The 56,020-nt window shown below is 71.9% G+C and carries 54 protein-coding genes (2 of these 54 only partly in view); 38 read left to right on the top strand and 16 right to left on the bottom strand.

Going from position 1 to position 56,020, the window contains the following annotated elements; translation table 11 throughout:
- Together ACWCSU_RS11465 and ACWCSU_RS11460 are read right to left on the bottom strand one after the other, a co-directional pair.
- Window positions 1–1,003: the 5' portion of an SGNH/GDSL hydrolase family protein gene (locus tag ACWCSU_RS11465; protein WP_449934920.1), read on the bottom strand. Its footprint begins 80 nt before the window's first position; 1,003 of the gene's 1,083 nt are visible here — the first part of the coding sequence; the start codon lies at window positions 1,001–1,003; its stop codon lies beyond the left edge, outside the window.
- Window positions 1,004–1,171: 168 nt separating this feature from the next.
- Entirely contained in the window at window positions 1,172–2,536 is a 1,365-nt protein-coding gene (locus tag ACWCSU_RS11460; RefSeq protein WP_357705406.1) for an amino acid permease, read from the bottom strand.
- A 169-nt stretch (window positions 2,537–2,705) separates the two neighbouring features.
- Here ACWCSU_RS11460 and dnaE point away from each other — a divergent pair, with 169 nt between their 5' ends.
- The gene (dnaE, locus tag ACWCSU_RS11455; RefSeq protein ID WP_357705407.1) at window positions 2,706–6,233 is read left to right on the top strand and encodes a DNA polymerase III subunit alpha; all 3,528 of its coding nucleotides are present in this window, start codon (window positions 2,706–2,708) and stop codon (window positions 6,231–6,233) included.
- Between the two features lie 107 nt (window positions 6,234–6,340).
- Window positions 6,341–7,711 carry an amidase gene (locus ACWCSU_RS11450; protein WP_357705408.1) on the top strand — a complete coding sequence of 457 codons (1,371 nt, stop codon included), beginning with the start codon at window positions 6,341–6,343 and terminating at the stop codon, window positions 7,709–7,711.
- Between the two features lie 13 nt (window positions 7,712–7,724).
- Here the strand turns inward: ACWCSU_RS11450 and ACWCSU_RS11445 are convergent, their stop codons facing one another.
- Window positions 7,725–8,237 carry a hypothetical protein gene (locus tag ACWCSU_RS11445; RefSeq protein WP_449934919.1) on the bottom strand — a complete coding sequence of 171 codons (513 nt, stop codon included), beginning with the start codon at window positions 8,235–8,237 and terminating at the stop codon, window positions 7,725–7,727.
- Window positions 8,238–8,300: 63 nt separating this feature from the next.
- Here ACWCSU_RS11445 and murA point away from each other — a divergent pair, with 63 nt between their 5' ends.
- Both murA and ACWCSU_RS11435 read left to right on the top strand, forming a co-directional pair.
- A complete protein-coding gene (murA, locus tag ACWCSU_RS11440) occupies window positions 8,301–9,611 on the top strand; it encodes a UDP-N-acetylglucosamine 1-carboxyvinyltransferase (protein WP_357705410.1) in 1,311 nt (436 codons plus the stop codon).
- A gap of 25 nt (window positions 9,612–9,636) precedes the next feature.
- A complete protein-coding gene (locus ACWCSU_RS11435; protein WP_357705411.1) occupies window positions 9,637–11,889 on the top strand; it encodes a transglycosylase domain-containing protein in 2,253 nt (750 codons plus the stop codon).
- A gap of 42 nt (window positions 11,890–11,931) precedes the next feature.
- Here ACWCSU_RS11435 and ybaK read toward each other — a convergent pair whose 3' ends face one another.
- Window positions 11,932–12,387 carry a Cys-tRNA(Pro) deacylase gene (ybaK, locus tag ACWCSU_RS11430; RefSeq protein WP_357705423.1) on the bottom strand — a complete coding sequence of 152 codons (456 nt, stop codon included), beginning with the start codon at window positions 12,385–12,387 and terminating at the stop codon, window positions 11,932–11,934.
- 62 nt (window positions 12,388–12,449) lie between these two features.
- Window positions 12,450–13,187: an AraC family transcriptional regulator gene (locus ACWCSU_RS11425; RefSeq protein WP_357705412.1), complete on the bottom strand. Its 738-nt coding sequence runs from the start codon at window positions 13,185–13,187 to the stop codon at window positions 12,450–12,452.
- 55 nt (window positions 13,188–13,242) lie between these two features.
- Between ACWCSU_RS11425 and ACWCSU_RS11420 the strand changes: the two genes are divergently transcribed.
- Entirely contained in the window at window positions 13,243–13,950 is a 708-nt protein-coding gene (locus ACWCSU_RS11420; RefSeq protein ID WP_449934918.1) for a hypothetical protein, read from the top strand.
- Window positions 13,947–14,153: a hypothetical protein gene (locus ACWCSU_RS11415; RefSeq protein WP_449934917.1), complete on the top strand. Its 207-nt coding sequence runs from the start codon at window positions 13,947–13,949 to the stop codon at window positions 14,151–14,153. The genes ACWCSU_RS11420 and ACWCSU_RS11415 overlap by 4 nt, the downstream gene beginning before the upstream one ends.
- Here the strand turns inward: ACWCSU_RS11415 and ACWCSU_RS11410 are convergent.
- The 3 genes from ACWCSU_RS11410 to ACWCSU_RS11400 form a co-directional block, all read right to left on the bottom strand.
- Window positions 14,150–15,613: a trypsin-like serine peptidase gene (locus ACWCSU_RS11410; protein WP_449934916.1), complete on the bottom strand. Its 1,464-nt coding sequence runs from the start codon at window positions 15,611–15,613 to the stop codon at window positions 14,150–14,152. The genes ACWCSU_RS11415 and ACWCSU_RS11410 overlap by 4 nt on opposite strands.
- An 87-nt stretch (window positions 15,614–15,700) precedes the next feature.
- Window positions 15,701–16,702 carry a non-homologous end-joining DNA ligase gene (ligD, locus tag ACWCSU_RS11405; protein WP_449934915.1) on the bottom strand — a complete coding sequence of 334 codons (1,002 nt, stop codon included), beginning with the start codon at window positions 16,700–16,702 and terminating at the stop codon, window positions 15,701–15,703.
- 48 nt (window positions 16,703–16,750) lie between these two features.
- Window positions 16,751–16,945, bottom strand: coding sequence for a hypothetical protein (locus tag ACWCSU_RS11400; protein ID WP_357705417.1), 195 nt, complete (start codon window positions 16,943–16,945; stop codon window positions 16,751–16,753).
- Between the two features lie 367 nt (window positions 16,946–17,312).
- Here ACWCSU_RS11400 and hisD point away from each other — a divergent pair, with 367 nt between their 5' ends.
- The 9 genes from hisD to hisF are packed head-to-tail and all read left to right on the top strand — an operon-like array spanning window position 17,313 to window position 23,314.
- Window positions 17,313–18,629, top strand: a complete 1,317-nt coding sequence (gene hisD, locus ACWCSU_RS11395; RefSeq protein ID WP_357704337.1) for a histidinol dehydrogenase — start codon at window positions 17,313–17,315, stop codon at window positions 18,627–18,629.
- Entirely contained in the window at window positions 18,626–19,711 is a 1,086-nt protein-coding gene (locus ACWCSU_RS11390) for a histidinol-phosphate transaminase (RefSeq protein ID WP_449934914.1), read from the top strand. Before hisD ends, ACWCSU_RS11390 begins: the two co-directional genes overlap by 4 nt.
- Window positions 19,708–20,301, top strand: a complete 594-nt coding sequence (hisB, locus tag ACWCSU_RS11385) for an imidazoleglycerol-phosphate dehydratase HisB (protein ID WP_357704341.1) — start codon at window positions 19,708–19,710, stop codon at window positions 20,299–20,301. Before ACWCSU_RS11390 ends, hisB begins: the two co-directional genes overlap by 4 nt.
- Window positions 20,298–20,453 carry a hypothetical protein gene (locus tag ACWCSU_RS11380; protein WP_357704343.1) on the top strand — a complete coding sequence of 52 codons (156 nt, stop codon included), beginning with the start codon at window positions 20,298–20,300 and terminating at the stop codon, window positions 20,451–20,453. The genes hisB and ACWCSU_RS11380 overlap by 4 nt, the downstream gene beginning before the upstream one ends.
- Window positions 20,450–21,085, top strand: coding sequence for an imidazole glycerol phosphate synthase subunit HisH (gene hisH, locus ACWCSU_RS11375; RefSeq protein WP_449934913.1), 636 nt, complete (start codon window positions 20,450–20,452; stop codon window positions 21,083–21,085). The genes ACWCSU_RS11380 and hisH overlap by 4 nt, the downstream gene beginning before the upstream one ends.
- Window positions 21,082–21,411, top strand: coding sequence for a hypothetical protein (locus ACWCSU_RS11370; RefSeq protein WP_357704347.1), 330 nt, complete (start codon window positions 21,082–21,084; stop codon window positions 21,409–21,411). The genes hisH and ACWCSU_RS11370 overlap by 4 nt, the downstream gene beginning before the upstream one ends.
- Window positions 21,412–22,134, top strand: a complete 723-nt coding sequence (priA, locus tag ACWCSU_RS11365) for a bifunctional 1-(5-phosphoribosyl)-5-((5-phosphoribosylamino)methylideneamino)imidazole-4-carboxamide isomerase/phosphoribosylanthranilate isomerase PriA (protein ID WP_397039053.1) — start codon at window positions 21,412–21,414, stop codon at window positions 22,132–22,134.
- A gap of 32 nt (window positions 22,135–22,166) precedes the next feature.
- A complete protein-coding gene (locus tag ACWCSU_RS11360; protein ID WP_352326354.1) occupies window positions 22,167–22,556 on the top strand; it encodes a Rid family hydrolase in 390 nt (129 codons plus the stop codon).
- Complete coding sequence (hisF, locus tag ACWCSU_RS11355; RefSeq protein ID WP_357704351.1) at window positions 22,553–23,314, top strand: imidazole glycerol phosphate synthase subunit HisF; 762 nt, start codon at window positions 22,553–22,555, stop codon at window positions 23,312–23,314. The genes ACWCSU_RS11360 and hisF overlap by 4 nt, the downstream gene beginning before the upstream one ends.
- Before the next feature lie 41 nt (window positions 23,315–23,355).
- On the opposite strand, the gene ACWCSU_RS11350 is transcribed toward hisF, so the two are convergent.
- From ACWCSU_RS11350 to ACWCSU_RS11340, 3 genes are all read right to left on the bottom strand, one after another.
- Complete coding sequence (locus ACWCSU_RS11350; RefSeq protein ID WP_449934912.1) at window positions 23,356–24,717, bottom strand: glutamine synthetase family protein; 1,362 nt, start codon at window positions 24,715–24,717, stop codon at window positions 23,356–23,358.
- A 62-nt stretch (window positions 24,718–24,779) separates the two neighbouring features.
- Window positions 24,780–24,941 (bottom strand): hypothetical protein, encoded by a 162-nt coding sequence (locus ACWCSU_RS11345; protein WP_185844438.1) that lies wholly within the window; start codon window positions 24,939–24,941, stop codon window positions 24,780–24,782.
- A gap of 163 nt (window positions 24,942–25,104) precedes the next feature.
- Complete coding sequence (locus tag ACWCSU_RS11340; protein WP_397039056.1) at window positions 25,105–25,734, bottom strand: TIGR03085 family metal-binding protein; 630 nt, start codon at window positions 25,732–25,734, stop codon at window positions 25,105–25,107.
- Window positions 25,735–25,851: 117 nt separating this feature from the next.
- On the opposite strand from ACWCSU_RS11340, the gene ACWCSU_RS11335 reads away from it, so the two are divergent.
- On the top strand, window positions 25,852–27,654 hold the full coding sequence (locus ACWCSU_RS11335; RefSeq protein WP_364092763.1) for an ABC transporter ATP-binding protein: 1,803 nt from the start codon (window positions 25,852–25,854) through the stop codon (window positions 27,652–27,654).
- Window positions 27,651–29,429 carry an ABC transporter ATP-binding protein gene (locus tag ACWCSU_RS11330; protein ID WP_449934911.1) on the top strand — a complete coding sequence of 593 codons (1,779 nt, stop codon included), beginning with the start codon at window positions 27,651–27,653 and terminating at the stop codon, window positions 29,427–29,429. Before ACWCSU_RS11335 ends, ACWCSU_RS11330 begins: the two co-directional genes overlap by 4 nt.
- A gap of 78 nt (window positions 29,430–29,507) precedes the next feature.
- On the opposite strand, the gene ACWCSU_RS11325 is transcribed toward ACWCSU_RS11330, so the two are convergent.
- Window positions 29,508–29,897, bottom strand: coding sequence for an ATP-binding protein (locus tag ACWCSU_RS11325; protein WP_352326361.1), 390 nt, complete (start codon window positions 29,895–29,897; stop codon window positions 29,508–29,510).
- Window positions 29,890–30,726, bottom strand: coding sequence for an MEDS domain-containing protein (locus ACWCSU_RS11320; RefSeq protein WP_364092738.1), 837 nt, complete (start codon window positions 30,724–30,726; stop codon window positions 29,890–29,892). The genes ACWCSU_RS11325 and ACWCSU_RS11320 overlap by 8 nt, the downstream gene beginning before the upstream one ends.
- Before the next feature lie 143 nt (window positions 30,727–30,869).
- Between ACWCSU_RS11320 and ACWCSU_RS11315 the strand changes: the two genes are divergently transcribed.
- The 9 genes from ACWCSU_RS11315 to trpA all read left to right on the top strand — a co-directional run bounded on the left by ACWCSU_RS11315 (window position 30,870) and on the right by trpA (window position 37,306).
- Window positions 30,870–31,244 (top strand): STAS domain-containing protein, encoded by a 375-nt coding sequence (locus ACWCSU_RS11315; protein ID WP_364092761.1) that lies wholly within the window; start codon window positions 30,870–30,872, stop codon window positions 31,242–31,244.
- Window positions 31,245–31,252: 8 nt separating this feature from the next.
- Window positions 31,253–31,588 (top strand): phosphoribosyl-AMP cyclohydrolase, encoded by a 336-nt coding sequence (hisI, locus tag ACWCSU_RS11310; protein ID WP_357704361.1) that lies wholly within the window; start codon window positions 31,253–31,255, stop codon window positions 31,586–31,588.
- A 9-nt stretch (window positions 31,589–31,597) separates the two neighbouring features.
- Window positions 31,598–32,236: a TIGR02234 family membrane protein gene (locus tag ACWCSU_RS11305; RefSeq protein WP_449934910.1), complete on the top strand. Its 639-nt coding sequence runs from the start codon at window positions 31,598–31,600 to the stop codon at window positions 32,234–32,236.
- 109 nt (window positions 32,237–32,345) lie between these two features.
- The gene (locus ACWCSU_RS11300) at window positions 32,346–33,023 is read left to right on the top strand and encodes a DUF4190 domain-containing protein (protein WP_449934909.1); all 678 of its coding nucleotides are present in this window, start codon (window positions 32,346–32,348) and stop codon (window positions 33,021–33,023) included.
- A gap of 144 nt (window positions 33,024–33,167) precedes the next feature.
- A complete protein-coding gene (locus ACWCSU_RS11295) occupies window positions 33,168–33,770 on the top strand; it encodes a CD225/dispanin family protein (protein ID WP_364092730.1) in 603 nt (200 codons plus the stop codon).
- Window positions 33,771–33,790: 20 nt separating this feature from the next.
- Entirely contained in the window at window positions 33,791–34,222 is a 432-nt protein-coding gene (locus ACWCSU_RS11290) for a DUF2752 domain-containing protein (RefSeq protein WP_364092728.1), read from the top strand.
- 119 nt (window positions 34,223–34,341) lie between these two features.
- Window positions 34,342–35,181: an indole-3-glycerol phosphate synthase TrpC gene (gene trpC / locus ACWCSU_RS11285; RefSeq protein ID WP_125630391.1), complete on the top strand. Its 840-nt coding sequence runs from the start codon at window positions 34,342–34,344 to the stop codon at window positions 35,179–35,181.
- A gap of 20 nt (window positions 35,182–35,201) precedes the next feature.
- Window positions 35,202–36,425: a tryptophan synthase subunit beta gene (trpB, locus tag ACWCSU_RS11280; protein ID WP_357704625.1), complete on the top strand. Its 1,224-nt coding sequence runs from the start codon at window positions 35,202–35,204 to the stop codon at window positions 36,423–36,425.
- Window positions 36,426–36,511: 86 nt separating this feature from the next.
- Window positions 36,512–37,306, top strand: coding sequence for a tryptophan synthase subunit alpha (trpA, locus tag ACWCSU_RS11275; protein ID WP_357704371.1), 795 nt, complete (start codon window positions 36,512–36,514; stop codon window positions 37,304–37,306).
- 88 nt (window positions 37,307–37,394) lie between these two features.
- Here trpA and ACWCSU_RS11270 read toward each other — a convergent pair whose 3' ends face one another.
- Window positions 37,395–39,122 carry a glycoside hydrolase family 35 protein gene (locus tag ACWCSU_RS11270; protein ID WP_449934908.1) on the bottom strand — a complete coding sequence of 576 codons (1,728 nt, stop codon included), beginning with the start codon at window positions 39,120–39,122 and terminating at the stop codon, window positions 37,395–37,397.
- 106 nt (window positions 39,123–39,228) lie between these two features.
- Here ACWCSU_RS11270 and ACWCSU_RS11265 point away from each other — a divergent pair, with 106 nt between their 5' ends.
- From ACWCSU_RS11265 to ACWCSU_RS11245, 5 genes are all read left to right on the top strand, one after another.
- Window positions 39,229–40,068 carry a helix-turn-helix transcriptional regulator gene (locus ACWCSU_RS11265; protein WP_357704375.1) on the top strand — a complete coding sequence of 280 codons (840 nt, stop codon included), beginning with the start codon at window positions 39,229–39,231 and terminating at the stop codon, window positions 40,066–40,068.
- A gap of 144 nt (window positions 40,069–40,212) precedes the next feature.
- Window positions 40,213–40,731 (top strand): MauE/DoxX family redox-associated membrane protein, encoded by a 519-nt coding sequence (locus tag ACWCSU_RS11260; RefSeq protein ID WP_357704377.1) that lies wholly within the window; start codon window positions 40,213–40,215, stop codon window positions 40,729–40,731.
- On the top strand, window positions 40,703–41,467 hold the full coding sequence (locus ACWCSU_RS11255; RefSeq protein WP_357704379.1) for a DsbA family protein: 765 nt from the start codon (window positions 40,703–40,705) through the stop codon (window positions 41,465–41,467). Before ACWCSU_RS11260 ends, ACWCSU_RS11255 begins: the two co-directional genes overlap by 29 nt.
- 27 nt (window positions 41,468–41,494) lie before the next feature.
- Window positions 41,495–42,526: a prolipoprotein diacylglyceryl transferase gene (lgt, locus tag ACWCSU_RS11250; RefSeq protein WP_449934907.1), complete on the top strand. Its 1,032-nt coding sequence runs from the start codon at window positions 41,495–41,497 to the stop codon at window positions 42,524–42,526.
- The gene (locus tag ACWCSU_RS11245; protein WP_449934906.1) at window positions 42,523–43,227 is read left to right on the top strand and encodes a VIT1/CCC1 transporter family protein; all 705 of its coding nucleotides are present in this window, start codon (window positions 42,523–42,525) and stop codon (window positions 43,225–43,227) included. Before lgt ends, ACWCSU_RS11245 begins: the two co-directional genes overlap by 4 nt.
- 107 nt (window positions 43,228–43,334) lie before the next feature.
- Here ACWCSU_RS11245 and ACWCSU_RS11240 read toward each other — a convergent pair whose 3' ends face one another.
- On the bottom strand, window positions 43,335–43,628 hold the full coding sequence (locus tag ACWCSU_RS11240; protein ID WP_449934905.1) for a hypothetical protein: 294 nt from the start codon (window positions 43,626–43,628) through the stop codon (window positions 43,335–43,337).
- A gap of 489 nt (window positions 43,629–44,117) precedes the next feature.
- Here ACWCSU_RS11240 and ACWCSU_RS11235 point away from each other — a divergent pair, with 489 nt between their 5' ends.
- Both ACWCSU_RS11235 and ACWCSU_RS11230 read left to right on the top strand, forming a co-directional pair.
- On the top strand, window positions 44,118–45,107 hold the full coding sequence (locus ACWCSU_RS11235) for a hypothetical protein (RefSeq protein ID WP_449934904.1): 990 nt from the start codon (window positions 44,118–44,120) through the stop codon (window positions 45,105–45,107).
- Entirely contained in the window at window positions 45,104–45,739 is a 636-nt protein-coding gene (locus tag ACWCSU_RS11230) for a hypothetical protein (protein WP_449934903.1), read from the top strand. The genes ACWCSU_RS11235 and ACWCSU_RS11230 overlap by 4 nt, the downstream gene beginning before the upstream one ends.
- A gap of 28 nt (window positions 45,740–45,767) precedes the next feature.
- Here ACWCSU_RS11230 and ACWCSU_RS11225 read toward each other — a convergent pair whose 3' ends face one another.
- Complete coding sequence (locus ACWCSU_RS11225; protein WP_449934902.1) at window positions 45,768–47,309, bottom strand: bis-aminopropyl spermidine synthase family protein; 1,542 nt, start codon at window positions 47,307–47,309, stop codon at window positions 45,768–45,770.
- A 312-nt stretch (window positions 47,310–47,621) separates the two neighbouring features.
- Here ACWCSU_RS11225 and gltB point away from each other — a divergent pair, with 312 nt between their 5' ends.
- The 5 genes from gltB to ACWCSU_RS11200 form a co-directional block, all read left to right on the top strand.
- A complete protein-coding gene (gene gltB, locus ACWCSU_RS11220) occupies window positions 47,622–52,127 on the top strand; it encodes a glutamate synthase large subunit (protein ID WP_449934901.1) in 4,506 nt (1,501 codons plus the stop codon).
- 13 nt (window positions 52,128–52,140) lie between these two features.
- Complete coding sequence (locus ACWCSU_RS11215; RefSeq protein WP_357704395.1) at window positions 52,141–53,619, top strand: glutamate synthase subunit beta; 1,479 nt, start codon at window positions 52,141–52,143, stop codon at window positions 53,617–53,619.
- 103 nt (window positions 53,620–53,722) lie between these two features.
- Window positions 53,723–54,304 (top strand): TetR/AcrR family transcriptional regulator, encoded by a 582-nt coding sequence (locus ACWCSU_RS11210; RefSeq protein ID WP_449934900.1) that lies wholly within the window; start codon window positions 53,723–53,725, stop codon window positions 54,302–54,304.
- Between the two features lie 90 nt (window positions 54,305–54,394).
- Window positions 54,395–55,840: an MDR family MFS transporter gene (locus tag ACWCSU_RS11205; RefSeq protein ID WP_449934899.1), complete on the top strand. Its 1,446-nt coding sequence runs from the start codon at window positions 54,395–54,397 to the stop codon at window positions 55,838–55,840.
- Window positions 55,841–55,975: 135 nt separating this feature from the next.
- Window positions 55,976–56,020, top strand: the 5' portion of a protein-coding gene (locus ACWCSU_RS11200) for a S8 family peptidase (protein WP_449934898.1). It continues 1,647 nt past the right edge of the window; only the first 45 of its 1,692 coding nucleotides appear in the window; the start codon lies at window positions 55,976–55,978; its stop codon lies beyond the right edge, outside the window.

The following is a 56,020-nucleotide window of genomic DNA, read 5'->3' as shown; positions in this document are numbered from 1 at the left end:
GGCGGTAGCCGTCGCCGGTGGGATGGTAACTGCGGGCGTTGACGGTCAGCGGGTCCATGTCCACGGCCAGGCTGTTGAGGTACGGCTGCGGCGTGCCGGCCTCGTGGCCCGTGAACGCCTCGTAGGCGTCGACGTACTCCACGCTGCCGGCGGCGCCGAGGCCGGCCAGGCCCCGGTCGTACTCGGCGGTGACGGCGCCGACGGTGTCGTTGAGCCTGCGGGCGACGGTGTTGAGCCAGCGCTGGTCGGCCACGCTCAGGTTGTCGACCGTGCGGACCGGCGAGGCGGGGAACGGCCTGGGGTAGCCCAGGACGATCACCCGGGCCCCCGGCGCGCGTGCGCGCAGCTCGCCGAGCACCCTGGACAGGCTGGGCCGCAGCTCGGCGATGCGCCGGGCGACCGCGGCGTCCTGGTCGACGCAGGCCGACGACCAGGGCAGCTTGACGATGCAGCCCGTCAGGACGTCGGTGAACCCGGCGTCGTTGCCGCCGATGCTGAGCGTCACCAGGCTGGCCGACGGGCCGACACGGGTGATCTGCGGCGGCTGGCTGTGCTGGCCGGACAGGAGCTGGCGGGTGGTGGCGCCGCTGCAGGCGTAGAAGGCGCTGCCGCCGCTGAAGGGATGGGCCCCGGCCACCAGCGGCACGTAGGAGCCCCGGGAGCGGTGGCAGCGGTCGGCGCCGTCGTTGACCGGTGTCGCGTCCTGCGCGTAGACGCCTTCACCGGAGGAGTAGGAGTCGCCGAGCGCGACGTAGGTGCCGCTCAGCGCCGCCTGGACGGGCGTCAGCCGGGTCAGCCGCGGCAGCCTGCCGCGCGGCTCCTGGAGCGGCTCCTCCGGGCAGCCGGGGGAGAACACCGCGCAGGCGAGCTTCGGATAGACGCCCAGCGGCACTCCGGCCAGCGCGAGCACGGCCCCCACCGCCGCGGCCACCGCCGCGACCCGCCAGACCTGCCGTCGCCGCCGCTCCGCGCTGCCCCCGACCGGGGCCGAGGCAGCGGGCACGGCGGACACGGGGGAGGGGGCGGGCCCGGCGGTGTCCGGCGGCCCGATGGCGGGGACGGCGGGGACGGCGGGGACGGCCGTCGCCGTCTCGTCGAGTGCGGGATCCAGTGTGTCGTCCAGCTTGTCCAGTGTGGCCTCCCCCGAGCGGCGACTCCTGCCCGGACGAGCCTAACCCGCCTCCTGCGCGGCCTCCCGCAGCCGCCGGCGGCGGCTCACGGCCACCCAGCCGAGCGCGATGCCCGCGACCAGGGCCGGGATCAGGAAGAAGGCCACCTGCTGATCGCGGTCGGCGAACGGCATCAGCAGGATCACCAGCACCAGGAAGCCCAGCGTCAGCCAGTTGGTGTACGGCGAGCCCGGCATCGGGAACGACGACCGGTGCCCCGTGGCGCGCAGCCGGATCTGGCAGTAGACCAGCACCCCCCAGGTGGTGATCACCCCCAGCGAGGCGACCGCCGTGGCGATGTTGAAGGCGCGCTCGGGCAGGTAGTAGAACAGCGCCACGCCCCCGAGGAACATGGCGGCGGTGAACACGATCCCGCCGATCGGCACGTGGCGGGAGCTGAGCTGGGCGGCGAAGGCGGGGGCCTCCCGTTTGGTGGCCATCGAGCGCAGGATGCGGCCGGTGGCGTACAGGCCCGAGTTGCAGGACGAGAGCGCGGCCGTGATCACCACGAGGTTCATCGCGTCGGCCGCCCAGGGCACCCCCAGCCCGGCGAAGAACGTGACGAACGGCGAGGTGCCGGCGCGGTAGGCCGTCCAGGGCAGGACCATGGCCAGCAGCAGCACCGAGCCGACGTAGAAGATCGCGATGCGCCAGATCACGCCGTTGATCGCCCGCGGCATGACCTCGTGCGGCCGGGCGGTCTCGCCGGCGGTGATGCCGACCAGCTCGATCGAGGCGTAGGCGAACACCACCGACTGCAGGCTCATCAGCACCAGGGGGAAGCCGGTGGGGAGGAAGCCGCCGTGCGCGACCAGGTTGCGCGGCCCGGCGTCGCCGACGGCGAACACCACCAGCACCAGCGCGACCACCAGGAAGATCACGATGGCCAGCACCTTCAGCATCGCGAACCAGAACTCCAGCTCGCCGAACAGCCTGACCGACAGCAGGTTGACCACCAGCACGAACCCCAGCGCGAGCAGCGCCGTCAGCCATTGGGGGAAGCCGCCGGCCCAGTAATGGATGTACGTGGCGATGGCGGTCAGCTCGGCGATGCCGGTGAAGGCCCAGTTGACCCAGTACATCCAGCCGCTGGCGAAGGCGGCCCACGGGCCGATGAACTCGCCCGCGTACTCGACGAAGGAGCCCGAGGCCGGGCGGTAGAGCACCAGCTCGCCGAGCGCCCGCATGACGAAGAAGGCGGCCAGCCCGGCGGTGGCGTAGGAGAGCACGAGCGCGGGCCCGGCGGCGGCCAGGCGGCCGCCCGCGCCGAGGAAGAGGCCGACGCCGATCGCGCCGCCGATCGCGATCATCTGGATCTGGCGGTTGCCCAGCGCGTGGCTGTATCCCTCGTCGGACTGCGTGCGCACCCGGTGTCTCCTTCATTACTTTGCGTGAGGGAGACGATATCGAGGCCGGTGGCCGCGACGCTTCCGGCGCGCCGGTTCCGCGGGGCGCGCGAGGCGGCTCCGGGATGTCGGTCCGGGCCACTAGAGTCGGAGCGCACCATCGCATCCAGACCCGGGGAGGCGCCGCTCCATGTCGTCCAGCGACTCGTTCGTCCATCTGCATGTGCACACCGAATACTCCATGCTCGACGGGGCCGCCCGGCTCAAGCAGATGTTCAAACAGGTCGGCGACCTGGGCATGCCCGCCATCGCGATCACCGACCACGGCAACATGCACGGCGCGTACGACTTCTACCGGCAGGCCACCGCCGCCGGCATCAAGCCGGTCATCGGCATCGAGGCCTACGTCGCGCCGGAGCTGCGGCACAACAAGAAGCCCGTGCTGTGGGGCGAGCCGCACCAGAAGAAGGACGACGTCTCGGCGGGTGGCTACTACACCCACATGACGATCTGGGCGCGCAACAAGACCGGCCTGCACAACCTGATGAAGCTCAGCTCGCGCGCCTACACCGAGGGCTTCGTGCGCAAGTGGGCCCGCATGGACGCCGACATCCTGGCCGAGCACGCCGACGGCCTGATGGCCACCACGGGCTGCCCGTCGGGCGAGGTGCAGACGAGGCTGCGGCTCGGCCAGTACGACGAGGCGCTCAAGGCCGCCGCGAAATATCAGGAAATCTTCGGCAAGGACAATTTCTTCCTGGAGATCATGGACCACGGCCTCGACATCGAGCGCCGGGTCCGCGACGGCCTGACCCGCATCAGCAAAGAGCTCGCCATCCCGCCGCTGGTCACCAACGACTCCCACTACACCTACGAGTCCGACGCCGCCTCCCACGACGCCCTCCTGTGCATCCAGACCGGCAAGCAGCTGTCCGACCCCGACCGCTTCCGCTTCGACGGCTCCGGCTACTACATCAAGACCGCCGACGAGATGCGCGCGGTCGACTCCTCCGACCTGTGGGCCGAGGGCTGCCGCAACACGCTCCTGGTGGCCGAGAAGGTCGACCCGGCAGGGTTCTTCGAGTTCAAGAACCTCATGCCCACCTACCCCATCCCCGACGGGCTGACGGAGAGCGAGTTCTTCCGCAAGACCGTCTGGGAGGGCATGGACCGGCGCTGGCCCGAGGGCTACGACGCCGAGCACAAGCGGCAGGCCGACTACGAGATCGGCATCATCGAGCAGATGGGCTTCCCGAGCTACTTCCTCGTGGTCGCCGACTTCATCATGTGGGCCAAGGAGAACGGCATCCCGGTCGGCCCGGGCCGTGGCTCGGCGGCCGGCTCGCTGGTGGCGTACGCGATGGGCATCACCGACCTCGACCCGCTCCCGCACGGCCTGATCTTCGAGCGCTTCCTCAACCCCGACCGCGTCTCCATGCCCGACGTCGACATCGACTTCGACGAGCGCAGGCGCGGCGACGTGATCCGCTACGTGACCGAGAAGTGGGGCGCCGACAAGGTCGCCATGATCGCCACGTTCGGCACCATCAAGGCGAAGGCCGCCATCAAGGACGCCGGTCGCGTCCTGGGCTATCCCTACGCGCTGGGCGACAAGGTGTCCAAGGCGTTCCCGCCGGCCGTGATGGGCAAGGACATCCCGCTGTCGGGCATCTTCGACAAGGACCACCCGCGCTACAACGAGGCCGGCGAGCTGCGCAGGCTCTACGAGGAAGACGTCGACGTCAAGGCGACGATGGACCTCGGCAAGGGCCTGGAGGGCCTGATCAGGCAGACGGGCGTGCACGCCGCCGGCGTGATCATGTCCCGCGAGGTCATCACCGACCACATCCCGATCATGCGCCGCGACTCCGACGGCGCGATCATCACGCAGTTCGACTACCCGACCTGCGAGACGCTCGGCCTGCTGAAGATGGACTTCCTGGGCCTGCGCAACCTCACGATCATCGACGACTGCCTGAAGATGATCGAGTCCACCACCGGCGAGCAGATCGACCTGCTGAAGCTGCCGCTCGACGACCGCAAGACGTACGAGCTGCTGGGCAGGGGCGACACGCTGGGCGTGTTCCAGCTCGACGGCGGCGGCATGCGCTCGCTGCTGCGGCTGATGAGGCCCGACAACTTCGAGGACATCTCGGCCGTCGGCGCCCTCTACCGTCCCGGCCCGATGGGCGCCAACTCCCACACCAACTACGCCCTGCGCAAGAACGGCCAGCAGGAGATCACCCCGATCCATCCCGAGTTCAAGGAGTCGCTGGCCGAGATCCTCGACACGACCTACGGCCTGATCGTCTACCAGGAGCAGGTCATGGCCATCGCGCAGAAGGTCGCCGGGTTCTCGCTCGGCAAGGCCGACCTGCTGCGCCGCGCGATGGGCAAGAAGAAGAAGGCCGAGCTGGACAAACAGTTCGAGTCCTTCGAGAGCGGCATGAAGGACAACGGCTACTCGGCCGCCGCCGTCAAGACGCTCTGGGACATCCTGCTGCCCTTCTCCGACTACGCCTTCAACAAGGCCCACTCGGCGGCCTACGGCCTGATCTCCTACTGGACGGCCTACCTCAAGGCCAACCACCCGGCCGCGTACATGGCGGCGCTGCTGTCGAGCGTGAAGGACGACAAGGACAAGTCGGCCCTCTACCTCAACGAGTGCCGCCGCATGGGCATCAAGGTGTTCCCGCCGGACGTCAACGACTCCGACTTCGACTTCACCCCGCGCGGCACCGACATCCGCTTCGGCCTGTCGGCGGTGCGCAACGTCGGCGGCAACGTCGTCGACGGCATCATCTCGGCGCGCAAGTCCAAGGGCCGCTTCGCCGACTTCAAGGAGTTCCTGCGCAAGGTGCCCGCGATCGTGTGCAACAAGCGCGTGATCGAGTCGCTGGTCAAGGCCGGGGCCTTCGACTCGCTGGGCCACGTGCGCAAGGGCCTGGTCATGGTGCACGAGCAGGCCGTCGACGCGATCATCGACATCAAGAAGAACGAGGCCATCGGCCAGGACTCCCTGTTCGGCGCGATCGACGGCGGCGAGGACCAGACCTTCGACGTGCAGATCCCGGTGGGGGAGTGGGACAAGAACACGCTGCTGCAGTTCGAGCGGGAGATGCTCGGGCTCTACGTCTCCGACCATCCGCTGTTCGGCGTGGAGCACATCCTGGCCGCGGGGGCCGACTGCTCGATCGCCGCCGTCCAGGACGAGAGCCGGGCCGACGGGCAGGTCGTGACGCTGGGCGGCATCCTGAGCGGGGTGCAGCGCAAGGTCACCAAGAAGGGTGACACGTGGGTGCTCACCCAGCTTGAGGACCTCGAAGGCGCGATCGAGGTGATGATCTTCCCGTCGTCGTACCAGCTGTGCTCGACGATCCTGGCCGAGGACGCGATCGTCTTCGTCAAGGGGCGCATCGACAAGCGCGAGGACGTCGCGAAGATCATCGCCATGGAGGTGACCGCGCCCGACCTGAGCCAGGAGGCGGGCGGGCCGCTGCTGGTGAGCCTGCCGCTGACCCGGTGCACGCCGCCGGTGGTCGGGCGGCTGAAGGAGATCCTCACCACGCATCCGGGCACCTCGGAGGTGCACCTCCAGGTGCACAACGGGCCGAAGACGACCGTCATGCGGGTCGACGACCGCCTCCGGGTGTCGCCGTCCCCGGCGCTGATGGGCGACCTCAAGCAACTCCTCGGCCCGGCCTGCCTGGGCGCCTGACCCGCAGGGCCTCCCCGCCCGGCTTGTGGGTGGGTGCCAAGCCGGGCGGGGGAGGTGGGCAAAGGTCGCCGTCGTGTCCCGGCCGGGAGGTGGGGCAGGATCGCAGGGTGAGCGAACTGCACTACCTGACCGCGACCGAGATGGCCCACCTGGTCAAGACCGGGCAGGTGAGCGCCGTGGAGCTGCTCCAGGCTCACCTCGACCGGATCGAGCAGGTCAACCCCCAGGTCAACGCGATCGTGACGCTGGTGGCCGAGCGGGCTCTGGCGGCGGCCCGGGAGGCTGACGCGGCCGAGCCCGAGGGGCCGCTGCACGGCGTACCGGTCGCGCACAAGGATCTGGTGGACACCGCGGGCATCCGCACGACGTACGGGTCGCCGCTGTTCGCGGGGAACGTCCCGGAGCGGGACGATCTGATCGTGCGCCGCCTGCGCGCGGCCGGGGCGATCACGGTCGGCAAGACCAACACGCCCGAGTTCGGCACCGGCTCGCACACGGTCAACGAGGTCTTCGGCGCCACCAGGAACCCCTACGACCTCGGCAGGTCCGCCGGCGGCAGCAGCGGCGGGGCCGCGGCGGCGCTGGCCACCGGCATGGTCCCGCTGGCCGACGGCTCCGACATGGGCGGTTCGCTGCGCAACCCGGCCTCCTTCTGCAACGTCGTCGGGCTGCGGCCCACGCCGGGCCGCGTCCCCGATCCCTCCGACACGGCCGCCTGGTACACGCTGGCCGTGCCGGGGCCGATGGCGCGCACGGTCGACGACCTCACGCTGATGCTGGAGGCCGTCGCCGGGTTCGACGCGCGTTCGCCGTTCGCGATCAAGGAGAGGTTCGCGCCCGAGCCCGAGCAGGGGGTGCGCGGGTTGCGGGTGGCGTGGAGCCCCGACCTGGGCGGGCTGCCGGTGGACCCGCGCACGGCCGCGGTGACCGCGACGGCGCCGGCCGTGTTCGAGGAGCTGGGGGCTCACGTGGAGGAGGTCGCGCTGGACCTGTCCGACGCCGAGGACGCCTTCCGGATCTACCGCGCCTGGTACTACGCCCTGTCCTTCGGCGACCTGACCGGCCTCGGCCCCAACACGAGCTGGAACGTCGAGCAGGGCCGCACGGTCACCGGCGCCGACCTGGCCCGCGCCGAACGGCTGCGCAGCGGCCTCTACCAGCGCATGGCCGCCTTCTTCGACACCTACGACGTGCTGATCGCGCCGGTCAGCCAGGTGCCGCCGTTCCCGGTGGAGCAGCCGCACGTGAGCGAGATCAACGGCGAGCGGCTGCCCGACTACCTGGCCTGGATGCGTTCGGCGTACTGGATCAGCGTGCTGCACGCGCCGGCGGCGTCGGTGCCGGCCGGGTTCACGCCCGAGGGGCTGCCGGTCGGGGTGCAGATCGTCGGGCGGCCGTTCGCCGACGCCAGGGTGCTGCGCGTGGCCCGCGCGTTCGAGCAGGCCACCGGCCACGGCCTGCGCCGCCCGCCGCTGTAGGTCCAGGGCAGGTCTAGGGCTCGATCCCGTACGGCTGCCGCAACGGCGACTCGCGGTAGCCGTGCATGCCTTCGAGCAGCCCGAACAGGCCGACCGAGAGCAGCGGCCAGGCCACCAGCACCCCTTGGGCGGTCAGCTTCAGCGCCCCGGGGACGATCCGCACCCCGGGCTCGGCCGCGGCCTCCACCACCACCGCGCCGATCGTGAACGTGGACCCGGCCCACAACGTGAGGAAGCTGCCCGCCACCCCGCCCGCGCACAGCCCGAGCAGCACCGGCAGCATCCACCGCCGCCCGCCGAACCACGCCAGACCGCCGCAGAGCAGCCCAAGAGCGCCCGTGATCACCGCGAACCAGCCGTCGGCCGCGATCAGCGCCTGCGTGGTGAGGTCGGCCAGCACGAGGCCATGATCGGTCACCTGGTACGGAGCCCGCGGCGAGATCGCGGACCAGCTCAGCCCGGCGGCGACTCCGAGAGTGGCGAGTATGAGGACAGTTACCGCAAAAGCGCGTACTTCCCTCGTCACGCCATTCCCCCTCGCAACTGCATCCGAACCTGCTTGATGGTATCTCCCGGTTAGGCTCGCTTCGTGATTGCAGAAGAGGTCTGGATGATCGAGCCCTCCGGCCCCCTCCGCGGGGACGTCGTCGTACGGGGCTCCAAGAACGGTGTGTCCAAGCACATGGTCGCCGCCATGCTCGGCAACGGCGAGAGCAGTATCCACAATGCCCCGGACGTGGGCGAGGTGGGCATCACCGCCGCGATGCTGGAGGCGCTCGGCATCCACGTCGAGATCGCCGGCTCCGAGATCCGCATCGAGCGCGGCGCGGAGATCAGGCCGCGGGTGCCCGACGCGTTCACCGGGCTCAACCGCATCCCCATCCTGATGCTCGGCCCGTTGCTGCACCTGGCGGGGGAGGCGTTCGTCCCGCTGGTCGGCGGCGACCCGATCGGCCGGCGGCCGGTGAACTTCCACGTGGAGGCGCTGCGCGCGATGGGGGCCGAGGTGGAGGTGGGGGACAACGGCATCTCCGCCAAGGCCAAACGGCTCAACGGGGCCCGGCTCGAACTGCCGTACCCCAGCGTGGGGGCGACGGAGACGATCCTCATGTCGGCGGTGCTGGCCGAGGGCAAGACCGTGCTGAAGAACGCGGCCATGGAGCCCGAGGTGGTGGAGCTGGCGCTGTTCCTGCAGCGCATGGGCGCCCGGATCGAGCTGTCGCCCGACCGCCGGATCGTCATCGAGGGCGTCGACCACCTGCGCGGCGCCTCGACCTGGCTGACCGGCGACCGCATCGAGGCGTTCTCCTACCTGGCGGCCGGGCTGGTCACCGGGGGAGAGGTCCGCGTGCACGGCTGTCCCCAGGACCGCCTGGTCACCGCGATCACCACGCTGGCCAGGATGGGCGCCCAGTTCGACATCAACGACGAGTACCTGTGCGCCACCGCCCCGCCCGAGGGGCTGCGCTCGGCGGCCGTGCAGACCGACACCCACCCCGGGTTCATGACCGACTGGCAGACGCCGCTCATGGTGCTGTTCACGCAGAGCCAGGGCATGTCGGTGCTGCACGAGACGGTCTTCGAGAACCGCCTGGTCTACGTGCCCGCGCTTCAGCGGATGGGCTGCGAGATCGAGGTGTTCGACCAGTGCCTGGGCGGTCCGGCCTGCCGCTACCACGACACCAACGCCCGGCACTCCGCCGTGGTGCGCGGGGTCTCCAAGCTCAGGGGCGCCGACGTGACGCTGCCCGACATCAGGGCCGGGTTCTCGGCCGTCCTGGCCGCCGCTGTGGCCGACGGGACGTCCACGCTGCGCGGCGTGCACCACATCGAGCGGGGGTACCACCGGCCGTACGAGCAGTTCGTCTCGCTTGGTCTGAACATCCGAAGAGAACGGTAAAGACCGAGGAAGTGAGCGTTTGCCGATGATCTGCTGGTTGCAGATCATCTGCGTGACCGTACTCAGATCCATCGGTGGCCTCGCCATGGCGGGGGCGCTCGGCGGGGTGCTGGCGGCGGCACTGGCCGTTCCCGTGGTGAGCGGTGGCGGCCTGGCCGCCAAGAACGTCGCCGACACCTTCGTCGACCTGCCGCCCGCGCCGCGCGAGGAGCCCCTGGCGCAGGTGACCAGGCTGCTGGACAAGGACGGCAGGCAGTTCGCCCAGTTCTACGAGGCCAACAGGACGACCGTGCCGCTCGCGGCCGTGGCGCCCCTGATGCGCAAGGCCATCGTCGCCATCGAGGACGCCCGCTTCTACGAGCACGGCGGCCTCGACGTCCGGGGCACGCTGCGGGCGCTGCTCACCAACACGCAGGCGGGCGGCATCCGGCAGGGCGGCTCGTCGCTGACGCAGCAGCTCGTCAAGAACATCCTGGTCGAGAGCGCCCGTACTGACGCCGAACGGGACAAAGCGCGGGCGCCCAACCTGGCCCGCAAGATCACCGAACTGCGGTACGCGCTGGCCCTGGAACGCAAGTACCGCAAGGACGAGATCCTTGAGCGCTACCTGAACATCGCCTACTTCGGCGCGGGCGCGCACGGCGTCGAGGCGGCGGCCCGGCGCTTCTTCTCCACCAGCGCCTCCAAGCTGACGCTGACCCAGGCGGCCACGCTGGCCGGGGCGGTGCGGATGCCGTACTCGACCGACCCCTCGCTCGGCCGCTCGCACGAGACGCGGCTGAAGGAGCGGCGCGACCTCGTCCTGGACCGCATGGCCGGGCTCAAGCTGATCACGCAGGCCCAGGCGAACGCCGCCAAGAACGCGCCGCTGGACCTGCGGCTGCGGCCCGAGCCGGGCGGCTGCGGGCAGAGCGCGTACCCCTACTACTGCCTGTACGTCCAGTACGAGCTGCTGTCGAACCCGGCGTTCGGCAACACCCCGGCCGAGCGGCGGACCAGGATGGCCAGGGGCGGCCTGGTGATCAGGACCGGCCTGGACCCGGTCGCGCAGCGCGCGGCCGAGCACGCGATCCAGCGGCACGTCTCGCCGGAGGACACCGAGGTCGCCGCCGAGGCCATGGTCGAGCCCGGCACCGGCCGGATCAGGGCGATGGCGGCCAGCAAGCAGTTCGGCCGCAACCGCGGCAACAAGAAGAACGGGCCCAGGACCACCTTCAACCTGGCCGCCGACGTCGCGCACGGCGGCGGCCAGGGCTTCCAGGCGGGATCGACGTTCAAGGTCTTCACCCTGGCCACGGCGTTGCAGCAGGGCTGGCGCTTCGGCGACGGCTTCCAGACGCCCGGGGAGCTGGTGCCCGCGCAGGGCTACCGCAACTGCGCCGGACGCCCGGTCAACGACCCCGAGACGCGCATACTCAACGCCAGCGGCGAGGGCGCGGGCGGCCCGCACAGCATCGAGACCGGCACCTGGAAGTCGGTCAACATCTTCTACATGATGCTGGAGCGCAAGGTCGGGCTCTGCAACGTGGTCAAGACGGCCAGGGCCCTCGGCGCGGTCCGGGCCGACGGCGGGCCGCTGCGCGAGGTGCCGACGTTCACGCTGGGCGTCAACGAGATGGACCCGGTGACGGTCGCGGGGGCCTTCGCCACGTTCGCGGCGCGCGGCGTGCACTGCCGGCCGCTGGCGATCGTGGAGATCACCGACCGCAGCGGCCGGCGGGCGCACGTGCCGCCGTCCTGCGAGCAGGTCATGGAGCGGCCGGTCGCGGACGCCGTCAACTACGTCCTGTCCGGGGTGTTCGACAAGGGCACCATGCAGGGGCAGAGCATCGGCCGCCCGGCCGCCGGCAAGACCGGCACCAACAACGGCTACACCTCGGCCTGGTTCGCCGGGTACACGCCCGACCTGGCGGCGGCGGTGAGCCTGGGGGACATCCGGGGCTCCTACCGCTACCCGCTGCAAGGGGTGCAGATCGGCGACCAGTACTACGGCGCGGTGCAGGGGGCGTCGCTGCCGGGCCCGATCTGGGTCGAGTCGATGCAGCAGGCCCTCGGCAACACCGAGCCGAGAGGCTTCCCGGGGCCGGACATGGGCCGCTTCGGCGGCGGGTTCACGCCGGGCCTGAAGGAGGCCGAGGCGCAGGAGGAGGACAAGAAGAAGAACAGGCGGCAGGGCGAGCGCGCGTTCTTCCGGCACCACCGTCGCCTGTTCGAGTGGCTGCTCGGGCAGGGCCCGCCCGAGCCGGCGTTCCGCCGTCCCCGCCACCGCACCCGGTAGCCCGTACGCGCCACCGCACCCGGTGCCCCGCCGGCGGGGCGCTCAGCCCGTCTTGCCGATGGGGGCGGTGGCCGCGCGGGTGAGGGTGATCAGGTTGTCGGGGGCGGTCTCGATCTGGAGCCCGCGCCGGCCGGCCGAGAAGTAGATCGTCTCGAAGTCGAGCGCCGAGGAGTCGACCACGGTCGGGAGCTGTTTGCGCTGGCCGAGCGGGCTGATGCCGCCCACCACGTAGCCGGTCACCCGCTCGACCTTGGCCGCGTCGGCCATGGCGGCCCGCTTGCCGCCCAGCGCCGAGGCCAGGGCCTTGAGGTCGAGCTTGCCCGACACGGGCACGACCGCCACCGCGAGGCCGCTCTCGACCTCGGCGACGAGCGTCTTGAAGATGCGCTCGTAGGGCACGCCGAGCGCGTCGGCCGCCTCCTCGCCGTAGGCCTGGGCGTTGGGGTCGTGATCGTAGGGGTGGAGCGTGAAGTCGGCCTTGGCCTTGGTCAGCGCCATGGTGGCCGGAGTGCCGCCGCCCTTGCCTTTGGTTTTGCTCACGTCGAACGATTGTAGCGAATCTACAATGTAAAGGCGCGGCCCGGCGTGTACCCGAGCGCCCGCCGGAAGACGTCGATGAACGCGCTGGCCGAGGCCCAGCCGCAGCGATGGGCGACCACGGTCACCGGCAGGCCGTCGGCGAGCAGCAGCAGGGCGTGGTGCAGGCGGAGCTGGGTGCGCCACTGGGGGAAGCTCATGCCGAGCTCGCGGCGGCACAGCCGGGCGAGGGTGCGCTCGCTGGTGCCGGCCCGGGCGGCGAGGGTGGCCAGGGTGCGCCCGTCGGCGGGGTCGTCGTGCAGGGCCGCGCATACGGCGGCCAGGCGCGGGTCGCGGGCGGCGGGCACGTGGAAGGGCTGCTCGGGGGCGCGTCTGAGCCGGTCGAGCAGGACGGCCGTCAGGCGTTCGCGTTCGTCGCCCTCGGGGGCGTCGTCGTCGGTGCAGGCGATGATGAGCTCGCGCAGCAGCGGGCCGACGGCGAGCACGGCGGGCCGGGCCAGCCCGGCCGGGTCGCCGGTGAGGCCGATGAGGCGCAGGTCGGTGGTGCCGTGGGCGCGGTGTTCGTGCACGGTGCCGGCGGGGATCCAGATCGCGCGGTTGGCGGGGGCGACCCAGGTGCCTGCGTCGGTGGTGACGGTGACCATGCCGGCGCAGGCGTAGGCGATCTGGTGGGTGTCGTGCCGGTGGGCGTCGATGCCCGTGCCGGGGGCCAGGGGGCGGCGGCCGGTGGGCGCCACGGGGGTGTGGCGGATATTCGGCATAGATTGGCATTTTATCGGAAGCAGGCCAGATCGGGCCCGGGAAATCATCGGAGGCGTGAACAGGATCCGGTCGCTGGCGGCGGGGCACGCGTGCGTGGACTTCTATCAGGGCGCGGTGCCGGCGCTGGTGCCGTTCCTGGTGGCCGGGCGGGGGTACGGCTTCGTGGCGGTGTCGGGGATCGTGCTGGCGGCCACGTTGTCGTCGTCGGTGGTGCAGCCGGTGTTCGGGCTGCTGACGGACCGGTGGCGGATGCCGTGGCTGATCCCGCTGGCCACGGTGGTGGCGGGGGCCGGGGTGGCGGGCGCGGGGGTGACGGGGTCGTACGCGGTGACGTGGCTGGCGGCGGCGCTGTCCGGGCTGGGGGTGGCCGCCTACCATCCGGAGTCGGCGCGGCTGGCCAGGATCGCCAGTGAGGGCAGTCATGTGCGGATGAGCTGGTTCTCCCTGGGCGGGACGCTGGGCTTCGCCTCGGCGCCGGTGCTGGTGACGCCGCTGCTGTCGGTGTGGGGGCTCGGGGCCTCGCCGCTGCTGGCGGCGCGGCGGGCGCGGTGGCGTTGTTCGTGCTGTTCGCGGGCGGGGCGGCGGGCACGGTGCTGGGTGGCCGGCTGGCGGGCCGGTGGGGGAGGGTGCCGGCGATGCGGGTGGCGTACGCGGCGGCGGTGCCCGCCGTGGCCGGGGTGGTGCTGGCGCCGGGCCCGCTGGTGTACGTCTTCGTCGCCGCCTCCTCCGTTGCCCTGTACGTCCCGTTCTCGCTGCATGTGACGTTGGGCCAGGACTTCCTGCCGGGGCGGGTGGGCACGGCGAGCGGCGTCACGCTGGGGCTGGCGGTGAGCGTGGGCGGCCTGACGAGCCCGCTGGTGGGCGTGGTCGCCGAGGCCACCACGCTCAGGACGGCGCTGGCCTGCCTGGTCGCCTTCCCGGCGCTGGCCTGGCTGCTGGCGCGGACGCTGCGGGAGCCCGTCTAAAAGCTGGCGGTGCGCAGGCGCAGGACGGCGGAGTTGTCGCGCTGGGCGGGGTCGAGGCGGGTCGAGGTGACGTGCATGGTGACCGGGAGGGCGGCGTCGGCGTCGCGGTCGACGGCGACCTTGGCGGTGATGCGCACCGGGCGGCCGGGGTGGATGACGTCGATCGTGCAGTCGGCCCGGTGGTCGCCGTGGCGGCAGGAGGCGCCGGCGACGGCGGTCAGGGTGGCGCCGTCCGGGAGCGTGAGGGTGACGGGCACTTGGGCGGCGGCCATGAGCCCGCGCATGGTGATGGTGGCGGTGACGGTGGCGCTGCCGCCCCGGCGGACGGGCGCGGCGGGGCCGGCGGCGTCGAGGGAGAGGGAGTCGTAGACGCCCTGGGGGTCGGCCTCGCCGACGATGGCGCCGTAGCCCTCCGCGTTGAGCGCGGTGGCGACGGAGTTGCCGTCGGGCTCGCCGTCCTCCTTGCCGGACGACAGGACGCCGACCAGGTCGCTGCTGCCGCGCACGACCCATGGCCCGCCGCTGTGGCCCTTGGCCATGTGGCAGTTGTCGGTCTCCATCCGCCCGGCGCGGTCGCCGGGTCCGGCCAGCCGGGCGGCGAGCATGTCGCCGGCGGTGTCCTCGCCGTGGGCCTGCCGGGTGCGGCCCAGGCACCAGAGCTGGTCGCGGCCGTCGTAGGGGCGGCGGCCGAGCACGCCGGGGTAGCCGGAGGTGGCGATGGTGAAGCGGCCGCCCTCGTTGCGCAGCGGGGTGAGGGCGCCGACGGTGTCCTGGAGGGGGCGCTTCCTGCCGCCGACCTCGACGAGCGCGACGTCGTAGACGGAGTTCCAGTCGCCGCCGGTCCGCCCGGTGTAGGCGTCGGGCTTCCAGGCGCGCCGGCCGCCCCACCTGCCGTACGGTTCGCGCTGCTCGGTGGTGGCGGCGCGGCCGTCGTAGGCGGGGACGAAGGCGAAGTTGGTGTGCCAGTGGCCCGTCGCCGAGCCGTCGGGGCTGCTGTAGACGCAGTGGGCGGCGGTGATGACGAGGAGCCTGCTGGCCGAGCGGACGACGGAGGCGCTGCAGGAGTCGTCGCGGCCGGTGGCGTTGACGAAGAACAGCCGTCCGGTGACGCGGCTGTTGTCGCCGGCGGTGTACGGCCGGCGCACGCGGGCGTAGCCGTTGGTGTCGCCGCCGGGGGTGAGGCGTTTGGCGCCGGGCACACTGCGCCGCTCGGCGGCCCCGGCGTCGACGGGGGACGTGCCGGGGGAGTCGGCGCCGAGGGGGAGGGGGGCGGGGTTGGCGCCGGCCTGTTTGCCGGGCGTCCAGTAGCGGGCGGCGCGTCCGGGACGCATGAGCGGGGAGGATGCCGCCCCGGGACTTTGGGGGTGGGCCTTGAGCGGCGGGGGTTCGGCGGTGGCGGGGGCGGCGGTGAGCGAGAGGCCGGCGAGCGTGGCCAGGGTGGTGACCAGAGTCTTCGACACGATGTCCCCTTGATCAGTCCGAAGCGATTCTGATCACTGTAAGTCACGACTTCATCGCTTACCGTGGTGAAACGGGACGTGTCGCGGTCAGCCCGCCGCCGCGTCCCCCGGGGGGAGGAACTCGGCGGTGCTCGCCTCTCCGGGATCGCGGTCGGGGCGCAGGCCGCGCCAGGAGGGGTGGCGCAGCCGGCCGTCGCCGGTGACCTCGGCGTACTGGACCTCGCCGACGACGCGGGGCTCGACCCAGTGCGCGTGGCGGGCGTGCTCGCGCGGGACGGGCTCGTCGAAAGGCGGGTCGGGGCGTTCCAGGGGGGTGAGGAGGTCCTGGAGGTCGCGCAACATCTGCTGGGTGAAGCCGGTGCCGACGTGCCCGACGTAGAGCAGGCGGCCGCGCGGGTCGTGGGCGCCGAGCAGGAGTGAGCCGATCATGCCCGACCGTCGTCCCCCGCCGGGGTGCCAGCCGCCGATCACGACCTCGGCGGCGCTGACATTCTTGATCTTGGTCCATTCGCCGCTGCGCCGGCCGGGCCGGTACGGGGAGCCGAGCCGCTTGCACACCACGCCTTCGAGCCCGAGCTGGCGGGAGGAGTCGAAGGCGCGCTCGGCGTGGTCGGCGAACCAGACGGGCACCTCCCAGCGGAAGCCGGGCCGCAGGGTGTTCTCCAGCAGCTCGCGGCGTTCGCTGTAGGGGCGGCCGATCACGCTGTCGTCGTTGAGGTGCAGGATGTCGAAGGCCATGAACGTCACCGGCACCGCGCGGGTCAGCTCGGCGACGGTGGCGGGGTTGCGCTGGTGCATGCGGGGCTGGAGGGCGGCGAAGCTGGGCCGTCCGGTCTCGTCGAAGGCGACGATCTCGCCGTCGATCACGGCCGCGTGCCGGCCGGTGGAGCCGGCCATGAGCTGGAGTTCGGGGTAGGCGGGGGTGATGTCCTTGTTGTTGCGCGACATCAGGCGGACCGAGCCGCCTTCGACGTAGGCGAGCGCGCGGACGCCGTCCCACTTCATCTCCACCGCCCACCCGGGGCCCTGGACGGAGGTCAGGGTGCCCAGCTGGGCCATCATCGGCGCGTAGGCCGGCAGCCGCACCATGGACTCTGCCGTACCCCGGGGGGTTGATCGACAGTGGCGGACCGGGGTCTACAAATGGTCAAGCGCGGTGTCTTCCACCAGTTCGCCGAGGTCCACGCCGTGTTCGCCCAGTTCGGAGACGGTCTTGCAGTAGCCGCGCAGGTACGTCCGGCCGTTGACGCGGTGCGAGACGCGCAGCAGTGGACGATCGTCGAGAATGATCGCCTCCACCAGGATGCCGCCGGGGGCTCGCCACTGTCCCATGCCGCCCAGCGTAAGCGAGTGGACATAATGGACATGTAATGCGAAAGGCGTGACGATGAGCCTTCGCCGCGCCGAGCGGGGCAAACAGTCGCAAGATTATTTTTAACTCCCCCAGAGTTTTCTTTGCCGCAGCGTGTTAGACACCGGGCGATCCGGGCAGAAGGGGGCCAAGCCATTCCCCTGGCCGTGGTCGCGCCCCCGTGGCGGTCACGGCCTCTCGGCCCCGGCTTGGCCCGGTCCGGGGCTCTGGCGGCCGCGAGCGCGGCGTCGGCGAACGCCGCGCTCGCGGCCCCCGTAACCCGCCTCACCTGCGTCCCGCATTCTGGACAGAACCGGATGCGGGGCTCGGACTCCGTAGACTGTCAGGGTGATTTCCCGTATTGACATGCGCGGTTCCCTCCCCGAGAACCTGCGCGACGTGCTGCCACGCGCCGAGCTCGACGTCGAGGCCGCCCTGGAGAAGGTGCGGCCCATCTGCGACGACGTGCGCCATCGCGGGGCGGCAGCCGTACGGGAGCTGACCGCCAGGTTCGACGGTGTCGAGATCGCCTCCGCCCGCGTCCCCGCCGACGCGATCCGCCGGGCGCTCGACGAGCTCGACCCCCGGGTCCGGGCCGCGCTGGAGGAGTCGATCAGGCGGGCCAGGCTGGTCCACCGCGACCAGCGCCGCTCCGACACCACCACGCAGGTCGTGCCCGGCGGCACGGTCACCGAGCGCTGGGTGCCGGTCGACCGCGTGGGCCTCTACGTGCCCGGCGGCCGGGCCGTCTACCCCTCCAGCGTGGTCATGAACGTCGTCCCCGCCCAGGAGGCGGGCGTCGCCTCGCTGGCGGTCACCAGCCCCGCCCAGAAGGAGTTCGGCGGGCTGCCCCACCCCACCATCCTGGCCGCGTGCGCGCTGCTCGGCGTCGACGAGGTCTACTCGGTGGGCGGGGCGCAGGCCGTGGCCATGTTCGCCTACGGCACCGAGGAGTGCGCGCCCGCGACCATGGTGACCGGCCCCGGCAACATCTGGGTCGCCGCCGCCAAGCGCCTGCTCAAGGGCCGCATCGGCATCGACTCCGAGGCCGGTCCCACCGAGATCGCCATCCTGGCCGACGAGACCGCCGACCCGGTGCACGTCGCCGCCGACCTGATCAGCCAGGCCGAGCACGACACGATCGCCGCCGCCGTCCTGGTCACCACCAGCCCCGAGCTGGCCGAGGCGGTCGAGAAGGAGCTGCCGGGCCAGGTCTCGGCCACCCGCCACTCCGAGCGCATCACCGAGGCGCTGGGCGGCCGGCAGTCGGGCATCGTGCTGGTCTCCTCGATCGACGACGGCCTCAAGGTCGTCGACGCGTACGCGGCCGAGCACCTGGAGATCCACACCGCCGGCGCGGCCGAGGTCGCGGCCAGGGTGCGCAACGCCGGGGCGATCTTCGTCGGCACCTACGCGCCGGTCTCGCTCGGCGACTACCTCGCCGGGTCCAACCACGTGCTGCCCACGGGTGGCTGCGCCTGCCACTCCAGCGGCCTGTCGGTGCAGTCGTTCCTGCGCGGCATCCACGTCGTCGACTACACCCGCGAGGCGCTGGCCCAGGCGGCGGCCCACGTGTCGGTGCTGGCCGACGCCGAAGACCTGCCGGCGCACGGCGCCGCGATCCGCGCCCGTTTCGACTGGCGAGTCCCCACGGAGTCAGAGTGAATCCCGCCGACGTGACGCTCGACGACCTGCCCATCCGCGACGACCTGAAGGGCCGCTCGCCCTACGGCGCGCCGCAGATCGACGTGCCGGTCCGGCTCAACACCAACGAGAACCCCTATCCGCCCTCGCCCGCGCTGGTCGCCGCCCTGGCCGAGGCCGTCGCCGCGAACGCGGGCGAGCTCAACCGCTACCCCGACCGCGACGCCACGCGGCTGCGCGCCGAGCTGGCCGCCTACCTGGGCCACGGGCTGAGCCCCGACCAGGTGTGGGCGGCCAACGGCTCCAACGAGGTGCTCCAGCAGATCCTGCAGGCCTTCGGCGGCCACGGGCGCACCGCGATCGGGTTCGAGCCGTCGTACTCGATGCACCCGATCCTCACCACCGGCACCAGCACCGAGTGGATCGGCGCCCTGCGCGAGGACGACTTCTCGCTCGACCCCGGCAAGGCCGTCGCGGCGATCGAGGAGCACCGGCCCGACATCGTCTTCCTGGCCTCGCCCAACAACCCGACCGGCACCGCGCAGCCGCTGTCGACGATCGAGGCGGTGCTCGCCGCCGCCCCGGGCGTGGTGGTGATCGACGAGGCCTACGCCGAGTTCGCCCGCGAGGGCACCCCGTCGGCGCTGACGCTGCTGCCACGCCACCCCAGGCTGATCGTCACCCGCACGATGTCCAAGGCGTTCGCCATGGCCGGCACGCGGCTGGGCTACCTGGCCGCGCATCCGGCCGTGGTGCAGGCGCTGCTGCTGGTGCGGCTGCCGTACCACCTGTCCACGCTCACCCAGACGGCCGCGCGCGTCGCCCTGCGCCATCGCGACGAGCTGCTCGGCACGGTCGACGCGCTGCGCGCGGAGCGGGACGCCACGGTCGCATGGCTGCGCGGCAAGGGGCTGTCGGTGGCCGACTCCGACGCCAACTTCGTGCTGTTCGGGCGGTTCCCCGACCGGCGCGCGGTGTGGGAGGGGCTGCTGGCGCACGGCGTGCTCATCCGCGAGGTGGGCCCGCCAGAATGGCTGCGTGTGTCGATCGGCACCGGCGAGGAGATGGCGGCCTTCCGCGCCGCGATGGAGGAGGTTCTGTGAGTCGCGTAGGGCGCGTGGAGCGGGCAACGAAGGAGACCTCGGTCCTGGTCGAGGTGGGCCTCGACGGCACCGGCCTGGTCGACGTCTCGACCGGGGTGGGCTTCTTCGACCACATGCTGGCCCAGCTCGGCAAGCACGGTCTGTTCGACCTGACCGTCAAGACCGAGGGCGACCTGCACATCGACGCCCACCACACGATCGAGGACACCGCGCTGGCGCTCGGCGCGGCCTTCCGCCAGGCGCTGGGCGACAAGTCCGGCATCCGGCGGTTCGGCAGCGCGTCGTGCCCGCTGGACGAGTCGCTGGCCCAGGTCACGGTCGACCTGTCCGGGCGGCCGTACCTCGTGCACAGCGAGCCCGAGGGCATGGCCCCGATGATCGGCCCCGACTACGACACGACGATGACCCGGCACATCCTGGAGTCGCTGGTGGCCCAGGCGGCCATCTGCCTGCACGTGCACGTGCCGTACGGGCGCAACGCCCATCACATCGTCGAGGCCCAGTTCAAGGCGCTGGCCAGGGCGCTGCGCGAGGCGTCCGAGCTCGACCCGCGCGCCTCGGGCGTGCCGAGCACCAAGGGCGTGCTGTGACCGACAATCTCATCGCCGGCGTGATGGTGTTCCTCGGCCTGTTCCTCGGCGGAGGCGTGTTCTCGCTGGCCAAGCAGGGTCTCAAGGTGGGCGCCGCGGTCTGCGCTGTCGGCGCGGCGATGGCGATCACGGCGGGGGTGTTGTGGTGGTGAGCAAGAACATCGTGGTGCTCGACTACGGCTCGGGCAACCTGCGCTCGGCCGAGCGGGCCCTGGCCAGGGTCGGCGCGGACGTCACCGTGACCGCCGACTTCGACGCGGCCCTCGACGCCGACGGGCTGGTCGTGCCAGGCGTCGGCGCGTTCGCGGCCTGCATGGCCGGGCTCAGGGCCGTCCACGGCGACCGGGTCATCGGCCGCCGCCTGGCCGGCGGGCGTCCGGTGCTGGGCATCTGCGTCGGCATGCAGATCCTGTTCGCCAGGGGCGTCGAGCACGGCGTCGAGACCGAGGGCTGCGGCGAGTGGCCGGGCACGGTCGAGCGGCTGGAGGCGCCCGTGCTGCCGCACATGGGGTGGAACACGGTCAAGGCGCCCGCCGACAGCGTGCTGTTCGCCGGGCTCGACGCCGACACCCGCTTCTACTTCGTGCACTCCTACGGCGTGCGCGAGTGGGAGCTCCACCCGGCCGACCAGGGCTTCGCCGCGCCCGTGGTGACCTGGGCCGAGCACGGCGTGCCGTTCGTGGCCGCCGCCGAGAACGGCCCGCTCATGGCCACCCAGTTCCACCCCGAGAAGTCCGGCGACGCCGGAGCCGCCCTGCTGAGGAACTGGCTAGAGACGGTATGAGCAAGGAGCGGGCGCGCCGGCGGGCCGTGCGGGAGGCCGAGCGGGCGCGCGCGATCCGGCTCAACGAGGAGCGGCAGGCGCGCCGGGCCCGGCGCCGCGCCCTGACCGCCCGCCTGATCCCGCGTCCGGTCAGGTTCGCCCGGCAGGGCGGCCTGATCGCCCGCCGCCACCGCGCCCAGAACGTCGCGGTGGCGCTCGGCTTCCTGATCGTGCAGGCGATCGTGTGGCTGGTGTGGGGCTCGCCGGCGCTGAGCCTCGCCGTGTTCGTCTTCTCCCTGCTGCTCGCACCCGTTGTCGTGACCCTCGCTTTCGACCGGAGGACCTGAATGTCGCTCGTATTGCTGCCCGCCGTGGACGTGGCCGATGGCCAGGCCGTACGCCTCGTGCAGGGGGAGGCCGGGACCGAGACCGGCTTCGGCGAGCCGCTCGCCGCGGCGCTGGCCTGGCAGCAGGCGGGCGCCGAGTGGGTCCATCTGGTCGACCTCGACGCCGCCTTCGGCAGGGGCTCCAACAAGGAGCTGATCAGCGAGGTGATCGGCAAGCTCGACGTCGACGTGGAGCTGTCGGGCGGCATCCGCGACGACGAGTCGCTGGCCGCCGCCCTGGCCACCGGCTGCCGCCGGGTCAACATCGGCACCGCCGCCCTGGAGAACCCCGACTGGTGCCGAAAGATCATCGCCGAGCACGGCGACCGGATCGCCGTCGGCCTCGACGTGCGCGGCACCACGCTGGCCGCCCGCGGCTGGACGAAGGAGGGCGGCGACCTGTGGGAGGTGCTCGACCGCCTGGAGGCCGACGGCTGCCCCCGCTACGTCGTCACGGACGTGACCAAGGACGGCATGCTCCAGGGCCCCAACCTCGACCTCTACCGGCGTATCTGCGCACGCACCGACAAGCCCGTGATCGCCAGTGGCGGAGTGTCCAGTCTTGACGACCTGGTGGCACTGGCTTCTCTCGTCCCGGACGGAGTGGAGGGAGCCATCGTGGGCAGGGCCCTGTACGCTCACGCGTTCACTCTGGAGGACGCGCTGGCCGCGGTACGCGTTTAGCTTCGCCGGGAGGGGGCGGAATGAGCGTCAGCATGGAAAGCACCGGTCCGAGGGTGTTTTCGGGCGGCATCTGGGAGGAGAAGTACGGCTACGCCCGCGCCGTGGTCGTGGGAGAGCGGGTGATCGTGTCCGGGTGCACGGCCACGATCGACGGCGAGGTGCGTCACGTCGGCGACGCCTACCGGCAGAGCCTGACCGCCATCGACATCGCGCTCGACGCCGTCGAGGTCGGCGGCCTGACCCGCGAGGACGTCGTCATGGTCCGCTACTACGTGGTGGAGCAGCGCCACTTCGACCTCGTCGGCCGGGCCATCTACGAGGTCTTCGGGCACGTGCGGCCCGCCTGCACAGGAGTGAGGGTCGCCGGGCTGGTCGACCCTCGAATGCTGGTCGAGATCGAAATCGAGGCACTACGAGCATGACCGTAGCGGTAAGAGTGATCCCCTGTCTCGACGTCGACGCCGGACGGGTCGTCAAGGGCGTCAACTTCGAGAACATGCGCGACGCGGGAGATCCGGTCGAACTGGCCAGGCGCTACGACGAGGAGGGCGCCGACGAGCTGACCTTCCTCGACATCACCGCGTCGTCGGGCGAGCGGGAGACCATGCTCGACGTGGTGCGCCGCACCGCCGAGCAGGTGTTCATCCCGCTCACCGTGGGCGGCGGCGTGCGCGCGGTCGACGACGTCAACCGGCTGCTGCGGGCCGGGGCCGACAAGGTGTCCCTGAACACCGCGGCCATCGCCAGGCCCGAGCTGCTGACCGAGGCGTCGCGGCGGTTCGGCGCGCAGTGCGTGGTGCTGTCGGTCGACGCGCGCCGGGCGCCGGGCATGCCCAGCGGGTTCGAGGTGACCACCCACGGCGGCCGGCGCGGCACGGGCATCGACGCCGTGGAGTGGTCGGCGCGCGGCGAGGAGCTGGGCGTGGGCGAGATCCTGCTCAACTCGATGGACGGCGACGGCACCCTCGACGGCTACGACCTGGAGCTGCTGCGCGCGGTGCGCACGGCGGTGCGGGTGCCGGTGATCGCCAGCGGCGGGGCCGGCCGGCTGGAGGACTTCCCGCCCGCGATCGCGGCCGGGGCCGATGCCGTGCTGGCCGCGAGCGTGTTCCACTTCGGCACGCTGAAGATCGGCGACGTCAAGGAGACGCTGCGGATGGCGGGCCACCCGGTCCGCTGAGACCGCCCGCCGGCCCCGCCCGCGCGAGGCCGGCGGCAGGTTCAGAACACCCGCATGTGGTGGTAGAGCTCGTAGGAGACGTCCTGGGCGGCGAACGCGGCCGCCTCCGAACGCTTGACCGCCAGGTACGCCTCGCGCCGCAGCGGCCCGAGCGCCTCCATGAGCACCTCGTCGGCCTCCAGCGCGTTGAGCGCCTCCTCCAGCGAGCCGGGCAGGCGCTGGTAGCGGCCGGGCAGGGTGTCGGGATCGACGTCCACGGCCTCGCCCGGGTCGAGCTTGCGCCGGATGCCGTCGAGCCCGGCGTGGATGACCGCGCCGAGCGACAGGTACGGGTTGGCCGAGGAGTCCGACGGCTTCAGCTCCAGGTTCGGCTCGCCGCTCTCGCCCAGCGGCGAGCACACGCGCACGGCCGCCTCCCGGTTGTCGGGGCCGTAGACCGCGTACGCGCTGGACCACATGCGGGGCGCGAGCCGGCGGAAGCTGTTGACGCTGCCGCAGGTCAGGGCGGTCAGGGCGGGCAGGTGGGCGATCAGGCCGCCGATGAAGCCCGTCCGCGCGTCGCCGTCCTCGGCGAACAGGTTCCGGGTGTCGCGCCACAGCGACAGGTGCAGGTGGGCGCCGTTGCCGGCCTGGTCGGCCAGGGGTTTGGGAGCCAGCGAGGCCCACATCGACATGCGCATCGCGACGCCGCGCACGGTCTCGCGGTAGAGCACGTGGTTGTCGGCGGCGCGCAGCGCGGGGGCGTGGCGCACCGACAGCTCCTGCTGGCCGGGGCCGAGCTCGGGATGGTAGTGCTCGACGCGCAGGCCCTGGGTCTCCAGGGCGCGGACGAGCTTGATCGCGTAGTCGTGCGCGGTGTCGAAGCCGGTGTTGGCATAGCAGAGAGTGTCGTCGAGCGGCACCAGCCGGTCGGGGCCACCACCGGGGTCGGGCAGGCGGCGGCCGAGCGTGAACTCGGGCTCGAAGGCCGCCTCGATCCGGTAGCCGTCGGCGGCCAGCTCCGCCACGGCGTCCTTGAGGAACGTGCGGGCGCAGGCTTCCCATGGTGAGCCGTCGGGACGGCGAAGGTCCGACAGCATCGCGGCGGCGCCCGGCGCATGGGGCAACGGGACGAACGTGGCGGGGTCGGGGACAATGCGAACCTCGCCCACCGGACCCAGATGCTCGACCTCCTGGAGCTGGTCGAGCATGTTCATCGCCATCATGGCCACCGTGTGCCCGATGCCCGAGTTGAGCCGTTCGGCCAGCCGGGACCGGGACGCCGCCTTGCCACGGACCACGCCACCGTGGTCGGCGTACAGGAAACGGATCAGCTCGACGCCCTCAAGCTCGGCCCGTTCGAGGACGCGCCGGGCCTGCGGATCGAGCTGATTGATCTTGGTGCCGCTGGGGCGATCTCTCATCCTGCCTGCGTAACACGATCTGTCAGCGCGTGGAAGCACCCAGCGCGGACAGAACGCGAACGTCAGGTCAGAACGTTCGTAAAGAAGACCGCCAATTGGTTGGCTCCTTGGACAATTCCATCAAACACGCCGTTGACCGCGGCCGCCGCCTGGGCCGGCCGGGTGAACAGGTAGAAGACCACGAACGCCACCAGAACGTACGTAGCCACCTTCTTGACCTGCATGGGGGGCCTCCTGCAGTCCATTCCCAGCCGTATATACCCGGATCTGGGCGATCACGGTCATCTTCTGTGAAGATGTCCAAGATCCTAACCGGGGGGCTTCTTTCCTGTGCCATCGTACGTGCTGAAGGTTTAAGACGAAGGGTTTCTGCGCCGAGGGTTTCGGTCAGAATCCGAGCCGGGCTTCGGTTGCCCGGGTCACCGCCGGGTCGTCGCCGGTCAGCTCCACCCTGGCGTGCGCCTGCCGGCCGAAGCAGAACAGCAGGAGCTCCTGGGCCGTGCCGGTGACCTGCACCTTGGCGCCCTCCCGCGCCCCGCCGAGCGCGACCCCGCCGCCGGTGCGGCGCAGCACCAGCCGCACGGGCGAGCGGCGCAGCATGAGCCGGGCACCCGCCGCCACCCGCTTCCAGATGAGCCGGTCGAGGTCGGCCGGCAGCTCGCGGGGCTCCCATCCGGGCTGGGCGCGGCGCACGTCCTCGTGGTGGACGAAGAACTCCAGCGTGTTGACCGCCGTGTCGAGGAAGGGCAGCAGCCCGTAGACGCCGCCCGGCCGGCGCACGATGCCCACTAGCTCGGGGTAGGGGTGCTTGGCCTTCAGGCCGTTCTGGACCGAGGCGGTGTAGCCCGCCAGCGCGGAGATCCCGATGCCGCCCATGGCGTCCGGCCGGCGCTCGCGCAGCACGAGGTGGGCGGCCAGGTCGTAGGTGTTCCACCCCTCGCACAGGGTGGGCGCGCCGGGACCGAGCCGGTCGAACAGGTCGCAGAGCGCGGCGCGTTCGCCACGAGCGTGAGTCACCCGGCCAAGCCTACCTGTGGGAATAAGGAGCTGATCTGACGTGATAGGGACATAGATAGAAATTTCGACGTTTGAAGGGAAAAATACCGAGTGGCGAGCAAGGTCACCTCGGCCGTCATGCGTCAAGGGCTGCGTGTCCTTGGGGTGGCCATTCGCACGGAGAGAGCCGTGTTCGCGATGGCCGCGCTGGCCAGCGCGGTCTACGGCGGCATGACCGTCGCCTCCGCCTGGGCACTGGGCTGGGCGACGCAGAACGTGGTGCTGCCCGCCTTCGACCGGGGCGAGACCGCCGCCGGCGCCCTGTGGACCGGGGCCGCGCTCATCGTCGGCACCGCGCTGCTGAAGGCGATCGGCGTGGCCGGACGCCGCATCCTGGCCGGCGTCGTGCAGTACCGCATGCAGGCCAGGTCGCGCAGGGACGTGACCAAGCAGTACCTGCGGCTGCCGCTGTCCTGGCACCACCAGCACCCGACCGGGCAACTGCTGTCCAACGCCAGCGCCGACGCCGAGGCCGCCTGGGCGCCGCTCGCGCCGCTGCCGATGGCCGTCGGTGTGCTGGTCATGCTGTTCACCGCGGCCATCGCCATGGTCTTCACCGACCTCGTGCTCGCCCTGGTGGGCTTCCTGATCTTCCCGGCCATCGCCGTGCTGAACCTGATCTACCAGCGCAGGCTCAGCCCCCTGGCCACCCGCGCCCAGCAACTGCGCGCCGAGGTCAGCGAGATCGCCCACGAGAGCTTCGACGGCGCGCTGGTCATCAAGACCCTCGGCCGCGAGGAGCTGGAGACCGACCGCTTCCGCCGCCGCGCCCACGAGCTGCGCGACGCCAACATCGCCGTCGGCCGGGTGCGCGGGCTGTTCGACCCCATGCTGGAGGCGCTGCCCACGATCGGCGTGCTGGCCGTGCTCGCGGTCGGCGCGCTGCGCCTGTCCACGGGCGCGATCGACTCCGGCGACCTGGTGCAGGTCGCCTACCTGTTCACGCTGCTGGCCTTCCCGATCAGGGCGCTGGGCTGGGTGCTGGCCGAGCTGCCGCGCAGCGTCGTCGGCTGGCAGCGGGTGCAGGCCGTGCTCGACGCCGAAGGCTCCATGGACTACGGCGACACGCCGGTGGCCTCGTCCGGGCCCGCCGAGCTCAAGGTCGCCGGCGTGTCCTACGCCTACGGCCAGGCCGAGGTGCTGCACGACGTCACCTTCGACGTGCCGCCCGGCCGTACCGTGGCCCTCGTCGGGCCGACCGGGTCGGGCAAGTCGACGCTGGTGCAGCTTCTCGCCCGGCTCGTCGACCCCGCCTCCGGGCAGGTGCTGCTCGACGGCGTGGACGTGCGCGACCTGCCCTACGGCGCCATCGCCGCCTCCGCCGCGCTGGTGCCCCAGCAGACGTTCCTGTTCGACGACACCGTACGCGGCAACGTCGCGCTCGGCCTGGACACCGGCGACGAGGACGTGTGGGCGGCGCTGCGCCTGGCCCAGGCCGACGGCTTCGTCGGCCGCCTGGGCGACGGCCTGGACACCCGCGTCGGCGAGCGCGGCGCGTCGCTGTCCGGCGGCCAGCGCCAGCGCATCGCCCTGGCCCGCGCGGTCGTCCGCCGCCCGCGCCTGCTCATCCTGGACGACGCCACCTCCAGCGTGGACCCCCAGGTCGAGGCCAGAATCCTGCACGGGCTGCGGGACACCGCGCACGCCTCCACCGTCGTCGTCGTCGCCTACCGCATGGCCACCATCGCCCTGGCCGACGAGGTGGTCTACCTCGACCACGGCCGGGTCGTGGACCGCGGGACCCACGAGGAGCTGCTCGTACGCTGCCTCGGATACCGCAACCTGGTGACCGCCTACGAGCGCGAGGAGGCCGAACGGGCCGCCATCGACCTGGCCCCGGCCCAGGACGCCGAAGAGGAAGAGGAAGAGGTCAGCGCATGAGCGAGGCGCTCCAGGGCAACGTCGAGCGGTCCGCGCTGGCCACCATCTGGCACGGCCTGTCGCTCACCCCCGAGTTCCGCAAGGGGCTGGCCGGCACGCTGGGGCTGGCCGTCGTGGCGACCGTCGGCAAGATCATCGTTCCCGTCGCGGTGCAGCAGACGATCGACACCGGCATCAAGTCCGGCACGCCGGACCTGCCGTACATCACCCGGGCCGTCCTGGTGTGCGCCGCGGCGGTGGTGCTGACCGCGCTGGCCGGCTACATCATGAACGTGCGCCTGTACAAGGCCACCGAGTCCTCGCTGGCCAGCCTGCGCGTGCGCGGGTTCCGGCACGTGCACGACCTGTCGGTGCTCACCCAGAACAGCGAGCGGCGCGGCGCGCTGGTCTCGCGGGTCACCAACGACATCGACCAGATCAGCACGTTCATGCAGTGGGGCGGGCTGATGATCATCGTGGCGTTCGGCCAGCTCTTCGTGGCCAGCGTGCTCATGCTGGTCTACTCCTGGCAGCTCACGCTCCTGGTGTGGGCGTGCTTCGTCCCGCTGGTGATCGCGCTGCCGCGCTTCCAGCGGTTGTTGTCGCGGGCGTACACGACCGTGCGCGAGCGCACCGGCGACATGCTCGCCGCGGTCAGCGAGTCCGTCGTCGGCGCCGCCGTCATCAGGGCCTACGCCTCCGAGCGGCGCACCGCCGAACGCATCGACAGGTCCGTGGACGCCAACAGGGCCGCGCAGATCAAGGCCCAGACCATCGTGGGCTTCGTCTTCCCGCTGACCGAGATCGTGGCCGCGCTGGCCATCGCCGGGATCGTGCTGCTCGGGGTCAGGCTCGGGGTGTCCGGCGACATCACCGCGGGCAAGCTGGTGGCCTTCCTCTTCCTGGTCACGTTGTTCGTCTCGCCGCTGCAGACCGCCACCGAGGTGCTGAACGAGGCCCAGAACGCGGTGGCCGGCTACCGCCGCATCCTGGGCGTCCTGGACACCCCGCCGGACGTCGCCGACCCCGGTGAGAAGGGCGTGCTGCTGCCCCGGGGCCCGATCTCGGTGGCCTTCGAGAACGTGCACTTCTCCTACCCGGGCGGGCCGCCCGTGCTGCGCGAGGTCTCGCTGGAGATCCCGCCGCGCTCGCGGATCGCCGTCGTGGGCGAGACCGGGTCGGGCAAGACCACGTTCGCCAAGCTGCTGACCCGGCTCATGGACCCCGTCGGGGGCCGCGTCACCGTGGACGGCCACGACCTGCGCGACGTGCGCTTCTCCTCCCTGCGCGAACGCATCGTCATGGTCCCCCAGGACGGCTTCCTGTTCGACGGCACCCTGGAGGACAACGTCCGGTACGGCAGGCCGCCGGCGACCCGCGAGGAGATCCAGCTCGCGATGACCGAGCTCGGCCTGGCCGACTGGGTCGAGGGCCTGCCCGCGGGCCTGGACACGCCCGTCGGCCAGCGCGGCGAGTCGCTGTCGGCCGGGGAGCGCCAGCTCGTCGCCCTGGCCCGCGCCTACCTCGCCGACCCCGACCTGCTGCTGCTGGACGAGGCCACCTCGGCCGTCGACCCGGCCACCGAGGTGCGCCTGGCCCGCGCGCTGGAGGGCGTCACCAGGGGCCGCACCGCCGTCTCGATCGCCCACCGGCTCTCGACGGCGGAGAACGCCGACGAGGTGCTGGTGTTCGACGCCGGACGCCTGGTGCAGCGCGGCCCGCACGCCGAGCTGGTCGCCCGGCCCGGCGTCTACGCCGGTCTGCACGCCTCCTGGGTCTCGGCGGCACACTCCTAGCCGGGCGCGACGGTTTCCCGGTCGCGTGCGACGGTTTCCCGGTCGCGTGCGACGGCTTCTCGTCGAGCGCGGCGGCTCCTAGTCGAGGGCGGCGGCGAACGTCACGCTCGTGCCCGCCGGGCCGGACACGATCGTGATGTGGTCGCACAACATCCGGGTCAGCCACAGCCCCCGCCCGCGGAACTCCAGCCCCGCGGGCGGGCGCGCCTCGCCCATCCAGCCGGGCGGCAGCCCCGGGCCCTGGTCGGTGACCTCGCACCACAGCCGGCCCTCGCCCGACCACAACCGCAGCCGCCCCTGGCCGCCGCCGTGCAGGACGGCGTTGGTGGTGACCTCGTTGACCGCCAGCACGAAGTCCTCCAGCCGCCGCCCGCTCAGCCCTTCGTAGGCGGCCTGCTCGGCCACGGCCCTGCGCAGGAACGTGATGCGCCCGCGCGCGAAGGTCGCGCGGAGCACCTGCCTACCCATCGCCCACCCGGCGGACGACGACGTGCGTGTCGGCCCTGACCAGCCGGAGCACCCGGGCCACCCGCTCGGCGCAGACGACCACGGTCGAGCCGTAGGGCCTGGCCGCGGCCGTGACGGTCAGCAGCCGGGCCGAGCCGGCGTCGATGAAGTCGAGGTGGGAGGCGTCGATCACGACCTGCCCCGGCTCCTTCTCCAGCGGCGACAGCACCGAGCCGAACGCCGGCCTGTTGGTGAGGTCGACGTCGCCCCACACCCGCAGCCCCGGCGGAGAGGAGGTGTTGGCGAAGCGCAGCAGGGCCTGCTCGGGGGCGATGGGGTGGACCGCGGTGGCCCGTTCGATGGCGTCGAGGGGGAACAGCTCGCGGTCGTACTGGCACACCGCGGCCAGCCAGCGCTCGCCGAACAGCTCGTTGGCCGCGGCCTCGAAGGCGGCCTGGGCCTGCGCGTCGCGCGCTCCCCAGGAGGCGTCGATCAGGGCGTAGACGCCGTGCTGGCCGTGCCTGCGCGCCCGGTGGTGGGCGTCGGCCAGGCCGTGCAGCAGGCGGTCGGGGTCGAGCCGGCCGTCGGTGAAGTGCGTCTCGGCACAGGAGAGGATCTCCACCTGCCCGGCGGCCTCGGCGTCGTCGAACCCGGGGATGAGCGGCGCCAGCCAGCCCCGGGTCTGCTCCGGGGTCTCCGCATGGGTGATGATCATCACCTTGGTCCGGCGGCGCAGCCCGTTGAGCGTGAACTGCCTGGTCGTCGTCATGCGCTGCCGATCGCCCTCGAACGGCAGGCAGACGTGGTCCCCCAGATCCGGGTCGAGGACCGAGCCCGCGACGTGCACCACGATGTGTCCTCCCTAGCACGCGTCGCCTAGAAATTACCGTGATGCCCGCGATCACGTAGCGCGTTCTCGGCAAAACACACCGTTACCCGATGTGGGCCGGTGTACGTTTTCGGCGGGGCCGCCCAGGAAGGGTCGTGAAGGGCATGGGCGTGGACGTTCTGGAGACGACGCACAGCAGGCACGGGGAGATCGTGGTGGTCGGCCTCACGGGCGAGGTCGACGTCGACAACGTCGACCGGGTCAGGAGGTGCCTCGACGAGGCGGTGGAGGCGTACGGCCCGCGGCTGGTGGTCGACCTGACCGGGTTGACCTTCATCGACACCACGGGGCTCGGGGTGCTGGTACGCCAGCTCGCCGCGCTGCGCGACAGGAACGGCACGATGGCGCTGGTGGCCTCCGACGGCCAGGTGCTGCGACGGCTGCGCAGGACGAACCTGGCGGCCCTGTTCCCGATTCACGGCACCTTGTCCGAGGCGCTGGCCCAGCCGGAGGCGGGAGCACGAGGGCGGGCTGGTTGAATGGCAACATGTCCCTCGACCCCGAGATCGCCGCACGGCTGAAGCGCAACGCGGACGGCCTCGTGCCCGCCGTCGCCCAGCAGCACGACACCGGCGAAGTGCTCATGATGGCCTGGATGAACGACGAGGCGCTGCACCTCACGCTCACCACCGGCCGGGCCACCTACTGGTCGCGCAGCCGCGACGAGCTGTGGGTCAAGGGCGACACCTCCGGGAACGTCCAGCACGTCAAGAGCGTGGCCCTCGACTGCGACGGCGACACGATCCTGCTCAAGGTCGACCAGGTCGGCGCCGCGTGCCACACCGGCGACCACACCTGCTTCGACGCCGGCCTGATCGGTTAGGGCCGCGAGATGGCCTCCGACAACGGGCGGCGCGAGCTGTGGGCGTGGCTGGGGCTCACCGTCCTGGGCAGCTGCCTGGTGCTGCTGGCGGCCGGCCGGGGCTGGGTGCGGGTGCTCGGCGGGCAGGCCGCCGACGCGGCGGCGCCCACCGGCGGCGACCTGAGCCCCGTGCTCACGCCGCTGGGGCTGGCGGGGCTCGCGGGCGTGGTGGCCGTGCTGGCCACCAAGGGCGCCGGGCGCAGAGTCGTCGGCGTGCTGGTCGCGCTCTGCGGCGCGGGCGCGGCGGCGGGCACGTGGTCGGCGCTGGCCTCGGCCACCGTCACCGGCTGGCTGCGCGAGCACAACGCGATGCGCGCGATGGCCGGCCTGCCCTGGGAGCCGGTGCCGGCCTGGCCGGTCGTGGCCGGGCTCGGCGCGTTCCTGCTGCTGGCCGGCGGCGTGCTGGCCGTGGTGCGCGGCGGCAGGTGGACGGGCATGTCGGGCCGCTACGAGAGGGCCGCCGCCACCAGCGGAGACGGAACCGGCGACCGGGCTGACGACCGGGGCGGCGCGGTCGCGGCCTCCGCCCGCAGGGCCCATGACGACCGCGAGCTGTGGGACGCGCTCGACCGCGGCGACGACCCGACAGAGTCCCCGGATCGCCGTTGAGGTCGGTAGTCACGAAATCTCCACGGTTCTGAACCTGTGTCTGCTTGGCAAACCTTTTCTCAATAAGCTGCCGTTGCAACTCGCCGAGAACACAAGAGGAGCCAGGCTCATGAGCTACGGGGACCAGGGCGGCAGCGGGGGCTACGGCGCGCAGCCACCCGGCGGAGGCTACGGCCAGCAGCCGCCCACCGGCGGCGGCTACGGCCAGGGCCCGGGTCACGGCCAGCAGCCCCCGAGCGGCGGCTACGGTCAGCAGCCTCCGAGTGGCGGCGGTTACGGTCAGCAGCCCCCCAGCGGTGGCGGCTATGGCCAGCAGCCCCAGAGCGGCGGCTACAACCAGCAGCCGCCCGGCGGTTACGGCTACAACCAGCAGCCGCCGAGCTACCCCCAGGAGCCCCTCGGCTACGGGCAGCAGCCGCAGCCCCCGAGCGGCGGCTACGCCCAGCCCGGCTACGGCCAGCAGGGTTACGGCCAGCCCGGCTACGGCCAGTATGGCGCCCCCCAGCAGCCCCGCTCCACCAACGGCATGGCGGTGGCCTCGCTCATCCTCGGCATCGTCGGCCTGGTCACCTGCGGCGCGACCAGCATCGTCGGCGTCATCCTCGGTCACATCGCGCTCAACCGCATCAAGCGCACGGGGGAGGAGGGCCAGGGCATGGCGATGGGCGGCCTGGTGACCTCGTACATCATGGTCGTGCTTTTCGTGCTGCTCTTCCTGCTGTGGGGCGGGGCCCTGCTGACCCTGATCGGCCTCGGCTCGGCGGCCTCCGTCAGCGACTACTCGTGAACGGACGGGGCGCAGCGTGACGCCCCGCTTGCGGTGTGATTACGAATTGTCCGCAACGTGGGCGTTAGTCCACGTAGGGGATGCTTTCTCGCTAGGCTGCCGCGCGCAACTCGCTTCACGATGACGACATGAGGAGTCATGAGCATGAGTTACGGAAACCAGGGCGACGGTGGTTACGGCGCCCAGCCGCCCGGCGGCGGTTACGGCCAGCAGCCGCCGAGCGGTGGTGGCGGCTACGGCCAGCAGCCGCCCAGCGGTGGTGGCGGCTACGGCCAGCAGCCCCCCAGCGGTGGCGGTTACGGCGGCGGCTACGGCCAGCAGCCCCCGAGTGGCGGCGGCTACGGTGAGCAGCCCCCCGGTGGTTACGGTCAGCAGCCCCCGAGCGGTGGCGGCTACGGCCAGCCCCCCGGTGGCGGTTACGGGCAGCCGCCCGGTGGTTACCCCGGTGGCGGCTACGGCCCCGGTGGCGGCGGCACCCCGCCGGACAACCAGCTGGTCCCGGCGATCCTCACCACCCTGTTCTGCTGCCTGCCCCTCGGCATCGTGGCGATCGTGAAGTCGTCGCAGGTCAACTCCAAGTGGCAGGTCGGCGACTACCAGGGCGCCATGCAGGCCGCCGAGGAGGCCAAGACCTGGTGGAAGCGCAGCCTGATCTTCGGCATCATCGCCATCGTGCTGCTCATCATCTTCTACGTGGTGGTGTTCGTCCTGCTCGCCGCCTCCACGAGCAGCTACGGCTCTTACTGACGGACGGGGACACCGAGAGCATGAACATCGCAACAACCGGGCGGCGGGGGACGAGACGGCTGAAGGGCCTGCTCGCGCCGCTCGGTGTTGCGGCCGCGGCGGGGGCCGTGTTCGGCGTGGTCGGCGTGGTCGACCCCAACCAGCCCGGCCACTACCCGACCTGCCCGTTCCTGTGGGTCACCGGCCTCTACTGCCCGGGCTGCGGCACGCTGCGCACCGTCCACGCGCTGGCCCACCTCGACCCGGTGGCCGCCCTCGGGCTCAACCCGCTGGCCGTGGCCATGATCCCGTTCCTGCTGTTCTGGTGGGGGCGGTGGGTCGTACGGGCCTGGCAGGGCAGGCCGCGGCGAACCACTCTGGCGCATCCGGCGTGGCTGTGGGCCTTCATCGGGGTCGTGATGGTCTACTGGGTCGTCCGAAACCTTCCCTTCGGGGCGTTCCTCGCGCCCTAGTACGGGCCCTGTGGCGAGGTGACCCCGGTGGGGCCGATACCATCGCAGGACAAGGCCGAGAGCGGACGCGAGGCGAACTCTCTGCCACCCCCACTGTCAACCGGAGGGACCCCAAGCGCGTGAGTGAGCGGACGGAAGGACCGAGTGTCCTCGACGACATCCTCGAAGGGGTGCGCGCCGATCTCGCCGCACGTCAGCAGGCCGTGTCGATCGACGAGCTCAAGCGGCGAGCCGAGCGGGCCCAGGGGCCCCGAGACGCGATGGCCGCACTCGGGGGTGACAGGATCTCGGTGATCGCCGAGGTCAAGCGGTCGAGCCCGTCCAAGGGCGCGCTCGCCGCCATCGCCGACCCCGCCGCGCTGGCGGCCGACTACGAGGCCGGCGGGGCCCACGTGATCAGCGTGCTGACCGAGCGGCGCAAGTTCGGGGGCAGCCTGGAGGACCTGGCGGCCGTCCGCGCCCGCGTCGACATCCCCATCCTGCGTAAAGACTTCATCCTCACCTCCTACCAGCTCTGGGAGGCCCGGGCCCACGGCGCCGACCTGGCGCTGCTGATGGTCGTCTGCCTGGAGCAGGAGGCGCTGGTGTCGCTGATCGAGCGGGCCGAGTCCATCGGGCTCACCCCGCTGGTCGAGGTGCACACCGAGGAGGAGCTGGAGCGGGCGGTCGCCGCCGGGGCGCGGGTCATCGGGGTCAATGCGCGTAATTTGAAGACTCTTGAGGTCGACCGTGACGTCTTCGCCAAGCTGGCGCCGAAGATCCCGGATAATGTGATCAAGATCGCCGAGTCGGGCGTGCGCGGCCCGCACGACCTGCTCGCCTACGCCAGGGGTGGCGCCGACGCCGTCCTGGTGGGGGAGAGCCTGGTCACCGGCAAGGATCCGCGCAAGGCGGTGGAGGCGCTGGTGACCGCCGGCGCTCACCCGTCGACGCGCCCCGACCACTCAGCAGAGGGATAGCAGTGGCTAACGAAGGCTCCATCCTCAGCGCCGCCGACCTCGATGGCGGCGCCGCGTACGGCAACGACCCCGACCTGCACGGCAAGTTCGGCATCTTCGGTGGCCGCTACGTGCCCGAGGCGCTCATCCCGGCGCTCGACGAGGTGGCCGCCGTCTACGAGAAGGCCAAGACCGACGCGCAGTTCCTGCGCGAGTTCGACCACCTGCTGCGCACCTACGCGGGCCGGCCGACCACGCTGACCGACGTGGCTCGCTTCAGCGAGGAGGCCGGCGGCGCGCGCGTCGTGCTCAAGCGGGAGGACCTGACCCACACGGGCGCCCACAAGATCAACAACGTGCTCGGCCAGGCGCTGCTGACCAAGCGCCTGGGCAAGAAGCGGGTGATCGCCGAGACCGGCGCCGGCCAGCACGGCGTGGCCACCGCCACCGCGGCCGCCCTGCTCGGCCTGGAGTGCGTCATCTACATGGGCGCCGTCGACTGCGAGCGCCAGGCGCTCAACGTGGCGCGGATGAAGCTGCTCGGCGCCACCGTGGTGCCGGTCCACAACGGTTCCAAGACGCTGAAGGACGCCATCAACGAGGCGTTCCGCGACTGGGTGACCAACGTCGACACCACCCACTACCTGTTCGGCACCGTCGCAGGCCCCCACCCGTTCCCCGAGATCGTGCGCGACTTCGCGCGCATCATCGGCGTCGAGGCCCGCCGCCAGATGCTGGAGCTGACCGGCAAGCTGCCCGACGCGGTGTGCGCGGCGGTCGGCGGCGGCAGCAACGCCATCGGCATCTTCCACGCCTTCATCGGCGACGAGGGCGTGGCCCTGCACGGCTACGAGGCCGCCGGTCACGGCCTGGAGAGCGGCGAGCACGCGCTCACCCTCACCGCCGGTTCGGTGGGCGTGCTGCACGGCTCGCGCACGTACGTGTTGCAGGACGACGAGGGCCAGACGATCGAGTCCCACTCGATCTCGGCCGGGCTCGACTACCCGGGCGTCGGCCCCGAGCACGCCTGGCTGAAGGACTCCGGCCGCGCCACCTACCACGGCGTCACCGACGACGAGGCTATGGCGGCGTTCGCGCTGCTGGCCAGGACCGAGGGCATCATCCCGGCCATCGAGTCCTCCCACGCGCTGGCGGGCGCGCTGAAGCTGGGCCGCGAGCTCGGTCCCGAGTCGACGATCCTGGTCAACCTGTCCGGGCGCGGCGACAAGGACATGGGCACCGCGATGAAGTACTTCAACCTCTGACGCCCTCGCCCGCGCGGCGCGGAACACCCTGAGACGGCCTGCGGCAGGGCATCATGGGTGGGACTCGACCTTCGAAACGGACAGACATGACGACTCTTCAGACGGTTTTCGCCAAGGCGAAGGCGGACAACCGGGCCGCGCTCGTCGGCTACCTGCCTGCCGGCTTCCCGTCCAAGGACGGTGCGATCGCCGCCGCCGCGGCCCTGGTCGAGGCGGGCTGCGACGTCATCGAGATCGGCCTGCCCTACTCCGACCCGCTGATGGACGGCCCGACGATCCAGGACGCGGTGCACCGCTCGCTGGTCAACGGCACCCGCATCGCCGACGTGATGCGCACGGTCGAAGGGGTCGCCGCCACGGGGGCCGCCACGCTCGTCATGACGTACTGGAACCCGATCGACCGCTACGGCGCCGACCGGTTCGCCCGCGACCTGGCCAACGCGGGCGGCGTGGGCACGATCACGCCCGACCTGACGCCGGAGGAGTCCGAGCCGTGGCGCCGGGCCTCGGCCGAGGCGGGCATCGACACGGTCTTCCTGGTGGCGCCCAGCTCCACCGAGGAGCGCATCAAGGCCGTGGTCGACTGCTGCACCGGCTTCGTCTACGCCGCCTCGCTGATGGGCGTCACGGGCGCCAGGGAGAGCGTCAACTCCGCGGCCGAGGGCCTGGTCAAGCGCACCCGCGAGCACACCGACCTGCCCGTGTGCGTGGGCCTGGGCGTCGGCACGGGCGCGCAGGCGGCCGAGGTGGCCCGCTACGCCGACGGCGTGATCGTGGGGTCGGCGTTCATCCGCCGCATCCTCGACGCGCCCGACGAGGCCGCGGGCCGTGAGTCGATCATGGCGCTGGCCGGCGACATGGCGCGCGGCGTGCGCCGCTGACCCTCATCGTGGCGAAGGCGCGTCCCCTGGGTGGGGGCGCGCCTTTTCGTCGTGCTCATCTCGGAGGCGCCGAGCGGGGTGGCGGAGGTCAGCCCAGGTCGGGGGTGGTGCGGAGGTCCAGTGCCCGGCCCACCTGGTCGAGTTCGAGGACGACGATCTCGTTCGTCCCGGCGCGCAGCAGCGGGGCCGGGACGTAGAGGGTGCGCTGCGGGCCGCGGTCCCAGTAGCGGCCCAGGCAGAAGCCGTTCACCCAGACGTACCCCTTGCCCCAGCCGGGCAGCGCCAGGAACGTGTCGGCGGGTTCGTCCACTTCCAGGAGGAAGCGGAAGAACGAGCGCGGCCCGGCGTCCGCGCCGTCGGCGAACGGCACCGCCGAGACGTCCTCCAGCGGGATCGGCCGCGCGCTCCACCCGTTCAGGTACTGCTGGTGGTGCAGCACCCCGCCGGTCAGGCCCTTGCTCTCGCCGGTCAGCGGCCCGTAGTTCGTCCGTCCCATCGACTCCACCAGCAGCTCCACCGTGGCGGGGCCGGACACCGACACCTCGGGCTCCTCGGCGTCGCGCTCGAACACCCCGGCGAGCCGGCCGTCCACGAGCACGTGCGCCCGGTCACGCAGCCCGGGCAGCCTCAGCCGGTACGCGCCCCGCGGCCCCGGCACCTGCCCCCGGTACAGCACCAGGCCGTGCTCCAGCCCCAGATCCTCGAACGACGGCGGCACCGGCGCGTGCGTCTCGGGCCCCGCCACCGCCTCCAGCGCCTCCAGCAGCGGCACCGACTGGACGGGCCGCAGCGTCGCCGGCGGCAGCACGTCCGGGACCGGCGGCACCGCGGGCGGCTCGCCCGCGTACCGCGACAGCACCTCGCGGAAGCGCCAGAACTTCTCGGTCGGCGCCCCGCGCTCGTCGATCGGCGCGTCGTAGTCGTAGGAGGTCACGGTCGGCCGCCAGTCGCCCATCGCCCGCTCGCCGGCCTGGTTGGCGCCCGCCCGGGCGCCGAAGTTGGTGCCGCCGTGCGCCATGTACAGGTTCACCGACGCGCCGAGTTCGAGGATGCGCTCCAGGACGGCGGCCGCGTCGCCGGCGTCCCTGGTCATGTGCTTGTGGCCCCAGTGGTCGAACCAGCCGCACCAGAACTCCATGCAGAACGGCGGGTCGTCAGGCCGGTGCTCGCGCAACGCGGCGAACGCCCGGTCGGGGTCGGAGCCGAAGTTCACCGTGGCCGGCACGCCCGGCAGGGTGCCGCCGGTCAGGTACCAGTCGGCGGGGCCGTCGGAGGTGAACAGGGGCACCTCGACGCCCCGGGATGTCAGGCCGTCCGCCAGGTGGCGCAGGTAGGCCTGGTCGCTGCCGTAGGAGCCGTACTCGTTCTCCACCTGGACCATGATCACGTTGCCGCCGCGGGTCACCTGCCGCTCGGCGACCTGCGGGAGCAGCCGGTCGAAGTAGCGGTCCACGTGGCCCAGGTACTCGGGGTCGGAGGTCCTGACCCGGCCGGTGAGCCAGGTGGGCAGGCCGCCGTTGTCCCATTCGGCGCAGATGTACGGCCCCGGCCGCACGATCGCCAGCAGCCCCTCCTCGGCCGCCGCGTCCAGGAACGCGCCCAGCTCCTCCATCCGGCGGAACTCGCCCCTGCGCGGCTCGTGCAGGTTCCACGGCACGTATGTCTCGACCGTGTTCAGGCCCATCGCCCGCAGCATCGCGAGCCGGTGCCGCCACTGCCCGGGATGCACCCGGAAATAGTGCATGGCCCCCGACAACACCCTGAAGTCCGCGCCGTCGAGCCGGAACACTCCGTTCTCGACCGAGAAAACACCCATAACTCTTCCTCCGGTAGGATTTCGCGCCCCGCATCCTGGCCGAGACCGCAGGTCAGCGGCCATGGACAAACCCAGTCAACCTGTTGGACTCACCCGCGGAGACCGCATGACGCCGCCCTACGACAAGTGGATGCGCTACCTCACCCCCGGCCCCGCCCACCGGGGGCTCGGCCTGGTGTGCCTCGGCGTCGGGCGCCAGGAGGGGCGGCTGCCCACGGTCGGGCCGCGTACCCTGCAGCACCACGTCGCCGTCCTGGTCACCGCGGGCCGCGGCTGGTTCTCCCAGGCCGACGGGCCCGTCGTGGACGTCGTGGCGCCGGCCGTCATCTGGCTCCTGCCCGGCGTGTCCCACCACTACGCGCCCGACGAGGCCGGCTGGGACGAGTGGTTCGTCGACTTCGCCGGCCCCTCCGCCGCCGTCTACCAGGACCTGGGCTTCGTGGACGCGGACAACCCGGTCACCCCCCTCACCACGGCCGAACCGGCCGCCCACGCCATCGGCCGCATCGCCCAGGCGTGCCGCAGGGGCGGACCGTACCTGGAGGTGGAGACCTCGGCCATCGTGCACGAGGTCCTGGTCGCCCTCAGGCGCGCCCGCGCCGACGAGGACCCGTACGGCGATCCGGTGCTGGCCGGGCTGGCCAGGGACGCCTGCCTGCCGGTGCCGGTGGCCGAGCACGCCAGGCGCCTCGGCATGCCGCTGACCGAGCTGCGCCGCGCCGTACGCCGGTTGGCCGGGTGCAGCCCCAAGGACTACGTGCTGTCCATCAGGCTCAACCGGGCCAAGGACCTGCTGGCCACCACCGACCTGCCCGTGGCCGCCGTGGCCCGGCGCGTCGGCTATGCCGACCCGGCGTATTTCACCAGGTTGTTCACCCGCCGCGCCGGTCTGCCGCCCAGCGAATTCCGGACGCAGCAGTATCGTGGACTTCCTACCATGAAGTGAACGGGACTCTGTCTTAGCCGACCCTTATCCCGAGCGTGATCGGATGATGTCCCGGTACTGTGCGCATTCCCGGCGCAGAGAAAGAGGAGATCATCCGTGGTCGCGTCACAACCGTCACGCAACGGCAGAACGGCGATACCCTGGGTGACGACCGTCGCCCGGCTGATCCTGGGGGGCGTGCTGATCGCGGCGGGCGCGCTGAAGATCGGCAACCCGTCCGACTCGGTGGTCGCGGTCAAGGCGTACCAGTTGCTGCCCGAGTCGATCGCCGAGATGGTGGGCTACATCCTGCCGATCCTGGAGATCGTCGTCGGCGTGCTGCTGGTCGTCGGTCTGCTGACCAGGGTGGCCGCGGTGATCGCCGCGCTGCTCATGTTCGCCTTCGTGTTCGGCATCGCCTGGGCCTGGGCGCACGGCCTGCGGATCGACTGCGGCTGCTTCGGCGGCGGCGGCCAGCTGGAGTCAGGACAGGAGCCGGCCTATCTGCTCGACATCCTGCGCGACTTCGGCCTGGTGCTGCTCGGCGCGTGGACGGTCCGCTTCCCGCCGGGACGGTTCGCCCTCGACGGGGCGCTCGGGCTGGCGGGTGCCGAGGAAACAGGTGACGAGGAACCAGGTGACGAGGAGATCGAGGATGAGCAAAGCCCAGCGCACCAAGTCTGACCGGAACATGTCGGCGCGCGACAAGATCAGAGAGCAGCAGGCCGCCGCACGCGCCCAGGAGCGGCGCAAGAAAGTGGTGACCTACACGACCGCCGCGGTGGTCGCGGTGGCCGCCGTCGGCCTCGGCGCCTGGTACACCATCAGCTCCTCCAAGTCGGAGGAGGCCGGGGCCGGGCTCGCGCCGATCACCGTGCAGCCCGACGGCAGCGCCGTGATGGCCCAGGCGGGCGTGACCCAGCCGGTGGTCGACATCTACGAGGACTTCCAGTGCCCGGTCTGCAAGGAGCTGGAGCGCGTCAGCGGCCAGACCTTCAAGAACCTGGCCGCCGAGGGCAAGGCCAAGGTCGTCTTCCATCCCATCACGATCTTCTCCAGGGAGCCGACGAAGGGCAACTCCGTGCGCGCGGCGGCGGCCGCCCGCTGCGTGGCCGACGGCAAGCAGTGGATGGCCTTCCACGACCTGATCTACAAGAACCAGCCGGCCGAGACCGTCGAGGGCTTCAAGACCGACCAACTCGTCACGTGGGGCAAGGAGGCCGGTGTCACCTCGCCCGATTTCGAGAGTTGCGTCACGTCCCAGAAGCACGCGCCCGCCGTGCTGACCGACAGTGCGAAGATCATGGAGAAGCAGGCGATCGAGGGCACGCCCACCGTGAAGCTCAACGGCACCAGCATCGGCGAGGCGGCGTTCTCGCCGCAGCAACTTCGCGATGCGGTCACGAAGGCCGCCAAGTAGCCGCAGGCTGCGCTACCCTCACCTGACATGCCCCTAGCCTCGATTCCCAGCCCTTCCCAGGGGGTCTGGTATCTCGGAATCATCCCGATCCGGGCCTATGCACTGTGCATCGTGCTCGGCGTCGTCGTCGCCGTATGGCTGAGCGAGCGGCGTTGGGTCGCTCGCGGCGGCCAGAAGGGGACGATCATCGACATCGCCGTCCCCGCGGTGATCTTCGGCCTGATCGGCGGTCGGCTCTACCACGTCATCACCGACTGGCAGACCTACTTCGGCAGCCGTGCGATCAAGGAGCCGTACCAGGCCCTGTTCATCTGGGAGGGCGGTCTCGGCATCTGGGGCGCGATCGCGCTCGGCGGGGTCGGCGTGTGGTGGGCCGTGCGCAAGCGCGGCATCTCCATGAGCGCCGTCGCCGACACGGTCGCGCCGGGCATCGCCTTCGCGCAGGCCATCGGCCGCTGGGGCAACTGGTTCAACCAGGAGCTCTACGGCAGCCCGACCACGCTGCCGTGGGGCCTGGAGATCGACGTCGACCACGGCGGCGAGCCGGGCGTCCTGTACCACCCGACCTTCCTGTACGAGTCGCTGTGGGACGTCGCGCTCGGCTTCCTGCTCATCCTGGCGGGCAAGCGGTTCGCGCTGCGGCACGGGCGGCTGTTCGCCCTCTACGTCGCGGGCTACACGCTCGGCCGCTTCTGGATCGAGGGGCTGCGCATCGACCCGGTCGGCGGGGTCGACCACGCGGTGACCTTCCTCAGCCTGCGGCTCAACCAGTGGACGTCCATCGTGCTGTTCGTCGGCGCGCTGATCTACCTCTGGCTGACCAGGAACAAGGACACCGAGGAGAGGGTCGTGCCGCTCGACCTGACGGTGGATCCGGCGCACGAGAGCGGCCAGGCCGACCCGGGCTCGTCCGACGCGCCGGCCGCGGTCGTGGCCGAGCGCCCGGAGGAGGACGACGGCCCGGCCACCTCGGCCGGGGACGAGCCCTCCGGCGCCGACCCCGACCCCCACGGCGAGGCCGACGCCGAGTCCGCGACGAAGGAGACGAACCCGCGATGACCGGCGGCGCGGAGATCCACCATCGCCATCGCGACGTCAGCGGGGGCTGGTTGCGGCCCTCGGTGTTCGGCGCGATGGACGGCCTGGTGTCGAACTTCGCGCTCATCGCCGGTGTCGCGGGCGGCACCACCAGCGCCAAGGTCGTCGCCCTCAGCGGCGTGGCCGGGCTGGCGGCCGGAGCCCTGTCCATGGCGGGCGGCGAGTACGTCTCCGTGGCCAGCCAGCGCGAGCTGGCCCAGGCCGAGATCGCCGTGGAGAAGCGGGAGCTCGCGGGCAACCCGGAGGCCGAGCTGGCCGAGCTGGCTCAGTCCTTCGTGGACAAGGGGGTGGAGCCCGAGCTGGCCACCGCGGTGGCCACGCAGATCTCCCGCAACCCCGAGCGGGCCCTTGAGGTCCACACCCAGAACGAGCTGGGTGTCGTTCCCGGCGCGCTGCCCTCGCCGAAGGTGGCGGCGGTGTCGTCGTTCGTGTCGTTCAGTGTGGGGGCGGTGCTGCCGCTCCTGCCGTACTTGTTCGGAGTCGAGGGGCTTACCGTGTCGGCCGTGGTGTCGTGCGCGGCGTTGTTCGGGGCGGGCGCGCTGGTGTCCGCCGTGACGGCGCGCAGCTGGTGGTACTCGGGGTTGCGTCAGCTCGTGGTGGGCGCGGTCGCGGCGGGGATCACGTTCGGGCTGGGCAAGTTGATCGGGGCGTCGGGACTGTGAGATCGGGACGACGCTCCGGGTCCGGTTCCGGCTCCGGTGGCCCTGGCGATCCCGGCGGCGCTTCCGGCACCGGCGGTTCTGCGGGCACTTCTGGCATTTATGGCGGTTCAGGTGGTGCCGGCGGTGGTGTCGGCGGCGGTGGTGTCGGCGGCGGTGGCGTCGGCCGTGGCGGCGGTGCCGCCGCAGGCGCTTCCGGTGGCGGTGCTTCCGGTGGTGGCGCTTCTGGCGTCGGTCGTTCCGGTGGCATGGGAGGAGGGCGTGGCGGGCGTGGATCGGGGTCCGGGAGGGCCCGCCGCCGTTCCGCCGCCCGCGCCGCCGAGGCCGTGCCGCCTGAGCAGCAGGTGAGCGGTGGCGAGGGGGGCCAGGACCTCTGGGCGGCCCGCCGCGCCGCCCGCCCCCAACAGCCCCCGGACGCAGGCTGGGCATCCCGCCCGTCCGCCCCCCAAGGGCCCGACGCCGCATGGCCCCCGCACACCGCCCCCCAAGGACTCGACGGCCCGTGGCTCCCGCACACTGCCCCGCAGGGCCCCGATGGCCCGCGGTCCCCGCACACCGCCCCTCAGGGCTCGGACGCGCAGTGGGCAGCTCAGGGGTCGAACGCGCAGTGGGCCGCCGGTTCTGGTTCTCAGGGGTCGGACGCGCAGTGGGCCGCCGGTTCTCAGGGGTCGGATGCTCAATGGGCGGCTCAGGCCGATTCGCAGGGTTCTGACGCTCAGTGGGCGGCTCGCCCCGCCGACGAGGCCGCCGCGCCGCGCGGGCGACGTTCGCGCGGAAGACGTTCCCAGGACGGCGCGGAGGCGTCCAGGGGCAGGCGTTCCCAGGAGGGCGGGGAAGGGGCTCACGGGCGGAGGCGTGCGTCCGACAGCGATGACGCCGTCTGGGCCGCGAGCATGGACGACCTGGCGGAGGCCGCCCGGTCGGGCCGTCGCGCCGCGGCCACGGACACCGGCGAGCAGCCCCGGCAGGGACGGCGCGGCGCCGCCGCGGACGGTGACGAGCAGGCCGACGGTTTCGGGGCCTTCGGGGCGACGGGAGCGTCGCGGCCGTCCGGGGAGCAGGCGGAGCCGGCGACCGGCTCCGGGACGCGCAAGCGGCGCCGGACGCCGCGTTCCGACTGGCAGTTCCCGGTGCTCACCGAGTGGGGCCTGCGCCCCGATCAGCAGCGGCTGATCGTCATCATCGCCACGGTCATCGGCGTCGTCGCGGGCGCGACGGGGCTGGTGGCGGTCGTCAGCTCGCTCGGCGACTACACCCCCGAGCGCCAGGCCAACGCCGCCGTCCTGGGCCCGGACGCCGCCTTCCCCGTGTCCTACCAGGGCTGGAGCTCGCCCAAGCTGTTCGCCTCCCTGGCTGACAGGAGCAAGGACAGCCGCGACCTCACCGAGAAGGAGGTGTTCGCGCAGAGCGAGCTCGCGGTCTCCAAGAAGCTCAAGCTCAAGCTCGCCGCCAAGCGCATCGACGCCGACTGCTCGGCCGCCCTGTGGGGCACGACCTTGCTGGAGAAGGTGTCCGACGCCGGCTGCCTCCAGGCGGCCCGCGGCCTGTACACCAGCTCCGACGGCCGTTACGTCGGTCAGTACACGCTGCTCAACCTCAAGGACGGCCAGTCGGCCGGCGAGCTGGTCGAATCCCTGAAGACCCTCTACCGGGGCGGCTGGGCACGCCCTCTGACGTCCTCGAAGGCGTCCTTCCCGGCGGGCGGTTACTCCGAGGGCGGCGGTTACGCGCTCGGGCACTACGTCGGGCTCGTCTGGATCGGCAAGACCGACGGCCTCGACCCCACCGCCAAGGACGACTTCGTCTCCGTCACCCTGGCGCTGCGCGGCGCGGAGAAGGCCGTCTACCGCCGGGTCGTCGCGATCACGGGACCGGCCTCGTGACCTCCGCTCACGCGGACGGGACCGCCGGAGCGCCGCCCAGGAGGTCGCGTCGTGCGGTCGTCGTGGCCGGGGTGGCCTTGGGGGTTCTGGCGGTCGCGGTGGCCGGGTGGTTGTGGCTGCGTCCGGGGGAGCCGCGGCCGGCCGCCTTCCGGGGCGAGCCCACCTCGGACTTCTACGCGGCCGTCGACTCCCGCCGGGCCGACGCCGCGCCGCTGACCGTGCAGGAGGTCTTCACCGCCCAGACCGAGACGCTCGGCTTCCTGCGGCGGCTCTCCACGCAGGAGCACGCCGACTGCGACGAGGTCCTGTGGGGCGCCTCGGCGGCCGGGTGCACGCAGGTGCTGGGGGCCGCGTACGAGGGCGGCGGGCTGGCCGGGCAGTTCGCCATCTTCAACCTGCCCGACGGGCGCGCGGCCGACGCGCTGGTGGCCGCCCTCGGCCAGGACGGCTTCGTCCGCCAGGACGCCGCGTTCGACGCCGCCCGCAGCCGTGCCCAGGCGCGTGCCATGGGCCACTACGTGACGGTGAGCTGGGCGGGCGGCACGGCCTCCGCCGACGACCTGGTCACCGCACTCGTCGCCCTCGACGGCCTCGGCCGCGTGGTCCAGAACCGCATCCTCGCCGCCACCTGACCGCCCGCTGTCTGTCCCGTCGAAGGGGTCAGGGGGTGGTCGTGGTGAGGGCGGTGACGGTGGTGGAGACGGCGGCCGGGAGGCCGGTCAGGCGGTGGAGGGGCGCTTCCAGGGGGGTCAGGTCGTCGGACCAGGGAGCGGTCTGGCGGATGAGGGCGCGGGCCTCGTTCTTGGTGAGGGCCGTGCCCTGGTCGCGGGCCGCCGCGATGAGCGCCTCCCGCCAGGTGTTGGCCAGCTTGGCGTGGCCGTTGTCGAGGATCCGGCGCAGCACCGCGTCGGCCGCTCCGGCGGGCTGCGGACGGCGTACGGCGTCGAGCGCCCCGCCCGTGCGGCGCGACTCGTAGACGGCGGACAGCGCGTCGGGCAGCGGCGGCAGGTCGGCCCCCCACACGCGTACGTGCGTGGCGCGGGTGGCGAGCAGCACGCGGGGCAGCGCGGCCTCCAACCCGGGCGGCAGCGCGACGGCCACCCGCTCGGCGGCCGCCGCGTAGGGCTTGGCCAGCCAGGTCGACAGCCGCACCCGCGGCTGGGCCGCCTCCTTTGGCCACTCGCCCACCAGCAGGTCGGCCTCGAACCCGGCCAGATCGGGCGCCGCGTGCGCCGTGGGGGCCGACTCGACCGACTGGGGGCCCTGCGTGTAGATGGCCGTGGCCTGACGGCCCAGCCGGGCGTTCACCGCCGGGCGGGTCTTGCTCGTGGGCCGCAGCAGGTAGAGATCGGCCGCCGACCCGATCGCCTCCGCCCCGAAATATCTATTGAAATCAGGGTAAATCGCCTCGTAGGTGAGGTTGAGCTCCGACAACGCCTGCTGGACCTTGAAGGCCAGCATCGGCGTACGCTCGCTGGCGCCGTACGCCACCAGCACCCGCCCGTCGTCCTTCAGCCCCTCCAGGGCGCGCGCCGCGAACAGCCCGATGCCCTCCGGCGTGTACGGCGGGTCGGTGAACGCCAGATCGTGCTCCCGGGCCGAGGCCGGCAGCCCCAGCCGCAGGTCGGCCCAACGGGTGCGGACCCCGAGCCCCTGCTCGTCGATGTAGGCCAGGATGCGCTCGTCGACGTCGACCACCGTGACGTCGGTCTCGGGATGGACCAGCTTGACGGCCAGCGAGGTCAGGTCGTGGTCGCCGACGCACAGCAGCCGCGCCCCCGGCAGCCAGAACCGCGCCCCGAGCAGCAGCGCGCGCCGCAGCGCCGTCTCCGGCGTGGCCGAGACGTGGTCGAGCACGTGACGGGCCCGCGGCGCGCCCGCGACCAGCGCGGTCAGGCGTTCGAGCGCGTCGGGGTAGTGGGGGAGCAGGTGGGTCACCGGGTCCTCGGGAGGCGGCGCCATGGCCAGCAGGTCCTGGTAGGCGGGCGTGTCGCCCGGCGCCACCCGGAACCGGTCGCCCGAGCGCTCCAGGCGCACCTCGCGCAGCAGGGCCTCGATCGTGCGCCTGGAGGTGGCGGTCTGCCTGACCAGGTCGGCCAGGGACCACCACTGGCCGTCGCACAGGAGTGTGAGGGCGTGCCGCAGCCGCCTGCCGTCGACCCCGGCCTCGGCGAGAAGGCGCTCCACCCCGTCACGATCCATGCGCCAACCCTATCGAGGGGCGGGGCCGGCTCCGGCCGTCCGCCGGGTGGGCCGGGCCCGTTCGGGAGGAGCTTCAGGGGTCTGTGAGGGCCATGGGGCGGCAGGGGCGTGACCTGGGAATTCTCATGGCCTGGTCCGGGGTTTGGGATGGCGGGTTCGGATGCTGGAACCGTGCGCAATGTTCGCAATGCGGACGCGGCGGGCACCAATCCGGCAGCGTGCGGTAATCTCTACCCACGATATGCAGCAGGGCCAACGTCGTCCCCGCCTGTAGAGCAGTTCTTGACAGACGAAGACGACGGGAGGGATTCAATGCCTGCTGCCCACCTCGGATTCCCCGAGCCTCAGGGCCTCTACCACCCCGCCAACGAGCATGATGCCTGCGGTGTCGCCATGGTCGCGGACGTCGCCGGACGCCGGGGGCACACGATCGTGGTCAAGGCGCTGACGGCGTTGTGCAATCTCGACCACAGGGGAGCCAAGGGTAGCGAGCCGGACACCGGCGACGGAGCCGGGATCCTGACGCAGATCCCCGATGGGTTCTACCGCGCGGTCGTGCCGTTCGCGCTGCCCGAGGCCGGCGCGTACGCGACCGGCATCGCCTTCCTGCCGGCCGACGAGCAGGCCAGGGGCGTCGCCACCGGCCTGATCGAGGAGATCGCGGCCGAGGAGGGCCTCACGGTGCTGGGCTGGCGGGACGTCCCCGTCGACCGCGCCCTGCCGGGCCCGAGCGCCCGCGCCGTCATGCCGCACTTCGCCCAGCTCTTCGTGGCGAGCCCCGGCGGCGAGCAGGGCCTCGACCTCGACCGGCTGGCCTTCTGCCTGCGCAAGCGGTCCGAGCACGAGGCCGACGTCTACTTCCCCTCGCTGTCGGCCCGCACGGTGGTCTACAAGGGGATGCTCACGCCCGATCAGGTCGAGCCGTTCTTCCCCGACCTGAGCGACGAGCGCTACGAGAGCGCGATCGCGCTGGTGCACTCGCGCTTCTCCACCAACACGTTCCCCAGCTGGCCGCTGGCCCACCCCTACCGGTACGTGGCGCACAACGGCGAGATCAACACCGTCAAGGGCAACCGCAACTGGATGCGGGCCCGCGAGGCGATGTTGTCCTCCGCCCACATCCCGGGCGACATCTCCAGGCTCTTCCCGATCTGCGACCCCGACGGCAGCGACACCGCCAGCTTCGACGAGGCCCTGGAGCTGCTGCACATCGGCGGCCGGAGCCTGCCGCACGCGGTGCTGATGATGATCCCCGAGGCGTGGGAGAACCACACCGAGATGGATCCGGCGCGCCGCGCCTTCTACGAGTTCCACTCCTCCCTCATGGAGGCGTGGGACGGCCCGGCCTCGATCACGTTCACCGACGGCACCCTGGCCGGGGCCGTGCTCGACCGCAACGGCCTGCGCCCGGGGCGCTTCTGGGTGACCGCCGACGGGCTGGTCGTGCTGGCCTCCGAGGCCGGCGTGCTCGACTTCGCGCCCGAGGACGTCGTCCGCAAGGGCCGCCTGCAGCCGGGCCGCATGTTCCTCATCGACACCGCCCGCGGCAAGATCATCGAGGACGACGAGATCAAGGCCGAGCTGGCCGCCGAGCTCCCGTACGAGGAGTGGCTGCACGCCGGGCTGGTCAGGTTCGAGGAGCTGCCGGCGCGCCAGCGGGAGATCCCCACGCACGAGGCGCTGGTCAAGCGGCAGCAGACCTTCGGCTACACCGAGGAAGAGCTGCGGATCATCCTGTCGCCGATGGCCAGGTCCGGTGCCGAGCCGATCGGCTCGATGGGCACCGACACGCCGGTCGCGGTGCTGAGCGAGAAGCCGCGGCTGCTGTTCGACTACTTCACGCAGCTGTTCGCGCAGGTCACCAACCCGCCGCTGGACGCCATCCGGGAAGAGCTGGTCACCTCGCTGGCCAGCGTGCTCGGCCCCGAGGGCAACCTGCTCGACCCGGGCCCGACCTCCTGCCGCCAGCTCGTGCTGCCGTACCCGGTGATCGACAACGACGAGCTCGCCAAGATCATCCACATCAACGACGAGCACGACCTGCCGGGCTTCCACCCGCACGTCATCAGCGGCCTGTACGAGGTCGCGGGCGGCGGCCAGGCGCTGCTCAGCCGCCTGGCCGAGATCAGGGCCGAGGCGTCGGCGGCCATCGCGGACGGCGCGCGCATCATCGTGCTGTCCGACCGCGGCTCCTCCGACGCGCTCGCGCCGATCCCGTCGCTGCTGCTCACCGGCGCGGTGCACCACCACCTGATCCAGGAGAAGACCCGGACCAAGATCGGGCTGGTCATCGAGACCGGCGAGGCCCGCGAGTGCCACCACATGGCGCTGCTCATCGGCTACGGCGCCGGCGCGGTCAACCCGTACCTGGCGATCGAGACCGTCGAGGACCTGGTCGACACCGGGGCGCTCCAGATCGGCAAGCACAAGGCCGTCCGCAACCTGATCAAGGCGTACGGCAAGGGCGTCATCAAGGTCATGTCCAAGATGGGCGTGTCCACGGTGGCCTCCTACACCGGCGCGCAGATCTTCGAGGCGCTCGGCCTGAGCCAGGAGGTCATCGACGCCTGCTTCACCGGCACGACGTCCCGCCTGGGCGGCGTCGGCTTCGACGTGCTGGCCGAGGAGACCGCCCAGCGCCACCGCCACGCCTACCCCCGGGCGGAGAACGCCCACCGCAGGCTCCAGGTCGGCGGCGAGTACCAGTGGCGGCGCGAGGGCGAGCCGCACCTGTTCAACCCCGAGACCGTCTTCAAGCTGCAGCACGCCACCCGCACCCGCCGCTACGAGATCTTCAAGGAGTACACGAGCCTCGTGGACTCCCAGGCCGAGCGGCTGATGACCCTGCGCGGCCTGTTCAGGCTGCGCAAGGGGCAGCCGATCCCGCTCGACGAGGTCGAGCCCGTCGAGAGCATCGTCAAGCGCTTCTCCACGGGCGCGATGTCGTACGGCTCGATCTCGATGGAGGCGCACGAGACGCTCGCCATCGCGATGAACCGGCTCGGCGGCAAGTCCAACACCGGCGAGGGCGGCGAGGACCCCGAGCGCCTGTACGACGCCACCCGCAGGTCGGCGATCAAGCAGGTGGCCTCCGGCCGGTTCGGCGTCACCAGCGAATACCTGGTCAACGCGGCCGACCTGCAGATCAAGATGGCTCAGGGGGCCAAGCCCGGCGAGGGCGGCCAGCTCCCCGGCCACAAGGTCTACCCGTGGATCGCCAAGACCCGCCACTCCACGCCCGGCGTCGGCCTCATCTCGCCGCCGCCGCACCACGACATCTACTCGATCGAGGACCTGGCCCAGCTCATCCACGACCTGAAGAACTCCAACCCGGAGGCCAGGGTCCACGTGAAGCTGGTCGCCGAGGTCGGCGTCGGCACGGTCGCGGCGGGCGTGTCCAAGGCCCACGCCGACGTGGTGCTCATCTCCGGCCACGACGGCGGCACCGGTGCCTCGCCGCTGACCTCGCTCAAGCACGCGGGCGCGCCCTGGGAGCTCGGCCTGGCCGAGACCCAGCAGACGCTGCTGCTGAACAACCTGCGCGACCGCATCGTCGTGCAGGTGGACGGCCAGCTCAAGACCGGCCGCGACGTCGTCATCGCCGCCCTGCTGGGCGCCGAGGAGTACGGCTTCGCCACCGCCCCGCTGGTCGTCTCCGGCTGCGTGATGATGCGGGTCTGCCACCTCGACACCTGCCCGGTGGGCGTGGCGACGCAGAACCCCGAGCTGCGCAAGCGCTTCAGCGGCAAGCCCGAGTTCGTGGTCAACTTCTTCGAGTTCATCGCCGAGGAGATCCGCGAGTACCTGGCCGAGCTGGGCTTCCGCACGCTCGACGAGGCGATCGGACACGTCGAGATGCTCGACACGACGGCCGCCGAGAACCACTGGAAGGCCGGCGGCCTCGACCTGTCGCCGATCCTGCACCAGCCCGACCTGCCCGAGGGCACGCCCAAGCGGCGCACCGTCGAGCAGGACCACGGCCTGGAGCACGCCCTCGACAACACCCTGATCCAGCTCGCCGAGGGCGCGCTCAAGGAGGGTACGCAGGTCACGCTGGAGCTGCCCATCCGCAACGTCAACCGCACGGTCGGCACCATGCTCGGCTACCAGGTGACCAAGCGGTACGGCGGCAAGGGCCTGCCCGACAACACCATCGACATCGGCTTCACCGGCTCGGCGGGCAACTCCTTCGGCGCGTTCCTGCCCCGCGGGATCACGCTGCGCCTGACCGGCGACGCCAACGACTACCTCGGCAAGGGCCTGTCGGGCGGGCGGATCACCGTCCGGCCGCACGAGGAGGCCCCGCTCGACGGCCACATCATCGCCGGCAACGTCGCCCTGTACGGCGCCACGTCCGGCGAGGTGTTCGTCCGCGGGGTGGTCGGCGAGCGCTTCTGCGTGCGCAACTCCGGCGCGACGGCGGTCGTCGAGGGCGTGGGCGACCACGGGTGCGAGTACATGACCGGCGGCCGGGTGGTCGTGCTCGGCCAGACCGGACGCAACTTCGCGGCCGGCATGTCCGGCGGCGTCGCCTACCTGCTCGACCCGCGGCCCGAGCGGGTCAACCGCGAGATGGTCGCCGTCGAGACGCTGACCGAGCAGGACGGCGAGTTCCTGAAGGAGACGGTCGAGAAGCACTTCGCCGAGACCGCGTCCCCGGTGGCCAAGCAGTTGCTGGCCGACTGGGACGCCGCGCTCGCCCGGTTCGGCAAGATCATGCCGACCGACTACAAGAGGGTGCTGGAGGCCGCCGAGGCCGCCCGCGCCGAAGGCAGGGACATCGACGAGGCCGTCATGGCGGCTGCGGTTCAGGGCTAGGGAGGCGTACTCGATGGCTGACCCCAAGGGTTTTCTCACGCACGAGCGGGAGCTGCCGGCGCGCCGCCCGGTCGACGTCCGCATCAGCGACTGGCGGGAGGTCTACCAGGACTTCCCGCAGGAGAAGCTGACCAGGCAGGCGGCCCGCTGCATGGACTGCGGCATCCCGTTCTGCCACAACGGCTGCCCGCTCGGGAACCTCATCCCCGAGTGGAACGACCTCGTCCACCGCACCGACTGGCGCGAGGCGATCGAGCGGCTGCACGCCACGAACAACTTCCCGGAGTTCACCGGCAGGCTCTGCCCGGCTCCGTGCGAGGCGGCGTGCGTGCTCGGCATCAACTCCGACCCGGTGGCGATCAAGCGGGTCGAGGTCGAGATCATCGACCGTGCGTTCGCCGAGGGCTGGGTGACCCCGCAGCCGCCTCGGGTCCGCACCGGCAAGAAGGTGGCCGTGGTCGGCTCGGGCCCGGCGGGCCTGGCCGCCGCCCAGCAGCTCACCAGGGCCGGGCACGACGTGGTGGTGTTCGAGCGCGCCGACCGCGCCGGCGGCCTGCTGCGCTACGGCATCCCCGAGTTCAAGATGGAGAAGCGCCACATCGAGCGGCGCCTGGAGCAGATGCGGGCCGAGGGCACCCGGTTCCGCACCGGCGTGAACGTCGGCGTCGACGTCACCGCCGCCGAGCTGCGCGAGGAGTTCGACGCGGTGGTGCTGTCGGGCGGCGCCACCCAGTGGCGTGACCTGCCGGTCGCCGGGCGCGATCTCAAGGGCGTCCACCAGGCGATGGAGTACCTGCCGCCGGCCAACAAGGTCCAGGAGGGCGACTACGCGGTCTCGCCGATCTCGGCCGAGGGCAAGCACGTCGTGGTGATCGGCGGCGGCGACACCGGCGCCGACTGCATCGGCACGGCGATCAGGCAGGGCGCCGCGTCGGTGACCCAGCTGGAGATCATGCCGCGGCCGCCGGCCTCCCGGCCGGGCGGCCAGCCCTGGCCGACGTTCCCCATCCTGTTCAAGATGGAGAGCGCGCACGAGGAACTGGCCGACGGCGGCGGCGACCGAGTCTACGCGGTCTCCACCACCGAGTTCGTCGGCGACGAGGACGGCAACGTCAGGGCGTTGCGCCTGGTCGAGGTCGAGGGGCCGCAGAACGGCTTCAAGCCGGTCCCCGGCACCGAGCGGGAGATCCCGGCCGACCTGATCACGCTGTCCATGGGCTTCCTCGGGCCGGAGAAGGGCGCCCTGCTGGAGGACCTGGCCGAGGTCGCGGGCGAGGGCTTCTACGACGCCCGCGGCAACGTCGCCCGGGACAAGACGTACATGTCGAAGGTGGACGGCGTGTTCGTGGCCGGTGACATGGGCCGCGGGCAGTCGCTCATCGTGTGGGCCATCGCCGAGGGCCGTTCGGCCGCCTCGGGCGTCGACCGGTACCTGAGCGGGGAGACGGCGCTGCCGTACCCGATCCTGCCGACGGCGCGTCCGCTGGTCTGACCTGCGGTGAAGGGCCCCGGAGCCGGACGGCTCCGGGGCCCTTCGTTGTTTGCACACTCTGCAAGTCTTGCAGAGTGTGCAAAGCTTGCGTAGAGTGCAACGCATGGAGAGTCCGGAGCAGCGCCGTGAGCGCCGCCGGGCCGAGAAGCGGCAGGCCATCCGGCTGGCCGCGGTGCGGCTGGCGCTCGACGAGGGCCTCGACGCCGTGACCGTCGAGGCCGTCAGCGCGGTGGCCGACATCTCGCCCCGCACGTTCTTCAACTACTTCGCCTCCAAGGAGGAGGCGCTCGTCATGGAACCGGTCTGGCGGCCGGACGACATCGTCGGCCTGCTCGGCGAACGTCCGCCCGACGAGTCCGCCTTCCAGTCGCTCAAGGCCGTGGCCCGGGAGCTCGCCGTGCGCATGCGCCCGGTCTGGGACACGATGCAGCCGTTCATGGAGCTCAACAACCGCTATCCCGAGCTGGCCGCCAGGGCGCGCGCCGTCGACCAGACCCAGATCATGGAGACGGTCCTCGGCGCGGTCAGGGCCCGGCCCGGAGTCACGAGCGGCATCCACGCCCGGATGCTGCTCATCACCACGATCGGCGCCGTGATCTCCGCCATCCAGGAGTCGGCGGCGACGGACGAGCCGGTCGAAGAACTGCTCGACGAGGCGTTCGCGCTGCTCGAACGCGGACTCTGACCCATCTAGAAGAGAAGCGGCGATCGGGGTGGCACCCCCGACCGCCGCGGATTCCTCCTGCCCTCGCGAAAGAAGCAAGGAGACAACTGAATGGTATCGACAATCGCCCAGGAGGCCGGACCGCGGCGCGGCCTCCTGCTCAGCATGGGCTCGCTCCTGCTGTGCCTGTTCCTGGCCGCCGTCGACCAGACCGTGGTGGCCACGGCCACCCCCACCATCGTGCGCGAGCTGAACGGCCTTGAGAGCGTGTCCTGGCTGGTCACGGCGTTCTCCCTGACCTCCGGCATCGTCTCGCCCCTCTACGGCAAGCTCAGCGACATGTACGGCCGCCGCCGCCTGTACCTGTCGGCCATCGCCCTGTTCCTCCTCGGCTCGGCCCTGTGCGGGCTCGCCCAGACGATGGCCCAGCTCATCGCCTTCCGCGCCTTCCAGGGCATCGGCGCCGGCGGCCTCATGGTGCTGACCCTGGCGATCTCGGCCGACATCGCCACCCCGCGCGAGCGCGCCAAGTTCCAGGGCCTGTTCGGCGCGGTGACCGGCGTGGCCGCCGTGGTCGGCCCGGTCATCGGCGGCTACCTCACCGAGCACATCTCCTGGCGCTGGATCTTCTACATCAACCTGCCGCTCGGGGCCGTCGCGCTGGCGGTCGCGTTCGCCGTGCTGCGGCTGCCGCGCCGCACCTCGCCGCACCGGATCGACTGGCCCGGGGCCGCGCTGATCTCCGGGGTGCTGACCTGCCTGACGCTGCTGGCCTCGTGGGGCGGGACGACGTACGCGTGGTCCTCGCCGGTCGTCCTCGGGCTGGGCGCGGGGGCGGTCGTGCTGACGGGGCTGTTCGTGCTGGTGGAGCGTACGGCCAAGGAGCCGGTGCTGCCGCTCGGGCTGTTCCGCGACCGTACGTTCACGATCGCCACGGTCACCATCGTGCTGGTGGCGACCGGGATGGTGGGGGCGGCCACCTTCCTGCCCCTCTACCTGCAACTGGCCGCCGGGGCCAGCGCGTCGAACTCGGGGCTGCTGCTGCTTCCGCTGATGGCGGGCCTGATCGCGTCCTCGGCCGTGGCGGGGCGGGTGGTGACCCGGATGGGGACGTACAAGTGGGTCGTGGTGACCGGGGCGGTGCTGGCGACGGTGGCCGCGTTCCTGTTCTCCACCATGGAGCTGGGGACGGGGGCGGTCACGTCCGGGCTGTACATGGTGGTGTTCGGGATCGGGCTCGGCATGGTGCTGCAGAACCTGATGCTGGCCGTCCAGGTCGCCGCGCCCGCCGCCGACCGGGGCGCGGCCACCTCGGTGGTGTCCTTCGCCAGGAACGTGGGCGGCGCCGTGGGGGTGGCCGTGCTCGGGGGCGTCTTCAGCGGCGGGCTGGGGCGGGCGGCCCTCGACTCGGGGTCCGTGGGGGCGATGCCGGAGTCGGTACGGCCGGCGTTCGCCGAGGCGATCACCGGGGTCTTCGCCTGGGTGTCGCCGATCATGCTGGTCGGCGCCGTCCTGCTGGCCTTCCTGCCGAACGTGCGCCTGCACCGCGACACCTGACGGCACAGCGGGCCCTGGGGAAGAACGCCCACGGCCCGCATAACCCCCATCGACCGAAATTTCGTACTGAAGTTGCATCAGCCGTGGAGTGTCGGGAAGATGCAGATTCTGCGACAGTCGGTGGATGGGGGAGCAATGCGGCGAGTCGCCTCTGGCCTGACGGCGTTGGCCGTCGCCGCC

This window comes from Nonomuraea sp. NPDC001699 (assembly GCF_053596455.1).
The sequence above is the reverse complement of the archived record's forward strand: the minus strand, read 5'-3'. Positions and strand labels throughout refer to the sequence as shown.

Bases quoted from the DNA above. Each gene is read 5' to 3' on its own strand.
- ACWCSU_RS11300 (WP_449934909.1), top strand. From the start codon at position 32,346: ATGAGCTACGGGGACCAGGGCGGCAGCGGGGGCTACGGCGCGCAGCCA.
- ACWCSU_RS11225 (WP_449934902.1), bottom strand. From the start codon at position 47,309: ATGGATCGTGACGGGGTGGAGCGCCTTCTCGCCGAGGCCGGGGTCGAC.
- ACWCSU_RS11295 (WP_364092730.1), top strand. From the start codon at position 33,168: ATGAGTTACGGAAACCAGGGCGACGGTGGTTACGGCGCCCAGCCGCCC.
- ACWCSU_RS11205 (WP_449934899.1), top strand. From the start codon at position 54,395: ATGGTATCGACAATCGCCCAGGAGGCCGGACCGCGGCGCGGCCTCCTG.
- hisF (WP_357704351.1), top strand. From the start codon at position 22,553: ATGACCGTAGCGGTAAGAGTGATCCCCTGTCTCGACGTCGACGCCGGA.
- ACWCSU_RS11350 (WP_449934912.1), bottom strand. From the start codon at position 24,717: ATGAGAGATCGCCCCAGCGGCACCAAGATCAATCAGCTCGATCCGCAG.
- ACWCSU_RS11215 (WP_357704395.1), top strand. From the start codon at position 52,141: ATGGCTGACCCCAAGGGTTTTCTCACGCACGAGCGGGAGCTGCCGGCG.
- ACWCSU_RS11290 (WP_364092728.1), top strand. From the start codon at position 33,791: ATGAACATCGCAACAACCGGGCGGCGGGGGACGAGACGGCTGAAGGGC.
- ACWCSU_RS11270 (WP_449934908.1), bottom strand. From the start codon at position 39,122: ATGGGTGTTTTCTCGGTCGAGAACGGAGTGTTCCGGCTCGACGGCGCG.
- ACWCSU_RS11315 (WP_364092761.1), top strand. From the start codon at position 30,870: ATGGGCGTGGACGTTCTGGAGACGACGCACAGCAGGCACGGGGAGATC.
- dnaE (WP_357705407.1), top strand. From the start codon at position 2,706: ATGTCGTCCAGCGACTCGTTCGTCCATCTGCATGTGCACACCGAATAC.
- hisI (WP_357704361.1), top strand. From the start codon at position 31,253: ATGTCCCTCGACCCCGAGATCGCCGCACGGCTGAAGCGCAACGCGGAC.
- ACWCSU_RS11210 (WP_449934900.1), top strand. From the start codon at position 53,723: ATGGAGAGTCCGGAGCAGCGCCGTGAGCGCCGCCGGGCCGAGAAGCGG.
- ACWCSU_RS11305 (WP_449934910.1), top strand. From the start codon at position 31,598: ATGGCCTCCGACAACGGGCGGCGCGAGCTGTGGGCGTGGCTGGGGCTC.
- ACWCSU_RS11265 (WP_357704375.1), top strand. From the start codon at position 39,229: ATGACGCCGCCCTACGACAAGTGGATGCGCTACCTCACCCCCGGCCCC.
- gltB (WP_449934901.1), top strand. From the start codon at position 47,622: ATGCCTGCTGCCCACCTCGGATTCCCCGAGCCTCAGGGCCTCTACCAC.
- lgt (WP_449934907.1), top strand. From the start codon at position 41,495: ATGCCCCTAGCCTCGATTCCCAGCCCTTCCCAGGGGGTCTGGTATCTC.
- trpA (WP_357704371.1), top strand. From the start codon at position 36,512: ATGACGACTCTTCAGACGGTTTTCGCCAAGGCGAAGGCGGACAACCGG.
- ACWCSU_RS11425 (WP_357705412.1), bottom strand. From the start codon at position 13,187: ATGCCGAATATCCGCCACACCCCCGTGGCGCCCACCGGCCGCCGCCCC.
- ACWCSU_RS11370 (WP_357704347.1), top strand. From the start codon at position 21,082: ATGAGCAAGGAGCGGGCGCGCCGGCGGGCCGTGCGGGAGGCCGAGCGG.
- ybaK (WP_357705423.1), bottom strand. From the start codon at position 12,387: ATGGCGCTGACCAAGGCCAAGGCCGACTTCACGCTCCACCCCTACGAT.
- ACWCSU_RS11245 (WP_449934906.1), top strand. From the start codon at position 42,523: ATGACCGGCGGCGCGGAGATCCACCATCGCCATCGCGACGTCAGCGGG.
- ACWCSU_RS11335 (WP_364092763.1), top strand. From the start codon at position 25,852: ATGCGTCAAGGGCTGCGTGTCCTTGGGGTGGCCATTCGCACGGAGAGA.
- ligD (WP_449934915.1), bottom strand. From the start codon at position 16,702: ATGGTGCGGCTGCCGGCCTACGCGCCGATGATGGCCCAGCTGGGCACC.
- ACWCSU_RS11255 (WP_357704379.1), top strand. From the start codon at position 40,703: ATGAGCAAAGCCCAGCGCACCAAGTCTGACCGGAACATGTCGGCGCGC.
- ACWCSU_RS11435 (WP_357705411.1), top strand. From the start codon at position 9,637: ATGATCTGCTGGTTGCAGATCATCTGCGTGACCGTACTCAGATCCATC.
- ACWCSU_RS11360 (WP_352326354.1), top strand. From the start codon at position 22,167: ATGGAAAGCACCGGTCCGAGGGTGTTTTCGGGCGGCATCTGGGAGGAG.
- ACWCSU_RS11400 (WP_357705417.1), bottom strand. From the start codon at position 16,945: ATGGGACAGTGGCGAGCCCCCGGCGGCATCCTGGTGGAGGCGATCATT.
- ACWCSU_RS11345 (WP_185844438.1), bottom strand. From the start codon at position 24,941: ATGCAGGTCAAGAAGGTGGCTACGTACGTTCTGGTGGCGTTCGTGGTC.
- ACWCSU_RS11325 (WP_352326361.1), bottom strand. From the start codon at position 29,897: ATGGGTAGGCAGGTGCTCCGCGCGACCTTCGCGCGCGGGCGCATCACG.
- priA (WP_397039053.1), top strand. From the start codon at position 21,412: ATGTCGCTCGTATTGCTGCCCGCCGTGGACGTGGCCGATGGCCAGGCC.
- ACWCSU_RS11235 (WP_449934904.1), top strand. From the start codon at position 44,118: ATGGACGACCTGGCGGAGGCCGCCCGGTCGGGCCGTCGCGCCGCGGCC.
- ACWCSU_RS11330 (WP_449934911.1), top strand. From the start codon at position 27,651: ATGAGCGAGGCGCTCCAGGGCAACGTCGAGCGGTCCGCGCTGGCCACC.